Raw genomic sequence first — 57,671 nt, forward strand, 5'->3', positions numbered from 1 at the left:
GGGATAGTGCTTCTCAAAGTCATGAATAATGGTCGACTGTAATTGTATCAAATAATCATTTACAACCGGATTTATAAAAATCACGGGCTTGTCTTTATTGGCAAATGCACCGAAATTATTCAGCTCAATCATGAAAGGATCAATAGCAGCAGGGATTTCGCCAAACCAATTAAGCAACTGTGTATGCGCTGAGGCGTATAGTTTAAAGGGTGCTTTCAGCGTAATATGCGGTATTACACGTAGCGCTTTATGGCTGTTGTAGTGTTCGGCAAAATCGCGTTTAATGGCCGTGACTTCCTCTCTTATGTTTTGCGGAGGTATGATCGCAACAAAATACAGGTTTTGGGCAGCCATAGCTATTCTTGGTAAAACCTAAAAATAAGAAAAATCGTTTGAATAGATGGAATTAAATTTAGTATCAGCATTCAAAAATAAGCGACAACTAATAGGTTTTTCTTATATTCGTATCAGTGCGCTAGATACTGAGGCATCTATTTTTAAACCTGATAATTATTGAATAATGAAGACCATCCTCGCAAGTACCCTCCTCTATATTGGTTTATTACTATCTCCCCTCATCTCCAATGCAGCAGATGGTATACAGTTCTTTGAAGGGTCATGGAAAGCGCTATTACAGTTGGCCAAGGAGCAGAACAAGCCTATTTTTGTGGACGTTTATACCGATTGGTGCCCTCCCTGTAAACGAATGGACAAAGAGGTGCTACCGCTTCCAGCGGTTGGCGCGACCTATAATAAGGCGTTTATCAATTACAAGCTTGATGCCGAGAAGGGCGAGGGTATAAAGCTCGCCAAGCAGTACGAAGTAGGGGCTTACCCCACCTATCTTTATCTTAGTCCAGAAGGTGTATTATTAGCGCGTGTACTGGATTACCAAGAGCCAGAAACCTTCATAGCCCAAGCCCATGAGGCCGTAGCAAAAAACCGCGAGCAGGTATTAGCCAATTTGGATAAGCAATTTCAAGCAGGCAATCGGGATTTAAATTTTCTAAAAACCTATATCCTACAGAAAAAAGATTTAGGCCTTGATAACAGTTTGGAGTTCGACGCCTATCTCAACGCTCAGGCCAGTACCGAACGCGAAAAACCAGCCAACATTGATTTCATTAGCAACAACCTCAACCACGCCAAAGGGACTGCTTTTGATTTATTGCTAAAGGCCTACCCTTCAGTAGACCAGGCAAGGCAACAAAAACTGGCACCTGTGCTCTTTAATTTATCAGCAGATGCTTTTAGGCTCGCGCTGGAGGAAGACAGGCTACAAGACATACCGATCATTTTTAAGCAGATGGAGCTCCTCAAACAGCAGATGAGCCCCAAGCAACAAGGACACCTTTGCCTATTCCAATTACGCTATGCGCAAAAGGCAAAAGACGCCGAAGTAGCTAAAAAAGCAGGTTATGCCTATGTAGCCAGCACTATGAACATATCAACAGACAGCATACAAGCAGAAGACAAACGACGTTATACCGCAGTCATGCAACCCTATTTTAGCGGAGAAATCGATAGCGCTGAACTTACTACCGAAGACAAAGCTCTCGCACAAAAAATCTATACCGCCGAGATCTGTGTTTACCTCTACGAGGCCAGCAATACGTTTGACATCGTATTAAGCAAAGGCGATCCGGCGTTGAAAGACGCCTTACGTTGGGCAGAAAGGCTCAATCAATTTCGTCCGGACGATCCAACGTTTAACCAGTTAATCGATCGTATCAAAGAGAAAATAAATTGAGTGAAAGGACGTACGTTTTTGTACCGTTCTAATCAGTCTCGATAGGCTCAACTATAGGGTAACCTTGTGCCCATTATTAGCTAAACTTACGTAAAGCTTCATGCAGGCTGCCCAGATGCGAGCAGCCCGAAACATTATTTTGCAGATGAATTACTGTCATCTACAGCAGTACTGGATATCGCCGAAGCTACTAAACCAGCCGTGGCTAGATAGCCCGCTATGCTTATTACCGTTGCAGGTAAAGTAATTGGAGCCGTTAATAGAGCACCTCCAATTGCACCCAAGGTTAAACCGATGGTTCTTATTTTTTTAAAGAATTTCGGTGTGGGTGATTTTATTCTTTCTGTTATTTCTGATTTCATGATTTTAATTTTAGACATAAGACATAAGTATCAAGACACAAGACCTAATAAAGCTCACTCCATGATGCCGGTCTTTCTAACTTGCCGTAGCTTTCCTTTTTGCCGTCATGTTGAGTGTAAAGGAGTGAAATCGAAACGTCTCAGGCTTCGAAATCAATGACTCGCGACACCTAGCTTGCACTTCACAACTCTTTAGGATAGTCTGTTCATATCCGAAAAATCGGCCTCAAATATCCGGGTAGCACCCGCTAAGTAAAGGCAGAAACTTTCAAAGGAAATTTGCAGCCGCGGCTTTTTTTTGTTACTTTTTTTCAGCTGCAGGAAAAAAAGTAAACGAAATTATTCTACAACTAGGTTCGCCCCAGCGGCGGCAGCATGTGCTAACAAAAAATAAACCCTTTTATAGGCATCAGCCGAATGCAATACCCGATAATCATTGTTTATCAATTGATAATAGCTACCTGTAAGCAAACAACCTCTTGTATCCGTATGATAGTTCCCAATATGAAAGAAAACCAATGTAAAATTGGGTATACCTCTAATTTCTACCATACCTTGATGCATATGGCTATACCTGCTTTGATACTTCGCATTCATGCCGGCTGTTTTATTTAGGCCGAGCTTATATTCTCCCGCCGGAATAGCTGTTTCTCCAGGAATTTTTTCATTCCTTATTTTATCTTCTAAGATGTAACATTGGAAGAGATTGTTTATGTATAATTGACCGAGGGTAGTATTTGTGCCTTCGGCGATTCTTAATAGTTTTATCATTTTTTTAGACATAAGATTTAAGTAGTAAGACATAAGACATCTCTTCTACGAACAGCTTGGTACCAATAACCAACAATTAAACCTCAAAACATCCTAAGTATTGGCTGTTCGAAAAGCGCTTGCCATGGCGATCTTGTGTAAAGAGATAAACATTTACGGGTGCATCTGCTAGCTGTACGGGCAATTGCAGTTCCATCCTCCCGGCTGTTCTCAGGCATTTTTCTTCATTAATGCCTGCAATACCTAAAGCCGGATTATAAGCACAAACAATCACCTCATCGTCACTAAAACTGTGAAATTCATCAAAGCTTGCTTCAAATGTCAACTTCAGTTTATCCCCTACACGCAGCAGCTCAGTTCTCCGCAGATCGCAAAGGAGTCCCTTTGTTAGGCGCACCATTTCAGGGTCTATCTCCAGCGCCGGGTACTCACCCTTAACGCCATAACGCATCAAGTTAGCCACAGCCATATTAAAAGCACGCTTTTTATTATGCTTTCCATAACCCATGGCGACGATTTTGCGTAGTGGTGATAGATAACGTACTGCTATAGCCAGTCGTGTTTGGGAAATAACCCTTCCGTTTACGCGCTCCTTTTTGCTTCCATTCCGTTCTGATATTGGTAACATATACATGCGTTAAAGGCAAGCGGCGCCGGTACCAGCGCCGCTTTACCATGTTAATCAAATGATACCGTTCCTAAATAGATGCTTTTAGACACCTCCTTAGCTTTCCGCTCGGCATAGAATATCCATGCATGCCCCTCGCCTGAGGTAATGTGTGCTGGGATATTGATGGCCGCCTCACCATCGCTCCGCAGCGGAACTACATCCGTTGTCAGAAACTGCTCTGAGGCCGGATGGTATACCAGAAGGTAAACCGAGTCGTCCGTATTGCCACTTACAGCATTTACCGTGGTATTCCAGGTGACCGTCAGCTCGGTACCCGTACGACTTATAGCTTCACTGCCCGCCGTAAACAATCCGCCTGCACTCAGCTTAATTTTGCTATAATCCAGCATATAATTGGGGTAAGTACCCACCACGGCCTCGTTGATATTGGCCTTCAGGGCCATGTTCATCCCGGTATTGGTATTTGCCCTTTTCAGGCCATAGCCAATACGCAACAGCGCCTTGATTGGAAAAAGAAAGGCAGTGATCAGCGAAAACTTAGCCTGCTGCATCAGCTGCTCTTCAGAAGCCGGTTTTGAACGCTTCTTATAAAGCCCTTTGATGTAGTTTATGCTTTTCCAGCTACTGCCGATAACACTTCCTGCTTTTCCTTTGAAGCCACCGTTGGCTCCATTTCTGATTCTTCCCATTTTGTTTAAAATTTAAAAATTCAACCATACAATCCGCAATCATTTATACCGGTATTCCTTGCTTCATGGCACAAACATAAACAGCTGATTCACCGAAAACTAGCAGCAGAGAACGCTTGAAGCGGATGTGAAGCGGATGATCTGGAAACTTGAAGCAGAAGTGAAGTGGTATTAGCCGAAATTGGCTTAGAGATCGCTGACTAAGGCAGCATTCGAGCAGAAGGGAGCGCTATAGCGAGTAAGCAGAACCGTTCCGAATCACAAAGTGGCATCAGCTTGTGGAGGCAGCAATCGGCAGGTGACATGCCCTTATCTGTTTTTGAGCGGAGCTTACGGAATATGAGTAAAAGACAAACGAAGCGTGGGCCTATGTCTGGGCGTGGCTCCTTTTACGGCCGGGTATGTCGGCCACGGATTGCAACGGAACAAGCCAGCCGAAGCACCTTGCTGCTTGGGTGCTTCCAAGCAGAAGAAAGTTTGCGCGCTTAGCGCATAAAATCTGTATTAAATTCGTATCAACTTCGAGGCATATATGCCCGTTTACCAGATATTGACCAGATCCGGCCAGATCCTGACCAGATTTATCTGGTGAAAACCTGATCAGGATCTGAAAAAAACCTGAAAGAATGTCGAATAAGGTTGGGAGCTGGTACGGAAATGCTCCATTTAAAAAAACAAAAAGGTTAAAGTAGCTTATAAAGACCGGAACTACTATTAGTAAGTATGTCGGCATATCTGTAAGCCTATCCACAATAAGGAAAGATCGATGGAACTATGATTGTTGATTTAGAGAAAGAGAAAAAGAAAAGTTAAAGAGCTATATGATAAAGGTATGTTATACCTCTATAAAATTCTCTTGATGATTTTCTAAACAGGCTTTTATTCTATGTGTATCACCTACGAGCCATACAATATCATTGGCGAAGATGGTTTCTGATGAACCTGGGTTGAGCATGCGGTTTCCTGCTCTTTCAATACCCACCACCTGACTACGAAGGTCTTTTCGGATACCGGAGGTTTTTATCGTTTTACCAGAATAGGGGCTAGCTTCCGTAACCTGTACTTTAATAAGCTGGATATCATTAATGTCTATGTCTTCTTCATTGTCCGCTTGCCGGACTGTTTGGTCAAACACAACTTTTAATCGGGAAATCTGTTCGTCAGTCCCCAGTACGCCCACTTTATCGGAGGGCAATATCCGCTGTTTTCCGTTTGGCAGATGAATGGTTCTGTCGTTTCTGCGTATATACACAATATGTATCCCGTACTGCTCTTTCCAGTTAAGTTCGTACAAAGTCATTCCTGCAAATAAAATGGTGTCGACTGCTTCCAGTTCTGTTACGTAAGCATTCCATTCCTGGAAGTGCTTCTTTGCTTCCTCATTTTTGTGTTGTAGCTCTATACTTCCTTTATTTTGAATGTATGCAAGCCGTTCCCTTTCGTTCAGGTTCGATATGAACCGTTGCTCTATTCGCTGGTGAATCTGCTGAACCTTGTCTGAGAACAACCAGAGCAATGCTACAATTACCGGAACAGCAACCATCAGCGCGTATTTGGTGGTAGTGATCTGATCGATAAAGAAACCTATAAGAAATATTCCCAGAAGATACCGGACGGCGTGAAGGGAGATACCCGTGACCGAATAGTTCAAGTAATACGAATTGGTAGCGTCATTGCCTTCTTTTAATTTAACTTTTTTGATCAGGATGGCCCATAGGAAAGGGGATGCCAGCAAGGTCGCTGCGCTTATCAACACCACATTTCGCCAGAGCACACTTTCTATTTGCGTATTCAAAAACGGAATGAATGTATATTTGAATAGCAGCGCAATGGCAACGAGTATAATGCTATTGGTGATGAGGATGCTGTTATATTCCTGCAGCATTTTTTTCCAGAGCGGATTGTCTTTATTTTTCTGTGTTTCGGAAGTATAGACATCTAATCGGGCTACCCATTTTGCCGGAAGTATGTTTACAATCCTGCTGTATAGAGGTTCTGAAAATTTAATTAGATAGGGTGTGGTAAATGTCGTGATTGCCGATACGCCTACGGCAATAGGAAACAGAAATTCGGAGATGACGCCTAAAGACAGGCCCAAAGCGGCAACGATAAACGCAAACTCACCAATCTGGGCCATACTGGAACCTATCTGTACAGCTTGTTTTAAAGGTTGTCCGGAAATCAGGGCTCCTAACCCACTAAAGAAAAATTTCCCTACGATGGTGAGTAAGGTAATGGCCAATATGGGACCTGCATACCTGTACATTGCCTGTGGATCGATCATCATACCCACGGAGACAAAGAATATGGTACCGAAAAATTGTTTGATCGGTTGTGTAAGGTGTTCGATCTTTTCTGCCAGTACAGTTTCTGCTATTAAAGAGCCCATTACAAAAGCACCTAATTCGGCAGAAAATCCCACCTGCGTAGCCAACAGCACCATGCCGAAACAAAGTCCTATTGCAAGAATGAGCACCGTTTCTTCGTCCATCCATTTTTTGGTCTTTTTTATAAATACCGGGAGCAAATAGATACCTACTAAAAACCATAACACCAGAAAGAAACCCAGTTTAAGTACGGTGAAAAGGATTTCTGAGCCGTGAAAGGTCTGTGTTACGGCAACGGTAGATAGCAATACCATCAGCAGGATGACAATAATATCTTCTACCACCAGTACACCGAAAACTACCTTGGCAAACTGTTTGGGTTTTAAACCCAGTTCATCAAAAGCCCGCAGAATAATGGTGGTGGAAGAGCTTGCCAACATACCCGCAAGGAAGAGACTGTCCATCTGACTCCAACCCAGCAAATAGCCGGTAAGATAGCCGCCCAAACCTACAAATATAATTTCGGTAACTGCCGTAATGGATGCCGGGCCACCTACTTTCACCAGCTTTTTAAAACTGAATTCTAGACCTAAGCTGAACAGCAGCATGATGACACCAATCTCTGCAAAAGTCTCTACGTTTTCGTGATCAGCGATGGTGGGCAGGTAACTGAAATGTGGCCCAACCAGAAAGCCGGCAATGATATAACCCAGAACCAGGGGCTGCTTAATTCGTTTAAAAAGAATGGTAACCAATGCACCTACCAGGAGGATCAGCGCCATATCTTGTATCAGTTCGGGTAAATGAGCCATCTATATTTTTGTATTGTTCAATAATGAAGTTTAATCTATTTAATTAATAAGAAGCATTTTATTTATTCTGTTGGAGAAAACAAACACAACTATCTTATTTTAAACGCTTTAAAAACAACAATAACAGCAGTAGCGATGCCAAGATGGCACAGATGTTTATAAGCATTTGGTACTAAACAAGGTTTGGTTTAAGATTCTTGGTAACTCAATGCACCTGATGGACAAGCATTAATTTGACTCTTTAAATCTTCTACTGAAGCATTTTCTGGCGTAATCCATGGCGTAGCTTTAGGGTCATAGACCTTTGGTAACGTTTTTACGCATATACCTGCGTGAATACATTTTTTTGGGTCCCATATTACTTTTAAATTGTCTTTTCTATATTTTTTGATAGTTTCCATAATCCCGAGTTTTATTATTTCAATACGTCCTTAATATCATCTAGTGTTTTGAACATCTTTGCCGCATACGGACACAAGGGTATAATTTTTATGCTTTTCTCTCTGGCCATTTCAACGATCTTGTAGAGCATTTTTTTTCCTACACCTTTACCATTAACGCTGGCTCAACTTCTGTGTGGTCTATGATAATCAATTCTGCCCCTGAGATGGAATATGTCATCATTCCAACCCGGTTATGATTCTTTCGTGCCATCGCACAGCCTTTGGTATCGCTTCTTTTAATAGTATTTCCATGGTTTTTTTTAAAATTTTATTTCAGAAGTCAACACAAAATGATATAATGTGTTGCGTTTATCACTCTTTTTGAGAAAGCTTCCAGGCAAAATTACATTAGATTCAAGTTCAAGAGAAACAAACTTATTGGGTTGGTAACCGATAATTGTACCCATTTGATGCGCAATAAATCTTTTGTTATTTACATTTGGATAATCCAAAGTCATTGCCGCACCATAGACTCCATCTTGTAACGAATAACGCCAAAAAGCAGCATAATCAAATGCCACTTCCCACTTGTTGAACATTGTATTTATATAAGGATGAACGTCGATTAAATTTGATGGCCCAAACCTTGCAACCCTGCCAAAATAAGCACCGCGAGGATACAGCGCATCAAACGTATTTAACTTCTTATCGCTTGTATTTTTATCGCCACTAATAGCTTCCGTTTTAACTCCTAAATTCACACTTCTCCCAAATAGATTTGTTTCCCTTTGTAAGTTAAAAGAAATGGTCCAAGCCGAAATAGTCTGATTTCCAAACGTTCCAAATTGGTAAACCAACTCATTGTCATAGGTCAGTTTTTTGAATTTACCAAAATGCCTTAAACCAGCCGATGCTCTTCGCTCATTTTCCTGGCCACTAGTATAGATTGTGCCATTTTGCTTCTGATAAAAAATATAAGTATCCAAACTGGAAACTCTAGAAAAATCAGTGGTTGCGTAAATACCTGAAAGGGTTTCGTCAAAATCTAAATATGTATTATTAAACGCTTCAAATGAAGGTATTACTGGTACTGAAAAAAAGGTTTTAACACTTACTTTATCGTTTTGGAAATTAACTTCTGCAAAATCAAATAAGCGCCTCACATTGGGACCTTCTCGAATATCGATCAAACGTCCTGATCCCAATCGCATATTTTGTCTACCCACGGCAATATCCCAATTTGATGTAAGCTTATATTTGGCAAATAACTGGTTTACATAAAGCTCGCTCTTATCCACCGGACTAATGTCCTCTTTGTTGGTTACCAAACTGCTACCCAGTTCTGTAAATAGCTCTAAATTTACACCTACTTTTAAATGGGCGTGAGCTAAAAATCTATTTAAGTACCAGATATTATCTTGGCTTCCACTGCGGCCAAATTCACCATTAATAAATGATTCTGCCTGAAATCGCCAGCTTCCCCCAAACGAAAGTGTTGTATTTTGAAACAGATTGATTGCTTTTAGATTTTGATACCTATTTTTATTTTCGATTGAATCTAACTTTGTCAAATCGTCATTTTGGCGCAAAATGCTAAATTCTTGACCATAGACAGAAACGTGAAAAGCGATAAAAATCAGCAAACAAATTTTAAATTTCATAACTAAAATTTGATATAGCACCAGATAGTATTGATGATATCATCTCCTATTTTTTTATTTCATCTACAATAACCACTTTTTGACTAATGGAATTGCCGGTTGAAAATTTTATTATCAAGACTGTATTTCCCAGCGCCTACATAGGCTATAAATCCAAACACAATCGAATAGATAAGTGGTACGTCTTGTACTTTTGCAGGATCGTTAAAATGAATGAGCAACAAACCACTCAATGTGAGTGATATTATTAATAATGCAGCCAATCTTGTCGCGAAACCGAAGGCCACCAAAATAGCACAAAAAACATTGGCGAAAACAGCATAATATGCCGAAAAAGTTGTTCCGAAACCCAGCGGGTCTGGAATATGTGCTTCTGTTTCTTTAAATGCCATAAGTTTAGGAATTCCATGTGTTCTCATAATTGAAAACGCAACAAAAATTCGGAACAAGAGCAGTGCGACTTCTTTATTGGTAGTTTGAGCGACCAATATATTTTTTATTTTCATGTTAATTAGCTTTATCATTTTTGGTCTATTATATAATTCAGGATAATACAAGGCACTTACCAGCCCGAAGTAAAATATTAATACACCAAACTATTTATTCTGTAGTGAATTTTATACGATGTTCCGCGTTCATACTTTTAGTCCGGCTTATATACTTCCAGTCCAATTTCTATCATAATGTCTGGAATAACTAGTTCTTTAACTCCAACCCAATTTCCTGTTGGAAATTGTTTTGTGTAAATTTTATTACGGTAAGCTGCGTTCTTCAAAAAAGCTGGCATATTGGTAGTGAAAATATTTTCCACGATCACATCATCAAACGTACAGCCATAATGATTTAATATTTTTTCTAAGTCAGCATAGCAGTTTCTCATCTGTTGTCCTAGATCTCCTATGTTTTTTGCATTGCCTTTATCGTCCATACTTACAGCTCCAGAAATTCTAATAATATCTCCTACTTTCACGGCGTGTGTATATCCTTGAGCTTTTTCGAATTCGGGCCTAAGGTAAAAGTATTCAGGTTTTTCAGTTTCAACAATTACTTCATCTGTAGCTTCCTTTGTCGATTCTTTGTCTTTGTGTTCGCAACTTTGAATTGTAAAAGTTAATGCCATTAATAGCACAATTAATGATAGTTGATTGGTCTGGCTCGTTAGTTTTCTCATAATTATCATTGTTTTTTTGCCGATTTTATTTGGTTTTCAGCTTTCCTGTTTTTATTAAATTTAGTTATGTCTTACCCTATGACGCATATCATATTAAAAGTTGAAAAAGGTTTTTCAAGCACCAGGTTCATTTTGGCTGCTTATATAATCGTTTCTTATTGCAAAAAAGACGATGCAAAGCACTTACCAGTCCGAATTAAAAATATTAACCTATCAAACCATTTATTCTTTATTGAATTCTAGGTCTACGATCAATTTTACAGTATCACTAACCACAATACTGCCTGCGTCTGTAACAGCACTCCAAGTAAGATTAAAATCCTTTCTATTAATTGTTCCAGTAGCTTCGAATCCTGCTTTTGTCTGGCCATAAGGGTCTACTACGATACCATTGAAATCAACGTACATTTTAATTTCTTTAGTAATATCTCTAATAGTTAAATCTCCTACTAACGTTTCTCCATCAAAAGATGTAGACTTAAATAATAATTCAGGGTACTTTTCTGCATTAAAAAAATCGTCCGATTTTAAGTGTCCGTCTCTATCACCATTTTTTGTGTTGATAGAACTCGTTTTTGCGGTGAAGCTAAAATCTGCATTAACGAAATCATCATTGCTGGTTTCAGCTGTTGCATTAAAATCTTCAAAATACCCAGTTACGGTAGAAATCATCATATGCTTCACTTTAAAGCTGATTTCGGAATGTACTTTGTCAATATTCCAAGTTGTTTTTGCTGCCATGATTATTTTATTGGTTAAAAGTTATTACCAAGTTATTTACTTTGATAACCTCCGAAATATTTTACGGGTGACCAATTAGGTATTACTCCAGGAAGTTTTGGGTTCATCTTTTCATATTCACTTGAAGCAAATACTACTTTGCCTCCCACTACTGTGAGAATTGATTTTAGATTGTTGATCTCTTTCTCCGGGATGGTAAAATAATCATCAGATAAGATCGCAAAGTCAGCATACATTCCATTTTCTAATGTTCCTTTTACGGTTTCCTCGTCAGAAATCCAGGCACTTCCTTGTGTGTACAAGTGCAAAGCTTCTTCTCTTGATAATCGGTTGGATGGTTCAGCCAATTGAAAACCGCCAACAGTCTTACCCGTTACCAACCAATATAGCGCGGGCCAAGGATTGTAACTTGCTACACGGGTACCATCCGTTCCCGCACCTAAGGGGAGTCCTGCGTCGATCATTTTGCGAACTGGCGGTGCTTGTTTAGCTTTTTCTGCACCATAACGTTCTACGAAATACTCACCTGCATACGCCATACGCGCTTGAATAGCTATTCCACCATTTAAAGCCTTTATGCGTTTTAACTCAGTTTCCTTAACCGTTTCAGCGTGGTCAAATAACCACCTTTTAGAAGCTAATTTTCCATTTGTTTCCTTATTCACTTCTTCGATGACATCAAGCATATTGGCAATGGTTTCGCCATATGTGGCATGTATTCTGAAAGGCCATCCACTATCTACGTGAAGACGTATGATTTTTTTCAAATCTTGTCTCCAAGTTGGTCTATCTTCCAACATAGGCTGGGGTGCCAAAAAGTTTTCAAAATCACCAGCGCTCCAAGTTAGGAATTCACCACCACCTTCGAGTTCATAACCGTGTTCTAAATGTATTTCGCCGTTGTATCCCACTTCATTGTTTGCAATCCATTCTTCAAATTCGGCATATTCAGCACCTTTATCTTGTGGAAATAAATAGTAAGATAGACGAATTGGCATTTCACCAGCATCGGCTAATTTTTTTGTACTGCTAAAATCTTCTGGAAATTTGTGACCTCCGCCACCAGCATCGATACCGCTGGTAATTCCAAACCTGTTCAACTCTCTGTAAAACTGCTTAGTAGAGTTTATCATTTCGTCATCTGATAATGTTGGCAAACCAGCAATTGTTTGGTATAAAATGGTGGGGCTAGGTTCTGCCAAAAGTACTCCGGTTAGCTTTCCATCAGCACCTTTTTCAAAATTGCTTCCTTCTGGAGCTTTTGAATTTTCATCAAAATTCATCGCCTTTAAACCAGCTGTATTTAACCAACCTCTGCTGTATAAAAACAGTACAAAAGTCGGGACATCACCTGTGGCTTCATTAATTTCTTCAGGTGTTGGAAAGCGTTTTTCTTCAAACTGATAAGGGCTCCATCCGCCAATTACCCTAACCCATTGTCCTTTTGGAGTATTTGCCGCCTGCTCTTTTAGCATTTGTAACGCTATTTTCAAAGATGTCACCCCATCCCAACGTAATTCGGCATTATAAAAACGTGCGCCCCTGGTTAAGTGTAAATGAGAGTCGTTTAAGCCGGGTATCAAAGTTTTGCCTTTGGCATCTATTATTTTTGTGCTGTCGTTTTTAAGCTTTAAAATATCTTCGTTAGTCCCCGAAGCCAAAATTTCCCCATCTTTAACAGCAATAGCCTCTTTAATGGTTCTATTACTATCCATAATTGCTATTTTAGCATTGGTAACAATTAAGTCGGCAAAGTCTTCATTTGCTTTATTCCTATTTTTACAGGACACCAATGCAATCGAAACGAGCAGTAATAATATAAGTTGCTTCATAATAAATGTTATTTAAAGGCAACCTTCATTACTGCCGGTTGCCTTTGTTGGTTGTAGTTAGTGTTTTAGCATCTCTCTAGCATATTGCACACCTATTCCATACGCTCCACCATATTTCACAAGCAAATCATTTACAGGCTTATAGGTTTCTTGTCTTGCCCAGTCACGTTGTAATTCTAAAATATATTGCAGTGAAGTGATAGGTTTTGCACCTGCTTGAACCATACGAGTTATTGCTTGATCATGAACTTCTTTCGAAATATCACCTGAAGCATCGGTAATCACATAAACATCATAACCTTCCTCTAAAGCAGATAATACTGGAAAAACAATACAAACACTTGTCCATAAGCCCGACATAACAATTTTCTTTTTGTTTTTACCTGTGATGGCCTTGTGGGCATTTATATCTTCCCAAGTGTTCATTGTTGTACGATCAATATATTTTGATTGATCAGGATATACTTCCAAAATTTCTGGAAATACAGGTCCACTAAAAGATTTTTCGGCCACTGTTGTAACTACAGTAGCTACATTAAAGATTTTGGACGCACCAACGACTATTCCAACGTTATTTCGCAATACTTCCATCGACCCGTTATTCGTTGCAAAAGCCATTTGACCTTCGTGGTCGATCATTACTAATGCGTGATTTGTTGGGCTTAGTAATTCTGGACTAGGTTTTTGAGCAAACCCTAATAAGGATAAAAAACCTAGTGCAATACATAAAACTGTTTTTTTCATTTTCAATTTAATTTTTATCATTTCTGACGGTTATAGATATTTAGTTATTATTTAATAATCATCAATCCATTGGAACTTCCATCAAAAGCAGTTCTGTATTAGAATCTGCCTTAATGGTTAATTCCTTGGTATCCCATACCCCGAAGCCATCTCTTTTATTTAAAATCTGATCATTAACAGTTACGTCCCCTTTGAGTACAAAGACATAAACACCATTTCTCTCAGGGTCATTTAAAGGATATTTTAATTCTTTTCCACTTTCAATGTTCGTTATATTGAACCACGCATCTTGGTTAACCCACACTCCTTCATCATTAGGATTTGGGGATACTATTTGTTGCAACTTATTTTCCCGGTCTGCTACATTCAAAGTAATTTGATCATAACGCGGGCTTACATTTTTTTGATTGGGTATAACCCATATTTGAAGAAACTTAACCTCTTTGTCTGGGTTGTTGTTGTATTCGGAATGCATCACTCCCGTACCAGCGCTCATTACCTGTATGTCTCCAGATCTGATTACTGTTTCATTGCCCATATTGTCTTTATGTTTCAAATCTCCTTCAAGTGGTATGGAAATAATTTCCATATCTTTATGTGGATGGGTCCCAAATCCCATATTACCGGAAACTCTATCATCGTTCAATACGCGTAATGCACCAAAATTCATCCGTTCCGGGTTGTAGTAATTGGCAAAGCTGAATGTATGTTTTGAGTGTAACCACCCATGATTAGCATCTCCTCTCGTATCTGCTTTATGAAGTATTGTATTCATCGTTTTATATTTTTATTTGGTAAGTGATTCTAACCTAATTTCTTGTTTCTTAATTTCCAGCTAATTGTTATTGCCAACATGGGCGAAGTGAGGCGGTTGCTAGTATCAGATATCAATTATTTTCATCTGAAATTCAACTCTTATAGGCCATTTTTATGCCAACAATTTAACATATTGATTTTCAACATATTAAACAATAATTATTAAAACAAATATTTCTTATTTTTTAGAAAATTCTATTATATTAGAAAATTTTATTATTTTTAATCCTTCAAATATCCTATCTATATGAATGCAGAAATTTCAAAAAATCAAGTAAAAGAATGGTTGGTTGAAACTTTACCATACGAGGTAGTATGGTTTGATGAACAGGGAAACCTTGTTTATGCCAACACAAAATTTTGTAACGCACTAGGTTACAAAAAGTCAGAACTCTTGAAGCTCTCGATAACAAATATTAATCCTACCGTTACCAAAGAAAGCTGGAAGAGACACTGGGAACTTTTAAAAAAAGAAAAATCGCATCATTTTATAGCAATTCATAAAAACAAGAGTGGAAAATTTTATGAAGTTGATGTTTTTGCTCAGTTTTTCTCAAATAATGGAAATAATTTAATCTGTGGCATTATAAATAATATCACCCAATCCAGCTTTTATAAACAGCTGATAGATTACACCCAAACCATCGCAAATGTAGGAGGATGGGAATGGAACCTGCAAGACGGCTCTTTAATTGCAACCACCGAAGCATTAAAAATCTTTAATGTGGAAGATTTTGAAGATCTGGCACCAGCTAACATTATACATTACTTCAGGGATCCCGAAAGAATAAAAAATCTTTTACGAGGTGCAATGAGAAATGCCACTTCTTATGATGAAATATTAGAGACTACGGATTCCCGATTTATTCGAACCGTTGCCAAACCATTATTAAAAGGTGGTAAAGTCTATAAAATAATTGGCGTTTATCAAGACATTACCCAACAACAGGTTAGAGAAAATGATCTACAGTTTTATAAAGAAATAATTGATAGTGCAGAAGATTTAATTTACGTCTATAATAAAGAGGGAGATTTAGTGCACTATAGCAAATCAGTGGTCAAAAAATTAGGCTTTAGCCAAAAACAATTAGACGCTTTCACTATTTATGATTTGGATATGGGGCTAAACCCCGAGTGGTGGTCTAAACATTTTAATGAAATTATTGAAAAGGGGCTATTGCGATTTGAGCGAATAGCAATTAGAAAAGACGGTACAAAATTCCCGATAGAGGTAAGTGCTAACCATTTGCGTTATAACAACGAAGATTACAATTGCGCAGTTGTGCGGGATATTTCAATGAGGAAGTTGAGAGATTTAAAACTTTATGAAGCCTTGGAAGAAATAAAATCTCTAAAAGAACGCTTAGAAAATGAAAACGAGTATTTACAGGAAGAAATAAGTAGAAAAATAAATTTTGAGAAAATTATCTGTACAAGTAAAGCCTATGAGAAAGTTTTAGAACAGGTCAATCAAGTGGCACATACAGATACTACAGTACTTATAACCGGCGAATCTGGTACAGGAAAAGAATTATTGGCAAGTGCGATACATTCTAACAGCACAAGAAAAGACAGAACTCTTATAAAAGTAAATTGTGCTACTTTACCAAAAGAACTCATAGAAAGTGAACTTTTTGGACATAAAAAAGGGGCTTTTACCGGTGCAACAGCTGATAAAGCCGGAAAATTCTCATTGGCAGATGGAGGCACTATTTTTCTTGATGAAATAGGCGAAATGCCTGTCGAACTGCAGTCTAAATTACTTCGCGTGTTACAAGAAGGCGAATTTGATGCACTTGGTGGTACCAAAACTATAAAAGTAAACGTACGGGTTATAGCTGCAACGAACAGGCACTTGGAAGAAATGATAAAAGACGGTACGTTTAGAGAAGATTTATATTATCGTTTAAATGTTTTTCCTATTTACAACATCCCATTAAGAGGCAGAAAAGAAGATATTCCATTGTTGGCGCAATTTTTTTTAGAAAAATATTCTGCGAAAGCAGGTAAAGGTTTTAAACGATTATCTAAAAAGACTATTGCCATTTTAATGGATTATAATTTTCCCGGCAACATTAGAGAGCTGGAAAACTTAATTGAACGGGCAGTTATCATTGAAAACGGTACAACTTTAAACCCTGGCAACTGGATGCCAAAATCAAATATGAAAACAGCTACCAATGAATTCAAGTCTTTTGATGATTTGCAACGCGACTATATTATAGAAGTGCTTGATTATACTGATTGGAGGGTAAGTGGTATAAAAGGAGCCGCAACCATACTAAATATAAAAGACAAAACCCTATTTGCCAAGATGAAACGTTTGGGGATAGAAAAAAAGATTGGGTTAAAAACTTAAACCTTTCTCGCTATTTGATTATATCTTCCCATTAAGGAAATAATATTAGCAAGGTAGTAGGCGGTCTAGCATTTTTATTTGAGCACTGGCAAATCCAAACAGTATGTATTTACCTAAAGTTACTCTCTTGAAACAGCACAAAAAAAAGATCTTCAACCGGGGAGATTGAAGACCTTTACTAACCAATTATAAACCTAAATTATGATGACACAAAGATAGTGTACATATTACACTTTGACAAGTATTTTTTAATATTTTTTTCGATTGTTAGGCAAGCCTGCAATTAGGCGGAAAATTTTTTAGAACATATATAAGCTGTACAGCACTACTCCCCTACGCCCCAGTAGATTTTCCTTAACCTTTCTACATCCAGATCACGGTAAAGCTTCTTTTTATTCACTATTTTAGCTACCGTAATCATCCCCCGACCCTGGTACCGCAGCAAGGTACTTTTACTGATCCCTACCCTATCCAATACATAGTTGGCATCACGGTAAATAGTTTCCTCTTCTTCCTTTTTGAGAATAAAACGGTGTATTTCCATCGTATGCTCTTTTAACACTTTCACTTCTAGATATAACAAATGAAACAAATAGGCACAATGAGTACATGGCGCAGGGCCTTTAGGGCTTGCGTTAGAGAACATATTATAGTGAATTTAATAGGTTTACAAAAAAGGTTAATAAAGCTAGAACAGCAAGCAGTACAGATATTCCTTTATCGGTTTAAGAATGCGAAAAACAGATGATTACTTATGCGTCATAAATTCGTTTATTGCCTGGTTAAGTTCATCGGTAAAAAACTCTTTGAAGTCAATTTCCAAACTAACCAAGATATGAATCAAAGTGCTAAGATTCATTTCTGTGCCAGTTTCATAACGCCCCCATTGAGGTCGACTTATATCTGCTTTACCCGCAATCCTTTCAAAATTAGTGTAGCCCTTTAACTTACGCACTTCCCTAATACGTTCGCCAATCAAGGCTATTAACTCGGCATAAGTCTGTTCTCTATTTTTTCGCGGCATGTAACAAAATAACAAGATAATAACGTCATACACCACCCTCTATAAGTAGTCATATTATTAATAGACTACTTTTATGCAGACTACTTATAAAGGGATTTTATTATATTTGCCACCTTACCAAACCTAATCTAAGTATGTTTAAATCTATTGATCAAATTATTCATGTTCCTATATCCGATCTTGATTTCAGCGCAGCTTTTCAGACACTTTGCCGAAGGAAAAATATCCAAACGCTGGCTGCTATACTAAGCTTAGGCAGTGGTAAACTCGTTAAGGACGCCTATCTCGGCCCGTTACATTTTCGAGAACTTGTTGATTATCTTGATGATCGAGAACTACTATTTCTTTTGAAGGATTAACCTAGTCTGCTCAATTCAGATTTCTCCGATATTTCCTTCCTAGAGGAATAGCCTTCTCTGAATATTTGAGAATAATGTCGATTGATTGCACTTTTTTAATCATTTTGCGAGCAACCACATAACTCCTATGTACCTGCACAAAGAGTTCATCAGGGAGGTCTTCCATCACCACCGCCAGTTTTTTCCGAACCTGTAAGTGATTGTGCAAACGATAGACAGTAATATAGTTCCGTTGTGCTTCAATGTATATGATATCCTCTACTTCCACCTTTTCGAGCATCTTTCTCTCTATATCTTTGAAATAGATATAATCGTTCTTTACTTTGGTCGCTTTTTGGTACACATTTTCCATGTTAAACAGGTGCATCGCTTTATGGGTGGCTTTGGCAAAGCGGTCAAAAGGAACGGGCTTCAACAGGTAATCAATCGCATCGGTTTCGAAGCTCTCCACGGCATAATGCTCATGAGCAGTTACAAAAATTATCTTTTGGTCAAAGGGTAAACTTTGCACTAGCTGGATCCCGCTCATGCGCGGCATCTCAATATCTACAAAAAGCAGATCCACCGGTTTCTCCAACAGCTTTTGCTGAGCAATTAAAGGGTCTGATTCCTTATACACAATCTCAATATTGGAAAACAGAGAGAGGTGCTCGCATAGATTCTCTATGGACTCTGGGTTATCGTCTACAATGGCACAAGTAAATAATTCAATCATATTAATAGTTTATGGTTAACTTAACTGCAAAGGTTGTTGCTTCATCTTCTGTATCTAGGTTGAACTGATTGTCGAACACAGCGTGCAAACGATATTGAATATTCTTTAAACCAAAGCCACCGTCATCCACCTCTTTTGCCTCCCGTGATATGCTCTTCTTAAAGTTCTTGCAATAAAAAGAAAAACGGTTCTCTCTCAATTCTATCTTGGCGGCCATGGGATGAGAAGCCGAGAAAAATCCATGCTTCCATACATTTTCCATAAAAGTGAGTAAACATAAGGGAGGTATTATTTGCGCCTGCAATTCACCCACTATAGCTAGCTGCACGGCGGCACTATCTCCCGCTTCTTTCCTCATTAGCTCAACTAAGCTTTTTATGAACTCCAGTTCCTTACTCACAAATACTGTTGGTACATCTTCCCTACTGTATTTCAATGCATAGTTCGATACAGCCGTCAAGTTTTCCAACATCCCTACAACAGTATCATCCTGATATTGCTTAACCCGTGTGATGATGCTCTGCAGTGTGTTACGTTGAAAATGCGGATAGATCTGCGCACGGTATAAACGCATTTGGTAATTGGCGCGTTCACGTTCTGCCTTTAGCGATTTAATTTCCAAAGCATGCGCCTCCCGCTCTGCTTTGCGCCGCATACGGTATAGAAAAAACATAAAGGCATAACCAGCAACACGGTAAAAACTAATCGCATAATTCTGCATAAACTCGTTAAGTTTGAAACTCACACCCGTTTTTTGGATACGTCCTCCAACTGCCGGTATAACGTCTGTTATGTAAACTTTAGCAAGAAAGGGCAGCAGAATTAAGAGTATCATTAGCAGCCCAAGGGCCTGCATGCGTGTACGTTTATCCATCAGGCGCGTCATCAGAAAAAAGAGACAATAAAATGTTGCCGCCAATAACCCTGCTATCAGTACTGTACCCCATAACTGAACTTTTCCAGACTTCCAAAGGTTAAAGGCAAACATCATCAGCGTATATCCTATCCAGAAAGTCAAATGGCGAGCCCATCGCTTCCCTTTAAGGAATCGCTTAATAGAAGTAATCATAACTGATTAATTTAGGTGAATAAAAACGTTTTTAGCTAATTTAACATTTACGTCATTAATTAGCGAAAGTAATTTAACATTCGGCAATAAACATCCCTCGAAATAGGATAAGATCCATAGGTAAGCGGATTAAACGCAAAAGCCTTTCCGTTTAACTCAAAAGGCAATAACGGTGCCTTTTGGTCTGCATTTTCAATTAGATCCAGCAGCAAGGGCTCAGCACAAAATTGCTGGGTTACGGCATGATGAAGGTGAAGCCATCCCTCCCATTGATCCGTGTAATCGTTGATGGTGTATTCGAGAAACCCATAAAGCCGTTGCATAGTTTCTAACGCAAAATCATGCTTATTTATACGTTTAGAGGATTTTATCGGCGAAAGCGCGTAGAAGGTAAGCATTTCGTCCTTTCGGATGTTGGCCAAGGGATATATCGGAACATCAAGCCAGTGCGCAAGCATCGGTAGCCCCTTCCTGACAACCACTTCCTTACCAAAAAACGGTATTGCTATACCGTTCGATCCCGAACCTGTATTGCCATCCACATAAGCCAGTAAGCTTTTCCCTTGTTGAAGAAGCCTACGTAATTTGAATAACACTGATGGATCCTCAGCATTCAATACCGTTAAGGTTTTGCCATCTTCAACGTCTTTTTGGTAACGCTGTTCAAAGTCGGCACCATCCCGTTGTTTTACCTTCCCTGATACCAATAAAGCGAAGTCTATACCCTGTTTTAACAAGAGATGATTAATGAGCCGATAAGATCCCGTATGAAAGGTACAGATAATTCCGGGCTCCTGCCGTAATTGCTGCCACCAGTGCTCGTCCAAACCGGTCGTCGCTTCTTTCGGTAAGTGGCTATAATGCGCGTCTTCCCATATACTCAACTGCTGATTCATCCGTACCCGAGCAAATAATGATCGCTGTTCTGCTAAATTGTCGAGCTCTAAAAAATGGCGACAATTGGCGGCAAAGAAAACGAACAGGCGCCAGAGATCGGTTTGTTCCGGACCTACTTTTGTCTGCGCATAATGTGACGTTAAGCTATTTAATACCTGCTCGTAAGAAGTTTGATTTATATAATTTATCATGAATTAAAATTGATTAAGGTTAACATTGGATTAAAAAGCTGCCCACCCAACAAGAGTGGGCATACCATTCGTTAAGGCACAACAAAGTCACACTTCGCTTCATCTTCGTTCGCTAAAAACGAAGGATTTGCTTGCACTAATTGCTTTAGACTTAAACCCTGCGACAATTTAAAATACAGGCGATCTTGCCCATTTACTACTTGCATTTCCATTGCATAATTGTTTTTAAGATATAACATTCGCTCCATTTAGTATGGGTGGAGCCCCTACCCATTCGCCAGGCCATGGCATTTGTGATATCTACTTGCAAGTTGGGCTATGTCTTAAAAAAGAGAGATAAACAGGGATACAAAACATTAAATAGGGACAAAAAACGAAAAGTCCGAAAAAAAGCCATTGGACATCCAATTATGTTGTTTGTCCCTAAATTCGGTTGTCCGTCCCTAAAATTGGGTGATTTAACCTTTCAGCTGTAATTTGATTTCTGATTAATAATAAAGCCTTTAAACAACAATAAACACACATTTTATCATGCAAAATGACAAAACCAATTACATCCAATTGCTGGTGAGGGAATTCGGAAAGTTGGTAGATTTGCCAACGGGTTTTGAAGACCGTATCCAATCGGTTTCGCGGGTACTTGAAGCACCTAGATCAAGTTATATTGAGTTTCCTGGAGAAGCCAAAGATGGTTATTTATGGTATATAGTAAATGGCTTCGCTCATAGTTTGGTGTTAGATAAGTATCACCATACCAGTATAAGCCTTTACTTATGGAAAAAGAACGATATCATTGCCAATCCGCAAGCGATAGCTTATAATAGTTTACGGGAGCACTCCATCCAGTTATTGGAAGACAGCACGCTTATATGCATACCTAACCGAGCCATGCAAACCATTTTAAACGAATGGCCTTTGCTGCAAAAGCTGCTCATAGAATTTTCCATTCAATGCCAACATCAACTTACTGAGCACACTCTTTCATTAGCTGAATCTGCAGAATACCGAGTAAGATATCTACTTAAAAAATTTCCAGGAATACATTACCGCATTAGCCAAACTCATTTAGCTCACTACTTGGGCATGGGAAGAAGCACTTTTAATTTCTGGACTAGTAAAATTTCCAAGGAAAAATAAAGCACCTGTACTCAAAAGAAACAAAAAACTGTCTTAAAAACGACAGTAAACAACTCAATATCAAACAGTAGACTTCAACCAACTGACCTAACTTTGAAAATATGGAAACGATAGGTAGAAGTAGCCGCAATGGTGGGCAACAGTTCCATGACCAAGCTGGCTGCCGAAAGAAGAAGGAAAAGCGGGGAACATCGGCAGCCCGCTTAAAAAAAACAAAAAGGAGAAAAAATGAAATTTAGCAAAGAGATCATTTTATGGATAATCAGTATTCTTATCGCCTTGATGTGGGCTGCAGCTGCTTTTGGCAAGTTAAAAGACTTAGAAGATTTTCAGTTTCAGCTTGGCCAATCGCCCTTGCTACAGGATTTTGAAGAAATCCTGACATGGGTAGTGCCTTATGGCGAATTACTCTTAACGGTTGTTCTTATCTATCCTGCTACCAGGTTGTTTGCACTGTACACTTCCGTCTTTTTGCTCTGGCTATTCATTACTTACATCGTGGCATTATTGAGATTCAGTTATGACGTCCCTTGTGCGTGTAGCGGTTTTGCGGAAGGTTTATCATGGAAAGGACATGTGGTATTTAATATCGTATTTATGGTGCTGGCTATTATAGCAATTTTCATACTTGAAGATAAAAAAGGTGGCTTAACAATAAAAGGAGGCCATTCAAAGATATTGTACAATCGGGCAAAAGCCAACCCGTAAAATTGGCTATAATCATTTTTTTCATACTTATTATGAAGAAAATATTTACAACAATTCTGACGTTGGCCGTCCTAGGTGGTGGCTACGTTGGAGCCAAGGCTTTCGAGAAGAAAGCTACGGTACGCCAGGATCAGGCGTGGTATGCTGTGGATAGCATGGGCAATCCATCGAGCACGCATGATCCAATTGAAGAGGCCAATTTTGATGAAAATCAAAACTGTCCAAAAACGTCATCTGTTAACTGTGCGGCATTATTTAGCCAAGACGCTAATGGCCAACCAGAAAATAGAATCAGCGAAATCTTGGAAGGAGAGTTTACTCCTTAATCCTATTTTACGCATAAGCAGGAATATCCGGATATTCCTGCTTACCCAACTACTGCTTATATGATGAAAGCAACAATTATTAAGCGCGGTCTATTGATCTTACTGCTACCACTCATTATCGTTTCGACTTTAGCTATCCGATATCGAATCCGGCATGCTCCCTTAGAAAATTTCACGAGAGTGATATTTAAAGAACCGTTACAACCATTCACGCTTGTTCATACCTCTGCGCAGCGATATGCTGGTGAAGAAAACGGACGTCATTATTTTACAGGCCAGTCTCCTAAATATCTTTTGTCTTACGACAAAGCTTTAACACATCCGAAACGACTGGAATTGAATATTAAACCTACTCGAAAAATGCAATCAAGATTTCATGCAATGGTGCAGCCGGGAAAGGTTACCCTTTTTGCCGGAAACTATCCAGCCGTCATCCAAGTAGACATCCCTGGTTCTCATACAGCTTCTCTAATTAACATAAAAGAGGGCATTTTTAGCAGAATCTGTGCCATTAACGATTCCGTCTTTATTGTACGGGGTTACATGCATAATAGTGGTTTAAACCAATTATTCTATCGATACAATACTTCATCCAAAAAAATAGAAAAACAAGCCCAAACTTTTATTCAAGACGATGCAGGCTTATCCTCCGATGGACTTCTACATTATGATAAGATTCATAAGCAGCTGCTATATATTCAGTTTTATACCAATAAGATTTACGTTTTCAACCCAGATCTAACGATTATAAAAATTGACAGTACCATTAATCCAAACCCAACTACCTCTACCGAATTCTCGCAAGTAGGTACGCAAAGCAAACAAATAAAAAACACGTCCCCCAAGCAAGTTATAAATCGTCGAAGCTGCATTGCCAGGAATATCCTATTCAACCAGTCCGGAATAAAATCTAAAGATGAAAAACTATCCACCTTTAGGGAGAATGCAATTATTGACTGTTATTCATTAGCCGACACCCGTTATATGGGAAGCTTTTATATTCCCTTAAAGGGACAGCAATTATTCGATTTTGGCATTCATGAAGGTACACTTATAGCTGTTTACAGCAAAAGCATTGTATCGTACAAACTGCCTAAAGACTTATATAACTAGGCTATCATCTTGCATTTTGTTGCATACCGGTCATCTCAATAGTTGCTGGGTGAATCAACAATGTATAGCGCGGATCATTTGGCGGTAACTCATATTCTTCGCCGTCTATTCTTCTTGTGAGCTTAATAGCAAATGCCGGATCCAAATTGAGCCGGCGCAAATCACTCCATCTGATACCTCTAAACACCAACTCCTTACGACGTTCCAATAAAATCTGAGCCAGCAATTCTTCTTTAGATTCATACGGCACTTTTTCCATTTTATTATTTTTAAAACGATGTATCAACAAGGTTTTCAATTGTTCTTGCGCTTCGTCAAGCCTACCCCTTCGGGCCAAGCATTCGGCCTTTATCAATAACACCTCAGCTACCGTAATACCGCTAAACGGAACCAATGAGCCCGTATAATGTCCCTTAAAAGAATACGTTCCATCTGCATTCTGCACATAAAAAATAGATTTTCTTACATCATCCTCATGATAAGCATTTATCAGCGTTGCATCCATTTTACACACTCCTACAGAAAACAATGCACCATAATTAGTCAGCGTGCTCCTGAAAATTACCTCATCATTCATATCTGGAATCGGAAATCTAGCGGCCGCATTCAGTTCATTAAAGTCGAGCAATTGATGACTCGCGGAAAGGCACTGCTCGGCATAGTCCATAGCTCGTTCATAATCGTTCATACAAAGAGCTGTGCGCGCCAATAGCGCCCAGGCAGCGGCCTTATTAGGTTGCGTTTTGTATGCCTGCTGTACAGGCAACAGTCCCGTTGCTTTAAGCAAATCATCTAAAATCTGCAGATAGGTCTCTTGCAAATTAGACCTTACGGAAACTTGATTAAAGTCTGCCGACAGCCTAAGTGGTATGCCTAATTCGGTAGAGGCACTTTCCTTTACATACGGCTTTGTATAAAGCTGTGTTAATGTCCAAAAGGCATTAGCTCGAAAAAATAAAGCGGTACCTTTAACATTACCGAAGGCCATACTTTCCTGCACATTCTTATCAAGCTCCTCCAGACCATCCAGCACCACATTTGCATTATAAACCTGTCTATAACTAACAAACCAGTCCTCATCCGAAATTTCTTCCCCATAAATATCCGGTTGCCACGTATAGCCATTTCGCAAGCTTATGGAAGCAGAAAGCACATCCTTCAAATTAACATAATGATCACCACAGAGCACCTCCATCATTCCTTTACGATCTGTACCAAATACAAAAGTTGTATTGTTCAATAAGGCCTCATAATCTGCTAAAGTAGCCGGAACAACCAATGATTTATCCGGCTTCTCCTCCAAAATATCCCTGTTGCAAGAGACTAGTGTGGTTCCGAAAAAGCTGATTAAAATATAGTATGCTATTTTCATGATCTTCAAATTTATTCAGGTTTATAAACTTAGTTTCAAGCCGAAAGCAGCCGTGAATGGTGGACGCAATTCCAGATAATCCGGATCGAGGCCCTTTTTATTGGCCGTCCACAAAAGGCCGAGGTTACTCAGGTACATATAGAAATCGAGCTGTTTTATAAGAGGTTTCCCTCCGAAATTCGGCGTACATGTATAATTCAAGGTTACATCCTGCAGACGGATTAAATCACCCTTTAGCACGTTTATCACAGCAGACTGATAAAAGTCATCCCTGGCGGCATTTGCAGGATACACTAAAGAAGGAACAGAAGTACCTGCTTCATCACCAGGCTGCCGCCAGCGCAAAGCATAATCGCTATGGCCCGGAGCATCTACCCCAGCAAACAGCTGGTTATAATGAATAGTGGGTTTTCTAAAGTAATGGCCAAATTTAAAAGCAAGGTTCATCGACGCAGAAAAGTTGGCATAAGAAAAGGTCTGCCTTAAACTTCCTGCATGAGGTGGCCTTGCCCGTCCCATAAAAATCAATTGATCAAAGGTGGCCGTGCGTGCCAACTGATTATAATCGTTCGAAATTTCACCGCTTGGCAAAAAACCTAAAGGATCGCCCGAAGCCGGGTCCAGGCCGGCCCAGGCGAAACCATAAACGCTAAAAACAGGCATACCCTCTATTGGTGTAATTGCATTGCTCGCTCTACCGATGCTGGCATCTCCGAGGTAGTTGCCAACCAATGTTACCGGCTCCATGTATCGTGTTACCTCATCCACCGCATAGTTGTACAAGAGATTAATACGCCAGTTGAACTTTCCACGGATCGCTTCGGCATTAACCATTATATCAACACCTTGACCTCTGATATTGCCTACATTTCCCTTAAAAGACTTTAAACCTGTTGTGGGGTCGAGCGGTGCAAAACCTATCAGGTCGGCGCCCTTTTTATGATAATACTCTATCGAACCCGAGAGCCTGTGCTGAAAGGCCGCAAAATCAATAGCTGCATTCAGTATGCCCGTTTTTTCCCATCTTAACTCCGGGTTACCGGGATTCGCGATATTAGCATAGCGAAGGCCCGTAATAGAGGCAGCATTGTAATACATGGCCGTGGTGAAAGCCGAAATGGACTTGTCAACGTTACCATTATACCCATAGGTAAGCCGCGCCTTTAAATAAGGCCATTCTCTTTTATAAAAAGGTTCTTCACTTATCAGCCAGCTTAAGCCCGCTGACCAGAGCGGTACACTTTTTTGATTGGCACTTACGCCAAAAAGATTTGACTGATCAATGCGTGCGCTGCCCGAAAACGTATAACGGCCTTGGAAGGTATATGCCGCATTGGAAAAATAAGAAATAGCCGCATCAAACGTACCTCCCATGGAACCTGTATTAGGAATGCGGAGTAAACTGCCATTATGGTAAAGCGGAAAGCGCGTGTTAAAATCCATCTGCTGATTATAAGTCAGAATCTCGCGATCCAGCCCGTACCAACGAACGCTGTTCCGATCTGTTTTCAATGTTCGGTATTCGTAGCCGGCAAGCCCCACCAACTGATGATGATCCCAATCCTTCTGATAATTCAGCTGCCCTCTAAAGGTATGCGAAGCGAGCAGTGCATCCGCCCTATCCATCAAATCCCCGAGCGGTATCGGCCTAGTAACACCACCATCCGTATTAATGGATGAATAGCGGTTTATTAAATTTCGTACATAATAGCTCTCTCCATAACGTAGATCAGTATCGATGTCGTTTGCACGTTGATATTGATATTTAGCTTCCAATGTAAAACCCGGCAAGAATGTATATTTAAGCCCCGTATTAACACGCATGTCTGCCGTATTCGTACCAAGCTCCTGCAAATCACGATCCAAGAGAGGTCGGTATGTCCAGTCCAACAATCCGTTTCCTGTAGCCTGCTGTACGAAAGGAAAACGATAATCCTTAACAATCGGCAAGGGCATACCATTATTATCTGCCAAACGGGCATAAGGTAGCTGTGTCACAGACATTCCCAAGCCGTTGCGTTGTCTTTCTGTATGCGTATAGATCAACCCCAGGTTCAGCTCTAAAGGTTTAGCCACCTGAATATTACTTTCTGCCCTTAGTGTAAGGCGTTCCATGGAATTCCCCACTAGGGCAGCCCGGTTTTTATCGTAGCCTGAAGAAAGATAATAGGTATATCCGGTTCCCCCTCCTCTAAAGTTAAGCGCATATTGTTGGTTCACGGCTGGTTGATATAGGTATTTGCTGTAATCTTTCCGTATATCGTACCCCTCTAAACGATCTAGTTCAGCCTGCAGTTGTTGAGGAGAGATAAGACCATCCCGTTCCGCAATTCTTAATTCTACTCCAGGCGATAGCGGCAATTTATTATTTGAGTTTTCAGTGGCGTTGTAATACCCTTTTTCGAACAGAAAGCCTTCCAGCTCCAAGCGATCTGCTGATGACATCCATGGCAAGCGGTTAAAATCAGGTTTACTAACAACCTGTAAATTCGCGTTCGCCTCCATATTCAACTTTTGTTTATAGCCGCCCTTCTTCGTATTGATTACAATCACGCCATTGCCAGCCCTTACCCCCCAAATGGATGCTGCCGCTGCATCTTTAAGTACGGTGATACTCTCAATGTCATTTGGGTTGATGTTTTCTATATTTCCATCATAAGGAAAATTATCAAGCACAATCAACGGTTGATCATTTGCCATAATCGTGCCCCGACTTCTGATATCGATCTTCACTTCCGAACCACGTCTATCCAACTGTAGCCCCGAAGTAACATCTTCCAAACGGTCAATAACTCCTGTGCTGACACGCCTGTTCAACAGGGTATTATCCACCTGTACAAAAGAGCCTGTGGCACGTTCCTTTGGCAATTGCTGATACCCTGTAGACACCACCACTTCATCCAGTTCCTCACCTGCTCGTTCCAATAGGATATCTAGTGGCAGTTTCAAATCTATTTGTAAACCGATTTGAATGGGTTTGTAACCGACATAGGAGATGAGCAAGCTATCCACATCCGCTGGTAGAGCAAGTTTGAACGCTCCGTTGCTATCTGCATAAACCATTAGGTTAGAACCCATACCTCGTACGGTTGCTCCTTCCAGCGGTTGCTCATGATCACTTCCTTTAACATTACCGTAAATTAATCGATTTTGGGCTCCCACCTTATAATGGAGGCAGCATAAAGAAATTAACACGTATAAAAAACACTTCATTATTATTATAGGTTTAGGTGTGCCGTAGGTTTACTTATCTCGTAAAACAATTACTTCCAGTTTACGCTTTTCACGACTGATGCATAGGCCATATCGATCAAGCGCGTTATTGAGATCTACAATAGAGCTCATTCTACATTCCAGTTCTAGGTCTATCGGCCCGTCCAACCCTGTTTCGTCCAAAATAGGTGGTTGATTCTGCAAATAATAAACCGACAGGTATTGAGGCAGATATCGCCATGACGCATTCTGCAATTTGAAATGGAAAGCATTATGGCTGATGGTTGGTTTACCCGCAGTAGCATGCAAGCTTTTCTGCTCGGTACGCTTCAGTACTAAACATTCCATTTCCTCCTGCTCTATGGAAGCTGTATACGGCAAATATAACTGCAGGTCATTTCGCATCCTTTCAAAAAGCGTTTCCCTGTTCAGCGTACCCACCAATTCGTAACAATAGGTATGTTTGCGCGCCCATTGTTTAAATGGTTCTCCGCGTAAACCTGTTATAACTTCATTGGTGTCTTGCACTGCTAGTCTAAATCGGCTATCGTGCATGAGCGTTACATCCAATTCGCTGAAAGCAATCCGGAACAGCTTGGCTATCGAGATATTGAGTGCATACAGGCGCTTTGTACCAATATTATCGAAATCACGCAATCCGAAACGTGCGGGAAAACCTTCAACATACGAAGTAAGTGTATTATGCACCAAAACAGAACCTTTGTCTACATCGTTTTTACCAGATAGTAGAAAATTATCGAAATCAAATTTTCGATAAACATCTTTTTTTAATCGTAACGAGCCTATTTCTCCCGCTAGCAACGCCTTTATGTTGACTGAATTAACGTCCTCGCCACCCGTTATTGCCTTAACAAAACCTTTTGGGTCTACCCATACATAGTGGGGTATTTCCTTATGTGGAAAGAACTTCAACAAGGGTTTTTCATTCACCAAACTAAAGCCCTTAATAGGCACTCTCTTCTGCATGTTATCCAAAAAAGCAGCAACTGTTGGTTTATCCTGCAAGCTGATGGGTAAAATAGCCAAGTCGTTCGGGAACAAGTTTCGTAGCGAGTCCATTTTCGGAAAAGCTGCTACACAAGGGCTACAATAAGTAGCCCAAAAATCAAGGATAATGAGTTTACCTTTATAATCGTTGAGTGTTACGGTGGTGCTTCCCTCCTGCCCTGCCTTAACCATTTGCAGCGGCAAGTTCCATAAGCCTTCTGGGATGGTATCACCGATATGTAGAGGTTTAATAGAATCTGTAGCGAAAGCCACGCCTGCGGCAGCAGGGTTGCCTACACCCCGCTGCCCGGCGTGAGCCAAACAAACACAGAACAAGATCGTTGCCAGCGAAAAGCTTAAAGCAGATCGCTTTGAAGTGATTGCATTTCGCCCTAGTTTTTTTACACCTCGCCTAAAAAATGATACGCCTCGCCGCCTTTTTTGAACCTCTCGCCTTTTTTTACCTGCATTTCGCCACTTTATTTGCAATAGTGGCACGATCTTTAACGCCACGCCGGTGGCGGCAAGGGTGCCTAATCCCCGCTGCCGGGCATGAGCCAAACAAACACAGAACAAGATCGTTGCCAGCGAAAAGCTTAAAGCAGATCGCTTTGAAGTGATTGCATTTCGCCCTAGTTTTTTTGCACCTCGCCTAAAAAACGATACGTCTCGCCACCTTTTTTGAACCTCTCGCCCGTTTTTACCTGCATTTCGCCACTTTATTTGCAATAGTGGCACGATCTTTAACGCCACGCCTGCGACAGCAGGGTTGCCTACACCCCGCTGTCCGGCGTGAGCCAAACAAACACAGAACAAGATCGTTGCGAGCGAAAAGCTCAAAGCAGGTAGCTTTAAACCAATTGCATTTCGCCCTAGTTTTTTTGCACCTCGCCTAAAAAATGATACGCCTCGCCACCTTATTTGAACCTCTCGCCCGTTTTCGCCTGCCTCTCGTCTTAGTGAAAGCGATACAACTGGGTAGCCACGACCAACTAATGAAGAATTTCTGTCATCCATCATTAATCGCTCATCATTCATCACTAGCGTTGGCCTTCCTGAGATGGCATCAACACGTTCGTCCCTAATTTCTGCAGTTCGTCGAATAGTTTCTGCACATTCCACCGTCGTGTTGGCCTTGTGGAGACATCTCCCCAGCAGTACTTTAAAATAATTTAATTTAGCTTTTGCCCATTGTTGAGAAAAAATGAGCAAAATCATTTTTAATATATATGTTAAAAGGCTATATTTGAGACATAGGAGTCTCCTTAGGCACTTAAACCTCATTTTCTTTTAGATTTAGGTATTGAAAAATTGAATTGAAAAAGAAATAATTATTCCTTTATCTCATTTAAAAATGGGATTCAAATAATAATTAAACTGAGATTTATAGGCTTATGTAGGAGCTGTGATTATGAGTATAATAGGATTTTGAAGTCGGTTTGCATGCGCGCGAGGCAGGTTGCAAACGGGGGTTGCAGGATTTTGGGTGAAGCGGTCTGGGCGGTTTAAAAAACTCGTTTTCATAATTTTTTGGTTATGTAAACGATGTACTCGACGTAGCTTGGAGTTAGGACGAATTGGGTTGATAACCAATAAGGTGAACCGCCATGCTTCTTGCTCTGGAAACCGCTAAGCAACCAGCCATCAGGCCTACGCGAGAGCCCGAATCTTGCACCCAAGAGAGACTTATAGACGGCTCACCCTACTGGCAATATATCGTAAAGATAGTACTTCCAGTAGAAAATGGCGAACCGCAGTCCTCTCGCGTGCAAAGTTTAGCGGTTTTTGAACGAGAGTAACATCGTGTAAGTAGGGAATATACCCCTACCCTACATGTCGCTTTTTAATTAACTAAGACAAAGATAAACAAATAAATACAAAATATAAAAATATTTTCAATAAATAATGAATACAAACGATGTTGTCGAAGAGTTCGTAATAATCTTACAGTATTATATGGATTACTACGGCTTGTACAGTGTTGATATCAAACACTTACTTAAAACTTCAACAGATATTGTAGACGATCTTAAAAAAGCAAAGAATGGCCCCACCTTAAGAAAAGTAGAGTCAATAACTAAACTTTTTGGTTTACGATATTATGAATTTGGAAATCCTGATTTTCCGCTACCGGAAAAAGAAAACCTTCCGACTGCTACTATAGAAAAAATTGACAGGAGAAAGGAAACAGGCCCGCCAGAATCAAGACATTATAACAAGCTTGATTTAAATCAAGCCGTACTCAATGCTTTAAAAGCTTTTGCCGATAAAGAAGAATTTCTTCCTTCAGAAGTTTACGAAAGTCTTCCTGAAGATCTAAAAGAAAAATTAGGTTCTGCCACACGTATAACTGGGCTTTTTTCGGATGAGCTTAAAGGAAATGTCCAAAAAACAGGAAAGAAAGTCGAAAGGAAGGGAGTGGGTCGACGTGAAGAATACTATAAAGTAATTTCACTGAAAAATAGCACAGAAAGCAAAAGTGGTGCTTGACAAAAAAGCTTGGCGAAGTTTTTAAGGAGTTGTATGGGATGAAAGTAAAATAAAAGAAGAATGGTATAAAATAGAATAACCAAGAACATAAACCTAAACTTATGGCAAACGCTAAGAAAAACAATGAGGCTATAATCGTACCTTCTTTAAAGGCGAAGAAAACACCTAATATAAAATATAAATCTGTTATTGAGAACATATCAGACGCAAAACCAGGTTATATTTTTTGGGCTGCGAGAAATTTTAACAAAAACAATAAACATTCTCATTATATGACCTTTTTGTCATCAGCTGATGAAAATCAAACTTATCTCTTTGGAGTAATGTTCACTGCTTCAGTTGTTGCACGTTATAACAATATCCTATTAAAGAAAGAACATTTTAAGCAAGCTCATAGTGACGGATTTAGCTATGATTTCCCCGTGAAACCGACATTATTTGTTCCTAAGAAATTCATAAAGTTTGAGTACTGGAATCCCTTTTATCTTGTGGGGGAATTATCAATCGAAGGATTGAAATTTATCAAGGCAAAGATCGGAGATATGGCTCCAGAAATCTATGAAGAAAATATGAATATAGAATACGAGGAAAATATCGTGACAACAGGGTATAAAATCAGTCGAATAATTTAAGGAGTTATATGGGAGATAATGGTAAATAAAAGAAGATGAAATAAAGTAAAGTAACCAATAAGAATAAACCTAAATAGTATGCCTAACACTAAACCGATAACCGAAAATCTCATTATTCCTGAAGAGGTAGTGATGAATGAGATCTATTATATCCGCGATCAAAAAGTGATGCTGGACAGGGATTTGGCGGAATTGTACGGAGTAGAGACAAAAGTGCTTAAACAAGCAGTCAAAAGAAACATTGATCGATTTCCTAAAGACTTCCATTTTCAGCTTACTACACAACAAAAAAATGAACTGGTCACAAATTGCGACCGGTTTGAGAAGCTAACGCATGCGATCGTGACAGCTAATGCATTAAGGTATCGCAAATTGCGAAACCTTAACCAAAAGAGTTTTAACATCACAAATTGTGATCTCCAATAAAAAAGCAATGGCTAAACAGCAGAAAGAAATAATTGTGCCCGACGGGATATTAGCAGAAAGAATATATCGCCTAAGAGACGAGAACGTCATGTTGGATAGAGATTTGGCAGATTTATATGGGGTCAAAGCAATAAGACTAAGAGAGCAAGTGCGTAGAAACATAGAGAAATTCCCCAGTCATTTCATGTTTCAACTCAATGATGCAGAGGTTGATATCATGGTATCGCAAAATGCGATACCTTCTCGACAGTACTTAGGTGGAGCACTGCCTTACGCATTTACAGAACATGGTGTGCTTATGCTATCCAATGTACTTAAAAGCAACTTGGCAATAAAAATGAGTATTAAGTTAATAGAAATATTCGTGCAGCTTCGAAAGAGTCTTAACACTTATACCGAGCTAAGTCTGGAAATTGAACGGATAAAAAAGAAACTCAATAACCAAGATAAAAATATCGAACTGGTATTTCAATATCTTGATGAATTGGTAGAAAAAAAAGAATCGCCCGCTTCAACGGAAAGAAAACAGATTGGGTATGTACTTGGAAAAGAAAATCAAAATTAAATATAAGAAATACCCTAGCGAAGAGACTTTGAAAATGCTGTAGACGAAGCAACACGGTTTGCGAAAAATGTGTTGTGATCATTTTGCTGACGTCAGCAAAATGATCACAACAAGAGAAAGAAGCAACGTACTGACAGAATGAGTATGATGTATGGTCTGGGGAATAAACTTTTAAAAAATTGTTATCATTAAAAAACTAAGCTATGTTTTCACTCGGAATATTATTGATGTATCTCATATGGATAGGATTTATCGCCATCGTGCTTTACGGTTTATATAAAGTGTTATCTGCGTTACTGGATCGGTACTTAGTAGCCAAACATGATCATACCGCCGCACTTAGAGAACAAAACAAGGTCTTGAAAGAAATCGCTATAGCCATGAAAGAGAATGGTGGTCGTAGTTCTACAACCGATGTGGGTTAATGGAGTTATACGGTTCAGTTGCAAAATAAAAAGAAACCATCATCAATGATACTAGAATCAGCTATATTATATGTAAAGCCTGAACTACAGGAGCAGTTTGAGAAAGATTTCCAAATAGCAGGGCAATATATTAGCTCGATCAACGGATACATCAGGCACTCGCTATCCAAATGTATTGAGCAACCAAATAAGTATCTTCTATTAGTAGAATGGGAAACTTTAGAAGATCACACTATTGGCTTCCGCGAATCGCCGCAATATCTAGAGTGGAAAAAATTGTTGCACCATTACTACGATCCGTTTCCAATAGTGGAACATTATACCAACATAATTTCAAATAATAACAGCTAGCATATAAACCTAAATATATGAACCAAAATCATCCGAATCTAAAATTAATACATGAATTCTTCCGCATCTATGCCAGCAACGAAGTAGAGCAACTAGGTACTGTTTTAGCAGAAGATATCAAATGGCATATTGGTGGTAAACAGCGTAAAAACCCTTCAATGATTCTTCAAGCAAAAACTTTCAGACCGTGATCCGTTAAACCTCATTTCAACGATTGAATTAATTAGTTAAAAAGCAGTTAAATATACCAATCTATTACTAGAACAAATTACGATTATATATACATCAAAAAAGAAAAAAACATGGATAGAATCACCGAAAGCCTAATGAACGAACTTTTAAAAACGCTAGAAATACAATCATCCGGAGAAGCTAAAGATTTCGAAAAACTCGTTAACTATACTGTCGTTTCTAATGAATACAACAAAACGTTCGACGTCGATTCAATTGCTGTTGGCGATGGCAATGATACAGGTATCGATGGAATCGCTATAATTGTTAACGGTCAACTAATAGAAAGTACAGAGGAAATCGATGACCTTCTTGAGAAGAATAATTTTCTTGAGGTCGATTATATATTTATACAGTCAAAAACATCTTCTAAATTTGAAAGTGCAGAAATAAACACATTCATATTCGGAATACAAGATTTCTTCTCGATACAGCCTCGGCTTGTAAGAAATGAAGATATAAAACGATTTGCAGAAGTTTCAAACTATATATTTTCCAAAGCTCCCTATTTAAGAGAAAATCCGAATATAAAACTTTACTTCGTAACTACCGGTAAATGGACTGATGACCCAAATTTGAAAGCTGTAAGAGACAATGCAATAGAGAATCTTGAGCAAACAAATCTTTTTGACAAAGTAACTTTTATGCTTTACGGAGCAAGGGATCTGTCCGCAGCATATCGTAAGACAAAAGAATCTAGTTCAACATCTATCACCTTTACAAATAGAATTACGATCCCAAAAATCAACGGAGTATCACAGGCCTATATTGGACTATTACCCTTCAAAGAGTTCCTAAAGATAGTAGCCGATGAAGAAGGTAAAATACTAAACGTATTCGAAGATAACGTTAGAGATTTCCAAGGAGATAATAATGATGTTAACGGAGGCATAGCATCAACGTTGAACAGCATTGATTCCGAAATATTCAGTGTGTTAAATAACGGTATAACGATTGTAGCAAGCACCATCTCTCCCACAGGTGATCAATTCACAATAATTGATTATCAAATTGTCAATGGATGCCAAACCAGTAATGTACTATATAATAATCGAAATGGAGAAAATATCGAGAAAGTTTCTATACCGGTAAAACTTATAGCAACTACTGATGAAGAAGTAAAGACTAGAATTACTTTAGCTACAAATAATCAAACACCGATTAAAAAGGAACAATTAGCATCTTTAACTCAATTTCAACGAAATCTTGAGCAATACTATAATTCTTATGCGGGTGATTCAAAAATTTATTACGAGAGACGGTCGAAACAATACAATACAGACAACAATGTTTTAAAATCGAAAATAATAACAGTGCCATATCAAATAAAGGCCTATGCCGCTATGTTTTTAGACGAACCTCACAATGTCACAAGTTATTTTGGCGCTATTGTAAAAAAATTAAACGAGGGTAAGATGCAGATTTTCAACAACGATCATACTTTTTCCCCATACTATACTAGTGCATACGCCTACTACAAACTTGAAACATTCTTCAGAAAAAACAACATCGATTCATCATTCAAAAAAGTGCGATTTCATATACTAATGCTATTCCGACTATTATTCAGCAATGAGGCACTTCCTCCATTCAATAGTAAAAAAATGGACAATTATTGCCAAAAATTATTAGAAATATTAAATGATGATATTAAAGCATTAAAAGCATTTAAAAAGTGTACTGATATTATTGAAAATTCCAGTTTTGATAAAGCTGATAAGCAAGATGTTAAACTAGTATCTAAAACTAAGGTCTTAATTGATTATGCCAAGAATAATTAGTCTTGCGTTTTGTTTCAGAAACGAGATGGTTTGGAAAAACACAAATTCAACGTCTACTATTAATAATGACGAGTTTAGAAACTTGCTATTCCAAAATGGAACATTAAGTTGGGGCGATACAATACAACCCCATGCCCGTTCGCTTAACAATGTGCGGCAATGCTTCCGGAATTCCGAATAGTGGTCTTACCACTTTTGTAAATATCCGCATGATACGGATATTTACAAAAGTGTATTAAAAGCTTATGGATACACAGACATCTGTCTTGAAATTAACAAGGTTAGCTGCACACTGATAATCACGATAGGAATATGGAAATTATAATATCCAATATCTCGATGAATTGGCTGAGAAAAAGAATATATCATCAACCCAGCCGAACAGAAAACGGATCGGATACGAGAAAAAAGGAATACAAACCGATTAACGAAAACAGCTAACATATAAACCTGATTATATGGACACAAATCATCCGAACCTAGCATTAATACACGAGTTCTTCCGCATCTATGCTATCAATGAAGTAGACAAACTAGATACTATTTTAGCAGAAGATATCAAGTGGCATATACCTGGAAGACATCCGCTAAGTGGAACCAAACACGGTATTCTAGAGGTCGTGGAATACTTCGACCAATTGAACAAGGCTACTTTCCAAGCATCTCCCATCGTAATGGGTGTAAGCGATTCGACTGCCACCGTAACTGGAGCGACATCGAAGGCGAAACTAACCTCACAATATATCCTGCCTGCTGTGGAAAATCGAAATGGCAAAATCGAAGAGGTATATAACTTTCCAGAAGATCAGCATAAGGCAGATGCGTTTTTTGGAGAGGTTTATGGAGAGACTGACTTGGAAGAGGATAGCAACGCTAGAGGGGTAAAAGTCGCTAGATTGTTTTGAGAAGACCTATGGTAATTGTTGAGGTTTCAAAAAATTGAAGTTTACAAAACTAAGCTATGGCATATCTAACACAATATTCGTACAGCAAATTGTGTCAAAAGGTGGATATTGATTTCGACACCTCCTTGAACAGTTTTATATGGCATATTTATGATGATAACGAACTTTACTATATTTTAAATAAAAGGGACATTGAATATCTGTTTAAGTATAAGTTAATATTGGAAGATGAGAAAAAGTTTGCAGTGGAATATTTTGTAATTGTTCCTAAAGAAGAAGATTCAAAAGAATGGGTATTTAACAAAGGAGGTAAGACTAAATATCATATGTCCCTGGATTGCCAATTGCTTCGAAAGGACTATGTCGACTTTTATATACCTCGTGAAATTAGAAGTCTGGGCGATTCGGCCATAGACGAATATAGAATTTGGTTTAGTAAAAATCGTTTTGCAGAAAAATTTAAAGCAAAGTCAATAGGCAACGACGCAATAATATCTGCTTTCAACTCTAAATATCCGAAAAAGTACTGTATACAGCCCATTGCAGAAGGCTCGAATATTCTGGTCATTGAAAAGCCGAATAGTAAAAACATTGAAGTAAAAAAGCATTTTGACCTTCGCTATTTTAAAAACCGGATCGACTTTCTTAAGCAAAAATTTCACAATGAATTCACATGCAAAAATACTCGAACAATGTCAAAATTTAGATTTCTAGACAAGAAAACTGACGAAGAGATCCGAAATGTTTTTTCTGAAATTTTTTCACCGTTATTCGTAGAAAACTATGGTCTTGAAAAAATAAGAAGCAAATTTAAACAGGCTATTGAAGTCATTAACGAGATTATCAGTCTAGTTCTTGAATATTTGAGATGGAAGTGGAATTTTCTTGACAAGCAATTTGACGAAATATCATTAGAATCGTTCGGGTTAGAATGCTGCCACGCCTGTTCTTTTTAAAACGTAGGATTTGATGGAGACCCACTTTTCAATCTCCTGAGAGCCTAAAGTCGAGAAAGAGATAGGGCTGATCATTGAAAACAACAGGGAGCTGGAAGAAAATTATGGGCTTTGCGTATTGAAGAAGCAGAGCCTCAGCAAACCTTTTGGTCAATAATGACAGCTAACAATCTTGATGAAAGTAGGAAATCTCTTCAAGTCGAAGCAAAATGCTTCGAATGTCTACAGATTGGTATTATAGGTTTCTACAACCATCTAAATTAACTGAAACTTTAAATGGTTAACCTTAATTCTCCCCAGCAGCCTTTTCAGTTGACCGCTCATCGCTCACGTCCGAAGATACTGATTTATTCATACGGGTAGCCACTTCACCCGCTAAGTCTTTATCAGTATCTAAAAATTTTAAAATCTGATCGACAAATTCTTTTAAATTTTCCGGTGACTCACCAGCATAAATTTGATGCAGAGCAGGAACCACCCAGCGATTTTTTCTAGCCTCTAAATTAATCCAACCCTCAAGTTCTCCAACAGGCACAATAAATAATCCAATGCCATTACAAATTTCAAGTAGTTCTCGAACATCGTCTTGTATCGCTGGATCAAATCCAATAACACCTCGTTCCTTAGCATCAGACCATTGTGTAGTCCCGCGCTTTAGCCGATTTAAAGCACCTTTTGCCCCAGCTAGAGTATGCATGCCCTCTTTTAGTTGTTCTCCAAATTCCAATGTGCTCTCTTTTATACGTACCAAAATTTCAGCATCTGAAGTAGCATTTACAGATGATGCTATTTTATTCCTTAAATTCCTCAATGGAGATTCCATTTTTTTACCTGTAAAAGATTGAATAATGTTGTCAAAATCATCTTCAGTATTTAGCAGATCTATATCTGCGATGGCTGCAACAGGAATTTTTGCCTTTACCATTAAATCAACGACATCTTTAAGCGTTTGTTTATTGTGTGCGTGAACAAAAAGAATCTCCTGATTACCCATTTCAATCGAAGCTACACCATGGTAAATCGCACGATCCGCATCCGCTTCACAGACAATCACACCACGATGAAAAATTGCTTCCATAACACGTTGACTAGATAATAATGGGTGTTTCGACAATTGATTAGTTGCTTCAGGAGGTACTTTGTTAAACTGCGTATCATTGCCATGTCTATTCAATCTGAAGATGTCCACCGACCTGTCGCCTGATACAACCCCACTCAAAAAATTGGCATTATGCGTCGAAATTAAAATTTGACCACTGAATTTATCAAGATTTTTAGATATCCATTGACCTAAAAAGCGTGCTTGTGCTGGATGTAAAAAAGCTTCTGGTTCATCCAACAGAATAATTCTGTTTTTAGTAAGTAGCAGACCTAAAATAATGCCGGCGAAACTTTTAAACCCATCACCCTGCGCATCAATGTTATTAAGCCCCTTAGTGATTGGATAAGCTTTTCGTGGGTCTTCTGGAATTTCAGGCATAACGTTAGCCACTTTTAAACATAATGTTACAAAAGAACTATAATCAAGCCTTATTTCCATATCAAACGCCTTTTTAAAAGCAGAATTCAACAAAATCTCAGATTCCTTATCTTTTAGCAAACGCTGTAATATATTTCCAGGGTCGTCTTCATGGGGATTAAACCCTTTTGTTTCCTCAACAAGCTGAAGTCTGGTTTTTGAGTTCAAGTAAGCAACTTTGTATTTAGCCAAATTACCTAGCATTAAAGATACGATATCATTATTGACGAAACTATGCTCAACGCCTTCCTTAGAAAATGAAAGATCCATTCTTGTTAATAAGTCCGCCACAATTTCGCGAGATACGATATCGCCAATCGATGTAACGCTATCGAAATGATTAATACCGTCAAAAGCTTCAGTCGACGTTTTTGGCATCTCAAAATTTACTTGATCAAACAAAACTGGAACATAATCCATTCCTTGTTCCATAATATTTAAAATATCCCGTAGTGTTTGCGATTTACCGGAATTATTTGGACCAACGAAAACAGATATCTTTCCTAATTCTATTGTCTGCCCAGATTTTGTTATCAAAGATTCTATTTTCATAGGTTCAATTGTGATTCACAAGATAAATATTTTATTTTGTCGTATTTGGAGAAAATCTCAATATTCCTAATAAAACATCAACTATTATTGCAGAAATATTTAGAACATCTGACTATATTAACCTTTTTAAAATGTTGCAGGGGATGCATATTCATTCCTTATCACGTATATAACCTTATATTAACTCCTATTTCTTTATCCTATTCCTAAAATGTCTTTCTGTATCCTTATCCATGAAGACAAGCATAACAAGCTTTCAGCCCTCGTCCTAGCAAAACTATATAGGTGTTTTTACTAACTGCAAAAAGTTCTTACGCCCTTTCACTTGTCCATCATAGAACAATCAGAATCCCCCCACTCTGCTGTATCTGGGTTATATTTTAAATCGATACCGAAAATAACACCCGCATAATCAAATTCGAAGCCCTATGCAGTGTACACGCATCCTACCTGATCAATCCCGCCATCGTCATAAGCCCAATATTGAGATTTTGGAATTCTTTTGCGCATTCCTGTTAGTCCTTCCTGTGCGTTCCAAGGTCTTTTATAATCACCTATTTGTACATCGTCTATCAGCTCGCTGCTTTCGGTGAGTATCTTGGTCCATGGCTAGCAAAAACCCGCCATCACTCTGGCGGTATAACCTTCTTCATGTTTTTCTCCAATTTTTCTCCAATAGCAGCTTCCAACGCTTCTGGGGATTCCACAATATTGTTGATACAGATAATTTATTCTCGATTAGTTATTGCCACAAGGTCTTGTGTAGATAAATCCTCAATATCAGAGAACCTTACCTTTTCGAATTGGAAGATTATGTCTTTTTCGGACTCAATTAACCCTCTTGCGACTCTCTTTCTAGATATACTATTCTTCTTAAGATATTCTTTGTAATCTTTATAGTAAATTTTACCATCCGCCCGTTTCAAGTGCTGAATATCATCACTGTACTTAATATAATTTTTAAATCCATAAGACATAAATTGTGCAAAGGTGCAAACCGCTTTAGCTTTTGATGAAATAAGTTTTTTGGGAATAAAAATTATCGTTTTTCCTTTATATTCTGGTAACTGAAAAACTTCTGGATGCCAACTTTTATCTTTAACGCTATATACAAGAAATCGTCGCTTGCTTTCACATAATATATTATGTTGCTTACATTGATCAACAGTGTATTGAGCTAAAAATTGAGTTTCTACACTTACCGAAATGTCTGAAATTCTATCATAGCTTATTCCATCTATGCCATAGCGAAGAGTATTACTGGAAATTTGATCATTGATATAGGCCGTTTTCAAAAAAGAAAGTGCCTGCAAAAACATTGGCTTCATAACACTTCCTATAGACACGCCTTTTGAATTGTTTTTCGAGTATCCCAGTCGTGTATCATTACATTCCTTTATACCTTCTAAAATCTTAAGACCTGACTTTGTATCTCTTTTTGCCGCATAATTGAAAAGATTAAAAAGGAAGCTTCTGAAATTATCTGCCATTGATTGACAAAGAGGATCCGCTGAATATTTTATAATCCTATTATAGTCTACGAAGGCAAGATTATCTTTATCTAAATTTACGTTAAAAAAATCGACATTGCTTTGTGTAAAGCCATTTTTATCTAATTCAAAATGACTGATTATGGTATTGATATTTTTTTGCTTCTTTCCCATCACTTACTCTCCTTCCTTACTCCCTTAAAAGGAGTACCATCTTCTTTAACATCCATAAACTTGCCTGTAGAAGCATCTCTTTTTACCCACTGTTCCGTTCTGGGGTTGAACGCTTGGGAGCGGTCCTTGACTGCCCCTTGCCGACGATTATCGCCTGGTGTTCCATTTGTTGCCATATATAGCTATTAATTATTGCCATGCCCTAAAGCATAGACTTGCCAGAACTTAGTATGGATGGCACCAACGGCACTTCGGAAATGAGAAAGAGAGAATGTGAGATTTTTACTTGCGCCTTTAGCAACATTTGCTAACTTCGCACGTTATAAAAATGAGATAAATCTCATTCATTCTGCCTTAATTTACCCTAAGCGCGAATGATATATTTACTAAGGCTCAGGAAGGTCAGAGCTCCTGAGCTTTAACTCATATATCAAACCTATTTTTTATCTTTTTTCATTACTCTTTTGTCTTATACACGAATGTAATCACTATTTCTTATTATATGTTGCAAGGATTGCCAACTCGGGTTGATAATTTTTTGTTATCACTCCTGTTACAAAATCTAAATCATGCAGCAAAGGCAATTCCTAAAAGCAACGGATTACGTTAGGTATTAATTGATTACAAAAACAAAGGTCTAGCTTAAAGTTTAAAATCTGTGTAAATAATTTTCAACATTAGTGGATTAATCCACATTTCTATATGCAAAAAACTGATATAGTTTTACCATACAGATTAAATATGTGTAATTGTGTGCCTGTAATACTTTTACTTTTTGCTAAATTCCCTTTCGTCTCTTAGTCTTTGTTACATATTCTAAATGTTTTATCTCTAAAGTATGCCATTTGCGTGTAGCAGAACAAATGTAAGTTATCGCAAATTCAGTCGTTTATGGTTTCCCGTAGCGCAACCTATGATCTATAATACAGCTTTGCAATTCTAATTTAGGTTTAACCACAGAATTCTGTCAGCAGGTAATTGAGGTACACATTCATAGAAACTGAAATAGGTTACGTTGTTATCATTCCATGTATTAATATTTGCAGTAATTTCACAACAATAAGGGACGTTCCAAAATTTATTACATGAATAGGTTTATTAGGTAGATGAATAAGAAAATGGAATGGATGTTCGTACTTTTAAGTGGTGCGCGTAAGTAAAGATTTCGTTTTTCTTTTATAAAAGGAAATAGCTTGGCTGAATGCAAAAAAGACAAGAAAAGCGGGATCTATAATTTCTGAAAACGCTTCTTTAAAAGACCAAACATTATTGTTTAAATATGAAAAGTGCTTTGTAAATAGAAGTAAAAAGTAAATAAAATAGATAATAAACACTCGTCTGTATATAAGGAAACAGAGTATGCCTTTCTTTAGTTCATCCGTATCTTTATCATACCCTACTATTTTATAATAACGCTCAACGGCATATTTGCCGTAAACCTCTAACAATATAGGAAACAAAGAAAAAACGAGAAAATATCGAGCGGCATCCTGTAAATGTATAATCCAATTTAACACCACAACAACTAGCAGACTCGCCATGAATATTGCTGCATAACAGCTTATTGAGGCCACCCAGGGGAATAATTTATCAGTTTTATCATTTGTCCATTTCAAACCTTTGAAATGGATTCTTAACAGGTTTCTTGCCAAGGAATATTTTCGTTCAAAGAAGCTTAAAAATGTACCAAGCCATAAATTAAAAATTAGAACTGCAAAAATCACAAACAATTTATTTTCATAAATGGTTAAAATAATCGCTGTTAAAAGTAGCAAGGACAAAATAATGATCCCTCTGATTTTTTCAGTATAAGACAGTTTACTTAAAGGGGCATATTCTTGAAGTTCCATTATCTAAATGCTACTACTGTTTATCCTACTCTTAAAATATGCTTCGGTTTCTTTATCGGTAAAATAGACATAACAGCCTTTTATTGCTCTCGTCATTGAAGCTCTATAAGTATTCTTGATGATTGCTCTTAAGAGTGACTTGGCATAATCTGGCTGTTCTTTTCTAAGTTTTCGCCATCCATGAATGGAATAATCGTCTTTCGATCTTTTGGGTGGACATACCTTTACCAGTCCATCCCTTTAGACTAAATCATCGCCTACTATCACACCTATATAATCTACCTCTAAGCCCTGGATAGTATGGATACAGCCGACTTCGGTAACTGAATTAGGCATGATGAGCCATTTTCACGATGAATAATGCTCACATCATCTACCTGTATAGAGGTAGATATCCTTAAATTAATTAGAACCCATCTGCTCTCTCATATCTTTCAGGATTCCAAGTAGCTGTTCATGTAGCGGCCATCTTCCTACTTTCATTTCATTCATTGGACTTACAATGGCATAGAGAACCATAGCGCTTATCAACACCAACGGAAGAACTACGAAAGGCTCATATTGCTCCGGCACCATATGAAAAGGCATCAAGAGCATATTTCTAATATCTTCCCAGGTCAGGCTTAATATTCCAGCGCCTATGGCTAACTTGAATATAATACGCCGTTGTGCCTCGCCTCTCTCCTTTTCCAATCCCTTAATAGCTTTATCCATACTTCTTTCTTCAAAAAGGTCGTTCTTGATAAAGTAATTTTTAAGTTCTGCAATTCTATGTTCATAAATAGCCATTTGATTAATTGTATCCCCTTTTTCAATAAATTGTGGATTATTCTTTTTTAGACTTCTTTTCTCGTATCTATCAAACCATAACATGGACACGGAAAAACCTATAAATCCTACCAGAAAAAATGATATGACAAACACTTCTTTCAAAAAAAACGAAGAGACAAGCGTTCCCAACATGACAGCTATGAACAATAGAAGAATTCCCTTCAACTTATAACTATGTAATTTCGGTTTGCCATTGGTGACCAAAGCGAAGTATGATAAATTATGGTAATAATAGCGGTATAAATCTTGTAGTATTGCTGAAGTAATAAGTTTTTTCATCTATTTATTTTTTTGTTTATTCATTACTGCATGCTTCTAAAGGCATTCATGCTACCTTCGGCGGTTTAGTGGTCAGATGGAGCCTTTGATGAATAAAATATTTTTTGTCGATAGCAGGAATCAAATAATGGATACGTTATCTGACCTCGATCATAATTAATTAGGGTCGCCAGATATCTTCCAGAATACCGAGTTTTTACTAAAATATTTAAGTATTAACTCTTTTATTTTGATGACACGCTTTCTCCCATCTTTTGGAGGGCAGACCTTCTCCAAATCTTCTGGTGCATAATAACTCAACTGCTTCGTGTCTTCTTTGGTTATAAGTGTAACGAAATAACTATGAGATCCAATGTTTCTACCCTTGTATTCTTCAACCGTGTTACCCTTCGTATCTGTACTAACTTTTGGTGTTACAGGACAGCCTGAACCGTATACGGCATCGTCTTCTAATTGCCATGGTTCTTGTTTCATCAAGGCGTTCCATAATTTTTTACTTTGTTCTTGAGTGATTTCTGAGACCTCAAAAAATGGATCGATCCTGATACCATCTTGTGTATATTTCTCCTTCGTTATATACGCAGCCAAAGAATCCGGCAATTCTGGATATCGTGGTATATCACCTTGGTAATAATGGTAGGTAAAAAGATTAACAGTATCTCCCTTCTTACTCATAATAAAAAGATTTTCCGGTGCATCGGCCAAAAGAATTGTGCCGCGAAATATCAGTGTGCTATCTGCGTAGCGCTTGAATAATTTTTCAAGTTCATCTGTGTTCTGTAGCTCAACAGCATTTGTTTTTAGGCAAAAGATTGGTAGCAATATAAATAAAAATAAAATCCTCATTTTTCTTTATTCTCTCAATATCTTTCAATAACTATCAAACAACGCTCTTCCCTTTCTTATGATTCTTTTTTGAAAATGTGTGGAATATAAACATCTGTTCTTACATGATGAATCATAAACAAACTTTAAACACAGCCTGATAATTATTTACTTGTGATGAAATCAACAATAGTTTCGATTAAATGAGGAGCTAGCGGTTTCTCGGGATCATTGTAAGATGGCAAGTTTTTTTCTGGCGAATCAATCTCCTTCATTACATGGTTCATATGTTGAATGATGAGCATTTTTGAGTCTGGTAGTGCGTTATGTAATTTTTCTGCATTACTTGAATCTACCTGCATATCTGATGTGCCATTAACGATTAAAGCAGGTATAGAGAGATCCTTTATTTCTTTTGAGGGGTCTAATTTCATCCAGGACGACATGTATCTTTGGATGGACGGACGAAATATTGAAAACAACATTGGTGAGACCTGCTTTACTCTTAAACCTTGGCTTAAGCTGTCTAAGATAACAGTGCTTTGAGCTCGCAGCTCATCGGGCAAGTTTTTTAACTGAATTTTTAAGATCTCTTGCACAGGTGAACCAAGCCCCGCTATTGATATAAACTTATCTACATGCTGTTTGGCAGCTACCATACCGATTAATGAACCCTCGCTATGACCAATAATAATTATTTCAAAAAACCTTTTGTCTTTATCGAATTTGTTTATCCAGCTCTTTACATCTTCAATATAAACATTGAAGGTAAGAGAGTCTTCTATCAAACCGGCTCCTTTGCTCTTTCCTATTCCTCTTTTATCGTACCTAATAGATGAAATATTATTATCAGCTAGGCTGTGCGCTAACATTTTGAGACAATTATTTTTCATGTTAGGCAGGTTACCGTCTCGATCAACCGGTCCGGAACCGGCGATGATGATAGCAAGCGCTGATTTCTTGCTTTTTACAGGAAGTGTTAGCGTACCAAATAGTTCTCCATTATCAGTTTGGATTGAAATTTCTTCTTCCACCAATTTGACCGCTGTAGAATCTTTTGCAAAACTACCACTGGTAAAAGTCAATAATAAGACAGTAAAAATCAATGTTGTATTATTTATAATTTTCTTAATATACATGAGCGCTAATTAACGTTTTGGATATGAATTACGGCTTTCGTTTTGGATGCAAAATAGTTTCTTATATGATCTCGTATAATTTCAATTTCTATTGATGGTATTTTAATCGGCATAGTGTAGGCAACTATAAATGATTAACTCATCATTAATAATAGATGTTAGTAGATTCAAGATTGTTCTCGAAAAAGATAAAAAAAGCAATGGCTATTTACTTATTTGTTCTTCTTTTATTTTTCCGAGGTTTAAAGGCATTTTGGCTCCTCGTTGAGTAAAATTACCCTCAATGGAATCTTTCTGCACAACTTTACCTTCGTAAACACTTTGAAGTTTAACTAAAACAAAACGTAAATTTTCATTTTCAAAAGTTATTGTATCAACAGGAAACCCAAATTTTCCTTGCTTGGGGCTGTCCACAGTGCCTTGATATTTTCCGTCAACCGCATCTACATGTAATACTAACGGTAGCTCGACTTGCGGTATCTGGATTAATCCAGACCAAGTACCTTTTATGTCCTGGGCATGGGTCGTAACAATGTTCCCAAGGAACAAAACAAGTGAAGGAATGATAAATTTAAGTTTCATAGTACAAAATATTGATAGTGGTAATAGATTCTTTGAAAAGGCTATAAATTTTCCATTCTCTCATCCCACCGTATTTAATTAACCCTTTGTGAATTTCTTTAGTTTAGTTTAATGTTTTAGTCTGACAACATCGTAATATAATTAATAGCTTTATTGTTTACAAATAATTATAGAAAATTGTTGAAAGAATGCGTTCTTCGATCGACTTTTACGTCAGACGTAAATTGTAATAATAATCAGCATTTCGATCTGACAGTTTATGGAATTTCATTAAAATCAGATCTTTTATCAAATGCTACAGCGTTATTGTTTCTTTTAACCCATTCACTGTGACTTCTAGGATAGCTGCTGATTCTCTCTTAGCGATTAATTGACGTTCTTTTACAACGCTCGTCCACGCTTCCCTACTAATTCGTGTAGGGAAACAGGCATTATGTGTAAATAAATCTTTGCGAATAAGGTTAAATTATATCTTAACACGTCGACTGTTAAATTAAGCAGGTTTAATACTGCTAAAATGATAAGCGTTTTATGAAACCGCTATTAAAAATATTTAATAGGATGAAGAACAACAATATTTTAAAATTAAGGTTGTTGCTAATCATAACAACCATCTTAGCTATCAGCTTCAATTTCACTACAAAATCTCAATCAGAAAATAAAGAAATAGCTGTCGCTGCGGATACCTCCATAATTCTAAGCAAGGCTTATCATTATAAGGAATTCAACGAATTAATAAATGCAATACCATTTGACACCATGTATTTGGTTGAAAGTGAAATAGTGAAAGACACGGCAAATCTGCACTTGAACTCCTCAAAGCATATAGAACTCATGAAAAGGCCGGAAGGTTACCCTAAATATGACTTTGGATACAATCATGATAAATTGCTCTTATCATTTGAATACTTGAAAATTGAGGGAGATACAGCTAGGTGTATGATCTTAAATATATTCTCTGGCGTACTGGCAGATTTTAAACTGAAAAAAGAAAAAGATGGCTGGCAAGTGCTATCTTATGGTAAGAATATGACTTAAATTTAATCCGTTTATAACAGTAAACCGTCTCCGGCAGAAATAAATGATATTGTCACCGCAATTAGCAGCCATAAAAATGGAAGTTCAGGCACGAAATATTGTAATTAGATTATTTTTTTTACTTCTCTTCATAAGCGTTTTTAAAAATACAGCAATAGCTCAACAAGCTATTAAAAGTGAGACGCAGGCAATTGAAGACGAAATTTATACTTCGGTAAACAAATCCTTTAGATTTAGGTGGTCTAATGTTTTTTCTAAGGCAGACTTAAGGCATCATTTTTTTAGCCTCAAATTCTTGATAGGACCTAATGGTTGCTATACCGACATACAGCCATCTGCTGAAATGGATACTGCTATTTTTTCACGTTCTATAGAAAGGGTGAAAGAAGAACTTCCGAAAGATGTATTTAAAAAAATGAAGATCAGCAATACATCGGTAGTGTTTCCTGTTTTCGTTTTTGCTATCCCTCAAGATACACCTCGCTTTGATTTCGATGGAGAAAAAATAAAGGAAAATCCTGATACCCTTCGGTATGATAGTACATTTGAAAAATCATTATCAAATTTATGGGAATATGAGAGAGGAATGCGCACATTACATGATGCAATAGTTTTCCCTCCAATTATACATTTTATAAAGCGTGGAATTCCTGATATTAAAATGTTAGACCCGAAACAACTCAAAAAAAAGAATCCATTTTCGTCTAACGATATGCCAACAAAGTTGAAAAATTAAAGATTAAAATTGTAAAACTTAAAGCTGCTTTCTTTAAAGCCAACTCCTTCATATAACTTTTGAGCAGGATTATCCTTTGCTGTGCTCAGAGATACGCGAACACATCCCTCTGTTTTTGCATAGGATAAAACTGCATTAATTAATAGTTTACCATGGCCCCTACCGCGCCTCGACTTAACCACGTAAAGATCATTCAGAATAAATATTTTTGACATGCTGACAGAGGAATACGATGGATATAATTGCGCAAATCCGACGGCCTTGTTACTTTCTCTTAGCAAGAATATAGTCGAATCTCCCATTCTTAATCGTTCTTCAATAAAATGTTTAGCTTTATCAAGGTTACTTTCGGCATTATAAAACACACGATATTCGTCGAAAAGAGAGGCACAATCATTAAGATCTATTAATTCTGCCTGTTTTATTTTTAAATCTTCCATTGGTTATCTTTTATTTTAAGAGGTTGCAAATACTATCTTCATTATCGTTACCTGTGCCTAATTTACTATAATATCATCCTTACTTTCTTCTTCTGTAGGCTAAATAAACCCCATAAAAAAATCCAATGTAAATATGGCTGACTATAAAGAGAATATATAATCCAACTTTCTCTAACCCATACTCGTCGTGTCCTGCCAACAGTTCTGCATAGTAATATAAAAAAGTCATGTATATAACAAACATCCCGATATGTATTGCAAAAATTAACGGAAAGGTTTTTTCTTTTTTTGTTAAAATGTAAGTGATACCAAGCAAAAGTGGTGATATCAGAATTAAAAAGTTTATAACGTTGAATCTAAATTCTTCCATATCAAATTTAATTGAATCAGTATATAAAGCTACTTAGATTTTTTCATTCTGCTTTTGACACAAACGATATCCTGAAAATGCACGATGTTTTATTTTCATCTTAGCTTCATAATATCTCACCTAATAAACATCTGAGGGGCAAACAACTAATGGCAAACCTGCACAGATGCTCAATGGGTCACTTAAAACCTTTACTGATCCTAATCATCAGATTATAAAGTTAGAGTTCTCGGCGGAAATTAGGATTGATAATCTGGCATTGAGCACTATATCCAAAGAAGGCGTAGCGTCACTACTTGCGCATGAGTTATTACATGGATACTTGAGCTATAGAAATATCGATTATAAGAAGCAAACTGCGCAACATTCTTATATTGCTGCAAATTATCTAAGCGCATTATCTTCTTTTCTACAAAACAAATTTGGTATTCCTGCCAATGATGCCATGACAATGACCAAAATTAATATTAACAATCCAAATCAGGATCTTCTTATATTAGACAATATTCTGCAGGAAAGGATATTTAATATCCAGGGTGTACAGGTAATGATTGATAGGAATTTTGCTGAACTTTATGAAGTAGAGATAAAAGCGATCAACCAAGCCGTTAAAAGAAACATTGATTGGTTTCCTCAAAACTTCCGTTTTCAGCTTACTGCCGAAGAAAAAAATGAACTGGTCACAATCTGTGACCGGTTTGAGAAGCTAAAGCATGCGATCGTGACAGCTAATGCATTAAGGTATCGCAAATTGCGATACCTTAATCAAAAGAGTTTTAACATCACAAATTGTGATCTCCAATAAAAAAGCCATGGCTACGTCAGCAAAATAATCACAACAAGAGAAAGAAGCAACGTTGCAGTACTGACCGATCAAAATGACTATACGAAAACCTGAAACTATTGGAAATATCTCAAAGCCAAATTAAAAAAGGAAAATAGTGAAGTGGTTAGTGCCGCTAACCAGTTGAAAATTCTTGCTCCGGACGACAAAAAAAGGTTGTCGGACATGTTAGACTATGATGGTATTATAGCATTGGACAAAACCTTTCCTGCAACAAAAGCAAACCGATTTAGTTGCCAGTTGTATCGCTACGATACAGTAGGTGTTCGTTTCCGAACACTTTTCAAAAATACAGTTTGAGAAAAAAAGCTTTGATAATTACGAATACGAGCTTTTGATCAATTGGCCTAATATCTGCTAAGTTTATTGAATTCAATTGTTTTTCTCATGTTAAAGAACTACTTAAAAATTGCCTGGCGAAATTTGTGGAAGCATAAAATGTTTTCATTAATCAACATCGTTGGACTTGGGATTGCGATTCCCTTCGCGCTGCTGAGTTTAATACAGGTTGTGGTAGTTTTTGAAAATGACAATTTTCATCCATACCCAGAAAGAACATATAGAATTATTACTGATATAACTGAAAAAGAAGGAGCATTAACCTCCTATGCTTCTTCTCCTTTTACCTTAGCAGAAAATATCAAGAAAACTTATCCTTTTATCGAACAGGCTACCACGGTATGCCGAGGCTATGGATGGCAGCTTGAAAATAATGGAAAAAGAATTTCAGTGAATCCAATATATGTTGAGCCCCAGTTTTTCCAAATGTTTGCCTTTCCGCTTGATAACGGAACTTTTTCGGAAGCCCCGAATACCATGGTGCTATCAGACGAAATGGCAAAAAGATTCTTCAGAAACGCCAACCCAATTGGTAAAACGCTTACACATCCTGATTATGGATTGTTGACGGTAACGGGTGTTCTAAAGCCTTATAAAAGAGGGACTCATTTCCGTAGCGATGCTATGGTGTCAATTGCCACATATAAGAAGTTTAGCAAGGAAAAACTCGACAACGATCGTACTGCGTATACCTATGTTTTGGTAAGACCGGGTACAGCCGATGCAACATTTGCTTCTGCGCTAAATACCACCGCCAACGACATCAATAGAAATTCTCCGCTAGAAAACAAGAAATTTTCTTTTCGCCGTCAGCCGCTAACAGACATTTCACCTGATTTTGAAAATCTACAGGACAATCCTTACACTGAAGATTATATAGATATACTGGTGAATCTATTTATGGCGATAGGAATTGTTCTATTGGCAGGCTTTAATTACACAAACCTTACCTTGGCACGTTCATTAAGCCGTGCAAAAGAAGTGGGTGTCAGAAAGGTGACGGGCGCTTTACGTCATCAGATATTAGCACAATTTATTTGCGAGGCGGTAGTAGTGGCATTATTCGGCTTAACGCTGGGATTTACGTTGCTAAAGCTTATGCAACAGTTTTTACACATGCCCTGGATCATATGGGAAGCTGACAACAATCTTATTTTATGGCTAGTATTTGTTACGTTTACTTTTTTTACCGGCATAATTGCAGGTGCCGCTCCTGCGTATTTATTGTCGAACTTTCAGCCGGTCAATGTGCTGAAGGGCAATGTAAATCCGGCGTCATTTGGAAAAGTAAGTTTAAAAAAAGGACTGATACTCATCCAGCTGGTAGTTACATGCTGCTTTTTGATTTTTATAACTTCGTTTTACAGACAGTTTAAATACATGGCAACAGATAATGAGAATTTTAACAGAAAAAACATTTATAACATTACTGTAACCGGAAATTATAAGCTAATACAAAATGAATTAGTCCAACAAAAAGAGGTAGAACGTATTGGGCTCGTTTCAACTCCCTTCGGTGGTACCTCAGCCAATTGTACGGTAAAGAAAACCGAAGTTTCTGAAGCAGTCAATGCTAGTTATTATGCCGCGAATGCCGCGTTTATTACAAACATGAACTTGAAATTAATCGCAGGGAATAATATTCCGGAAAGCACGGCTGATTCTGTATCTAATTTTGTGTTGCTGAACGAACAAGCCTTGTATACACTGGGGCTGGGATCTCCTTATGAATCAATTGGAAAACAAATTGTATTAAATGACAAACAGGTCATCGTTGCGGGAGTAATAAAAAATTTCTGCTATTACATTTACCAGTTTGGGGCCAACCCGTTGGTCATGCAGTATAATCCCTCGCAATTTCAGGTGCTAAGCGTTAAAGTTAAAGATCAAATGGCAGCATCAGCGTTAAAAGCGGCATGGCTACCAATTTGGAAAAGACATTTTAGATATCAGGAATTTACTTTTTCCGACTATGAGAAGGAGCTGTATGAGCGTTACAATCCTAGTGCTGATATGGGGTTTATGGGCTTCGCGAGTCTTTCAATCTTTATTATTTCGATATTAGGCCTAATCGGGATGGTTACTTACGATACTGAAAAACGCATAAAGGAGATCGGAATCCGTAAGGTACTGGGCGCATCTGTCACAAATGTGGTTCGTGAGCTGTCAAGCGGATATTTGAATCTATTATTTATTGCAGCATGCATCTCCACACCCTTAGGCTTGATAATTGCTTATCAGGTGAGTCAATCTTTTGTATTTAATAATGGAGTAAATATGAGACTGACAATCGTGTTGTTTGGAATGGTGTTCCTAATAGCATTGCTTGTTGTAGTTGTTCAAACAGCTCAGGCTGCCTTCGCCAACCCGGTAAAAAGTTTGAGGACAGAGTAAATGATTGCTTATTCTAAAAAAATGGACCTTCTTCTGATCAAGAGAATACAAAAGTAATTCCGGATCATTTTGCTGGTGTCAGCAAAATGATGGTCACATCTCCAAATCGCTTTTCATTTATATAGAAAAAGTGAGAGCTAACGTGTCATAATTTAGTGTTTTAGGATACTTTATAAAAGAATGAAAAATAAAAAATTCAAAGATATTCGCTCATGCAGAATACTATTAGCGCTATTCGCGAGTATTGCCTTTGCCTCATGTGCCTCTAATTTTTGGATCGTAGACAAAGATTTTATTGGCTAACAAGTAATAAAACAATTTTCACGACGAATAATGCTCACATGTTTTGTCGATAGCAGGAACCAGATAATTCATAACCCTCATCTGACCTCGATCATAATTAATCAGGGCTGTCGGATATCTTCCAGAACACCGAGTTTTTACTAAAATATTTAAGTATTAACTCTTTTATTTTGATGACACGCTTTCTCCCATCTTTTGGAGGGCAGACCTTCTCCAAATCTTCTGGTGCATAATAACTCAACTGCTTCGTGTCTTCTTTGGTTATAAGTGTAACGAAATAACTATGAGATCCAATGTTTCTACCCTTGTATTCTTCAACCGTGTTGCCCTTCGTATCTGTACTAACTTTTGGTGTTACTGAACAGTCAGAACCGTATACGGCATCGTCTTCTAATTGCCATGGTTCTTGTTTCATCAAGGCGTTCCATAATTTTTTACTTTGTTCTTGAGTGATTTCTGAGACCTCAAAAAATGGATCGACACTGATACCATCTTGTGTATATTTTTCCTTCGTTATATAGGCAGCCAAAGAATCCGGCGATTCTGGATATCGTGGTATATCACCTTGGTAATAGTGGTAGGTAAAAAGATTAACAGTATCTCCCTTCTTACTCATAATAAAAAGATTTTCCGGTGCATCGGCCAAAGGAATTGTGCCGCGAAATATCAGTGTGCTATCTGCGTAGCGCTTGAATAATTTTTCAAGTTCATCTGTGTTCTGTAGCTCAACAGCATTTGTTTTTAGGCAAAAGATTGGTAGCAATATATATAAAAATAAAATCTTCATTTTTCTCTTTTTGACTTATTTGTTGGATGCGTTTTTTTCACACATTCCATAATTACGGACTGTTCTTCCCAGCAGACATCGAGCGATTCACTGGGAAGACCATCCTTTTTAAATTACTATTGACACAATGGGGTTCCTTTATTTGGCTTATCCAGTCCGCCAAAATAATCTCCGGATAAATGTCCCATATTGTCTTTTGATATGGTAGTACCATCTGGCATTTGAAAAGTTTGCGCATTTTTGAATAGCTCGGAATTTCCTAATCCTGCCCAGGAAAGCGCTACAGCGTCATTAGGAGACACACTGTACTTACCCTGCAAATAAGACGCTAAAGTACCTACATAGTTAGAGGCAATATAGGAATGTTGAGCAGCTGCCTGATCGATAAAAGGTGTTAACGTTAATTACGCCTATCCATTGATATTTTATTGTCATGTTACGATATCTTACCTACAAATAGTTTAAAGATTAGAGCACTGATTAAAACAATAATGCCAATAATGAACATTCTACGCCCATGTTTTCTATCACGATCGTTATAGACATACACCTCACCCCCATCTGGCAAGGTCTTTTTAAACTTCCACAAACTCCAACCTATGGCAATACCAACAAGACCACCAATAAACGCAAAAAAATATCCGATTATAACCCAAGCATTTTGGTCCCTTTTGACCTCAGCTAGATCTTCTACTCTTTTTTGCTTAAATGCTATAAGTTTAGTTTCATTTACATCTTTCCCTCGCTCTGATAAAAGTTTAATTGCCAAATTATAATCAAACTCATTCCATTCATCTGGTTTGGCGAGTATATCGTACAATTCTTCATCTGTGAAACTGTGCAAATAATGCTCTCCATTGAGTTCACTGCTCTCTACATCTGTTAGCTGATTAAGTAAATCATTCGCTTTCTCAAAGTCTTTCTCCTGTATTGCAAGTTGAATTCCAGATTCAGACGGATTATTTAAAAAGGTTAAACTAACAGAAGTGAAGTTTTCTATTATTTTACTTTCAATGCCATGCTCATTTAAAAGCTCTTGCACTTCTTCTGCAGCTTCTCGATTGAAGAAGGTTTTATAGGTCAAATGGGGCTGGTCTGCCATACATTAAGGTTTAGCTGATAACACTCTAAAGATAAACAATATTATGATACTAATAAATAATTGGTCAAATGGTGGCGGCTTTAGCTGTCTGTACTATTAGTGAGTTCTTTACCTATTAAATTATTAGTCATAACATAAATATGGCGAGTAAATCGGATAATTGTTTTTAAGTAGAGACAATATGGAAACTTTACAGTTATTGAATTTCTGTGTAGGAAAACGACCGTTTCGTGACATGGAAGAAAAATCGTCAAACTATATGGGCGGCAAGGACAAACCGAACAGCGGGGCTCCTTTATGTAATTAAAAAGGATGTATTGCCAAATAGCAAAAATTATTTGGCAATACAATCCCTTATGGAATTTCACTTAATATAGCATCTATAAAATCAAAGGCCGAGACATGAGAATCTTTTATATATTGATGTTAATATCCTTTTTTTGTCTACCAGCAAACGCGTCTAAAACATCTGATAAAGACGAATTTGAAAATTTATTTAAAGCTTATGCTGACAGTACACTAATATTCAGTGGAGTAGTTCCATTTTCAACGGGACCAGACAACAGGTTTATTGTGAGCAAAAAAGGAGATACAGTTAGTCTGTTTATTTATCATTATGATCGTCATGATATCGACAGCTATCCTGAACTACCTGACTCGCTTGCAAAATATATCAGCAATAAGAAATATCCTCGCACCGCCCCCGGTGTAGGCCCATATTTTGAAGTACAGAAAATCAGTCAAGAGAAAGGAGCAAAACTTTGGCAAGCCTTAATAAATGAAAAACCATGGGAGTTATTGGACGATTCCGTCTATGGTTCGGGATGTGAGCCACTGAAAAAGGTTCACCGTAAGAGTGATGGCAGTACTGTAACAGAAGAACGCCTGGGCCAACATGACCTCCATAGCTACTTCTTAAAACTCATTACAAAAGAGGAAACGAAGCACCTACAATATTATGCACCCGAGGTGTTGGAAAAAGCCTGCCCCGGTAAGGAAGGACGACAGCATATCGTAGTCATTAAGCAATTGTTGCTCCGCTACTTTCAAAAGGGTTCTGTTTTTTGGAATACTTCAGGCCATCCCTCCTATAAAGAAACCCCGGTTGTCGATTATTTTCAGTGATTTAGGGTT

At 38.0% G+C, this 57,671-nt stretch carries 62 protein-coding genes and 2 pseudogenes; 25 read left to right on the forward strand and 39 right to left on the reverse strand.

Annotation, left to right across the window (positions count from 1 at the left end; genetic code table 11):
* Nucleotides 1–354, reverse strand: a 354-nt coding sequence (locus BMY50_RS22420; protein ID WP_202907915.1) for a 2'-5' RNA ligase family protein, incomplete at its 3' end; no start/stop codon positions are given.
* A gap of 166 nt (nt 355–520) precedes the next feature.
* Here BMY50_RS22420 and BMY50_RS22425 point away from each other — a divergent pair.
* Nucleotides 521–1,750 (forward strand): thioredoxin family protein, encoded by a 1,230-nt coding sequence (locus BMY50_RS22425; RefSeq protein ID WP_093329402.1) that lies wholly within the window; start codon nt 521–523, stop codon nt 1,748–1,750.
* Between the two features lie 134 nt (nt 1,751–1,884).
* On the opposite strand, the gene BMY50_RS22430 is transcribed toward BMY50_RS22425, so the two are convergent.
* The 15 genes and pseudogenes from BMY50_RS22430 to BMY50_RS22500 form a co-directional block, all read right to left on the reverse strand.
* Entirely contained in the window at nt 1,885–2,112 is a 228-nt protein-coding gene (locus BMY50_RS22430) for a hypothetical protein (RefSeq protein WP_093329953.1), read from the reverse strand.
* A gap of 339 nt (nt 2,113–2,451) precedes the next feature.
* Nucleotides 2,452–2,883 carry a DUF5675 family protein gene (locus BMY50_RS22435; RefSeq protein ID WP_093329956.1) on the reverse strand — a complete coding sequence of 144 codons (432 nt, stop codon included), beginning with the start codon at nt 2,881–2,883 and terminating at the stop codon, nt 2,452–2,454.
* A 76-nt stretch (nt 2,884–2,959) separates the two neighbouring features.
* Entirely contained in the window at nt 2,960–3,511 is a 552-nt protein-coding gene (locus BMY50_RS22440; RefSeq protein ID WP_093329405.1) for a DUF6266 family protein, read from the reverse strand.
* A 50-nt stretch (nt 3,512–3,561) separates the two neighbouring features.
* Nucleotides 3,562–4,203, reverse strand: coding sequence for a DUF6266 family protein (locus BMY50_RS22445; RefSeq protein ID WP_093329407.1), 642 nt, complete (start codon nt 4,201–4,203; stop codon nt 3,562–3,564).
* Nucleotides 4,204–4,570: 367 nt separating this feature from the next.
* Nucleotides 4,571–4,936 (reverse strand): hypothetical protein, encoded by a 366-nt coding sequence (locus BMY50_RS22450; RefSeq protein WP_093329409.1) that lies wholly within the window; start codon nt 4,934–4,936, stop codon nt 4,571–4,573.
* Between the two features lie 102 nt (nt 4,937–5,038).
* On the reverse strand, nt 5,039–7,342 hold the full coding sequence (locus tag BMY50_RS22455) for a cation:proton antiporter domain-containing protein (RefSeq protein WP_093329411.1): 2,304 nt from the start codon (nt 7,340–7,342) through the stop codon (nt 5,039–5,041).
* A gap of 188 nt (nt 7,343–7,530) precedes the next feature.
* Nucleotides 7,531–7,743 carry a (4Fe-4S)-binding protein gene (locus BMY50_RS22460; protein WP_093329414.1) on the reverse strand — a complete coding sequence of 71 codons (213 nt, stop codon included), beginning with the start codon at nt 7,741–7,743 and terminating at the stop codon, nt 7,531–7,533.
* Between the two features lie 14 nt (nt 7,744–7,757).
* Nucleotides 7,758–7,889: pseudogene (locus BMY50_RS28755) on the reverse strand (GNAT family N-acetyltransferase); the annotation flags it as partial.
* Nucleotides 7,890–8,045: 156 nt separating this feature from the next.
* Entirely contained in the window at nt 8,046–9,386 is a 1,341-nt protein-coding gene (locus BMY50_RS22470; protein WP_093329416.1) for an alginate export family protein, read from the reverse strand.
* Between the two features lie 83 nt (nt 9,387–9,469).
* Complete coding sequence (locus BMY50_RS22475) at nt 9,470–9,892, reverse strand: DoxX family protein (RefSeq protein ID WP_162276653.1); 423 nt, start codon at nt 9,890–9,892, stop codon at nt 9,470–9,472.
* A 137-nt stretch (nt 9,893–10,029) separates the two neighbouring features.
* Nucleotides 10,030–10,557 (reverse strand): RidA family protein, encoded by a 528-nt coding sequence (locus tag BMY50_RS22480; RefSeq protein WP_202907917.1) that lies wholly within the window; start codon nt 10,555–10,557, stop codon nt 10,030–10,032.
* A 222-nt stretch (nt 10,558–10,779) separates the two neighbouring features.
* Nucleotides 10,780–11,298, reverse strand: a complete 519-nt coding sequence (locus BMY50_RS22485; RefSeq protein WP_093329422.1) for a YceI family protein — start codon at nt 11,296–11,298, stop codon at nt 10,780–10,782.
* 32 nt (nt 11,299–11,330) lie between these two features.
* On the reverse strand, nt 11,331–13,130 hold the full coding sequence (locus BMY50_RS22490; RefSeq protein ID WP_093329424.1) for an amidohydrolase: 1,800 nt from the start codon (nt 13,128–13,130) through the stop codon (nt 11,331–11,333).
* 57 nt (nt 13,131–13,187) lie between these two features.
* Nucleotides 13,188–13,874: a hydrolase gene (locus tag BMY50_RS22495; RefSeq protein WP_093329961.1), complete on the reverse strand. Its 687-nt coding sequence runs from the start codon at nt 13,872–13,874 to the stop codon at nt 13,188–13,190.
* A gap of 61 nt (nt 13,875–13,935) precedes the next feature.
* Nucleotides 13,936–14,649, reverse strand: a complete 714-nt coding sequence (locus BMY50_RS22500; RefSeq protein ID WP_093329426.1) for a pirin family protein — start codon at nt 14,647–14,649, stop codon at nt 13,936–13,938.
* 288 nt (nt 14,650–14,937) lie between these two features.
* Between BMY50_RS22500 and BMY50_RS22505 the strand changes: the two genes are divergently transcribed.
* Complete coding sequence (locus BMY50_RS22505) at nt 14,938–17,049, forward strand: sigma 54-interacting transcriptional regulator (RefSeq protein ID WP_093329428.1); 2,112 nt, start codon at nt 14,938–14,940, stop codon at nt 17,047–17,049.
* Between the two features lie 325 nt (nt 17,050–17,374).
* Here BMY50_RS22505 and BMY50_RS22510 read toward each other — a convergent pair whose 3' ends face one another.
* Nucleotides 17,375–17,695: a MerR family transcriptional regulator gene (locus tag BMY50_RS22510; RefSeq protein WP_238383858.1), complete on the reverse strand. Its 321-nt coding sequence runs from the start codon at nt 17,693–17,695 to the stop codon at nt 17,375–17,377.
* 102 nt (nt 17,696–17,797) lie between these two features.
* Nucleotides 17,798–18,073 carry a helix-turn-helix domain-containing protein gene (locus tag BMY50_RS22515; protein ID WP_093329432.1) on the reverse strand — a complete coding sequence of 92 codons (276 nt, stop codon included), beginning with the start codon at nt 18,071–18,073 and terminating at the stop codon, nt 17,798–17,800.
* 134 nt (nt 18,074–18,207) lie between these two features.
* Here BMY50_RS22515 and BMY50_RS22520 point away from each other — a divergent pair, with 134 nt between their 5' ends.
* Nucleotides 18,208–18,432, forward strand: a complete 225-nt coding sequence (locus BMY50_RS22520; protein ID WP_093329434.1) for a hypothetical protein — start codon at nt 18,208–18,210, stop codon at nt 18,430–18,432.
* A gap of 10 nt (nt 18,433–18,442) precedes the next feature.
* On the opposite strand, the gene BMY50_RS22525 is transcribed toward BMY50_RS22520, so the two are convergent.
* From BMY50_RS22525 to BMY50_RS28210, 4 genes are all read right to left on the reverse strand, one after another.
* Nucleotides 18,443–19,147, reverse strand: coding sequence for a LytR/AlgR family response regulator transcription factor (locus BMY50_RS22525; RefSeq protein WP_093329437.1), 705 nt, complete (start codon nt 19,145–19,147; stop codon nt 18,443–18,445).
* A gap of 1 nt (nt 19,148) precedes the next feature.
* Nucleotides 19,149–20,216, reverse strand: coding sequence for a sensor histidine kinase (locus BMY50_RS22530; protein ID WP_093329439.1), 1,068 nt, complete (start codon nt 20,214–20,216; stop codon nt 19,149–19,151).
* 59 nt (nt 20,217–20,275) lie between these two features.
* Nucleotides 20,276–21,304: an LpxL/LpxP family acyltransferase gene (locus BMY50_RS22535; protein WP_093329441.1), complete on the reverse strand. Its 1,029-nt coding sequence runs from the start codon at nt 21,302–21,304 to the stop codon at nt 20,276–20,278.
* A 71-nt stretch (nt 21,305–21,375) separates the two neighbouring features.
* Nucleotides 21,376–21,543, reverse strand: coding sequence for a hypothetical protein (locus BMY50_RS28210; RefSeq protein ID WP_162276654.1), 168 nt, complete (start codon nt 21,541–21,543; stop codon nt 21,376–21,378).
* 292 nt (nt 21,544–21,835) lie between these two features.
* On the opposite strand from BMY50_RS28210, the gene BMY50_RS22545 reads away from it, so the two are divergent.
* The 5 genes from BMY50_RS22545 to BMY50_RS22560 all read left to right on the forward strand — a co-directional run bounded on the left by BMY50_RS22545 (nt 21,836) and on the right by BMY50_RS22560 (nt 24,588).
* The gene (locus tag BMY50_RS22545; RefSeq protein WP_093329446.1) at nt 21,836–22,441 is read left to right on the forward strand and encodes a Crp/Fnr family transcriptional regulator; all 606 of its coding nucleotides are present in this window, start codon (nt 21,836–21,838) and stop codon (nt 22,439–22,441) included.
* A 101-nt stretch (nt 22,442–22,542) separates the two neighbouring features.
* Complete coding sequence (locus BMY50_RS28215) at nt 22,543–22,680, forward strand: hypothetical protein (protein ID WP_162276655.1); 138 nt, start codon at nt 22,543–22,545, stop codon at nt 22,678–22,680.
* Nucleotides 22,670–23,149: a MauE/DoxX family redox-associated membrane protein gene (locus tag BMY50_RS22550; RefSeq protein ID WP_093329448.1), complete on the forward strand. Its 480-nt coding sequence runs from the start codon at nt 22,670–22,672 to the stop codon at nt 23,147–23,149. The genes BMY50_RS28215 and BMY50_RS22550 overlap by 11 nt, the downstream gene beginning before the upstream one ends.
* Before the next feature lie 62 nt (nt 23,150–23,211).
* Nucleotides 23,212–23,475: a hypothetical protein gene (locus tag BMY50_RS22555; RefSeq protein WP_139202312.1), complete on the forward strand. Its 264-nt coding sequence runs from the start codon at nt 23,212–23,214 to the stop codon at nt 23,473–23,475.
* Between the two features lie 60 nt (nt 23,476–23,535).
* Nucleotides 23,536–24,588 (forward strand): hypothetical protein, encoded by a 1,053-nt coding sequence (locus BMY50_RS22560; RefSeq protein WP_139202313.1) that lies wholly within the window; start codon nt 23,536–23,538, stop codon nt 24,586–24,588.
* A 4-nt stretch (nt 24,589–24,592) separates the two neighbouring features.
* Here BMY50_RS22560 and BMY50_RS22565 read toward each other — a convergent pair whose 3' ends face one another.
* Genes BMY50_RS22565 through BMY50_RS22575 form a run of 3 tightly spaced genes read right to left on the reverse strand, consistent with a single transcriptional unit; the run spans nt 24,593 to nt 31,399 of the window.
* Entirely contained in the window at nt 24,593–25,960 is a 1,368-nt protein-coding gene (locus BMY50_RS22565) for a RagB/SusD family nutrient uptake outer membrane protein (RefSeq protein ID WP_093329454.1), read from the reverse strand.
* A 21-nt stretch (nt 25,961–25,981) separates the two neighbouring features.
* Nucleotides 25,982–29,173: a SusC/RagA family TonB-linked outer membrane protein gene (locus BMY50_RS22570; protein ID WP_093329456.1), complete on the reverse strand. Its 3,192-nt coding sequence runs from the start codon at nt 29,171–29,173 to the stop codon at nt 25,982–25,984.
* A 30-nt stretch (nt 29,174–29,203) separates the two neighbouring features.
* Complete coding sequence (locus BMY50_RS22575; protein ID WP_162276656.1) at nt 29,204–31,399, reverse strand: TlpA family protein disulfide reductase; 2,196 nt, start codon at nt 31,397–31,399, stop codon at nt 29,204–29,206.
* 389 nt (nt 31,400–31,788) lie between these two features.
* Between BMY50_RS22575 and BMY50_RS27985 the strand changes: the two genes are divergently transcribed.
* The 11 genes from BMY50_RS27985 (at nt 31,789) to BMY50_RS22620 (ending at nt 38,943) form a co-directional block, all read left to right on the forward strand.
* Nucleotides 31,789–31,980: a hypothetical protein gene (locus BMY50_RS27985; protein ID WP_139202314.1), complete on the forward strand. Its 192-nt coding sequence runs from the start codon at nt 31,789–31,791 to the stop codon at nt 31,978–31,980.
* Between the two features lie 106 nt (nt 31,981–32,086).
* Complete coding sequence (locus BMY50_RS22580; protein WP_093329461.1) at nt 32,087–32,671, forward strand: hypothetical protein; 585 nt, start codon at nt 32,087–32,089, stop codon at nt 32,669–32,671.
* A 101-nt stretch (nt 32,672–32,772) separates the two neighbouring features.
* Nucleotides 32,773–33,303, forward strand: a complete 531-nt coding sequence (locus tag BMY50_RS22585; protein WP_093329463.1) for a hypothetical protein — start codon at nt 32,773–32,775, stop codon at nt 33,301–33,303.
* A 78-nt stretch (nt 33,304–33,381) separates the two neighbouring features.
* Entirely contained in the window at nt 33,382–33,729 is a 348-nt protein-coding gene (locus BMY50_RS22590; protein ID WP_093329465.1) for an ORF6N domain-containing protein, read from the forward strand.
* Nucleotides 33,716–34,294, forward strand: coding sequence for an ORF6N domain-containing protein (locus tag BMY50_RS22595; RefSeq protein WP_238383859.1), 579 nt, complete (start codon nt 33,716–33,718; stop codon nt 34,292–34,294). The genes BMY50_RS22590 and BMY50_RS22595 overlap by 14 nt, the downstream gene beginning before the upstream one ends.
* Nucleotides 34,295–34,497: 203 nt before the next feature.
* Entirely contained in the window at nt 34,498–34,719 is a 222-nt protein-coding gene (locus BMY50_RS22600; RefSeq protein ID WP_139202315.1) for a hypothetical protein, read from the forward strand.
* 45 nt (nt 34,720–34,764) lie between these two features.
* On the forward strand, nt 34,765–35,070 hold the full coding sequence (locus BMY50_RS22605) for an antibiotic biosynthesis monooxygenase family protein (protein WP_093329471.1): 306 nt from the start codon (nt 34,765–34,767) through the stop codon (nt 35,068–35,070).
* A 17-nt stretch (nt 35,071–35,087) separates the two neighbouring features.
* Nucleotides 35,088–35,261 (forward strand): nuclear transport factor 2-like protein, encoded by a 174-nt coding sequence (locus BMY50_RS28220; RefSeq protein ID WP_162276657.1) that lies wholly within the window; start codon nt 35,088–35,090, stop codon nt 35,259–35,261.
* Nucleotides 35,262–35,372: 111 nt separating this feature from the next.
* Complete coding sequence (locus BMY50_RS22610; protein WP_093329473.1) at nt 35,373–37,082, forward strand: AIPR family protein; 1,710 nt, start codon at nt 35,373–35,375, stop codon at nt 37,080–37,082.
* A gap of 458 nt (nt 37,083–37,540) precedes the next feature.
* Nucleotides 37,541–37,987, forward strand: a complete 447-nt coding sequence (locus BMY50_RS22615) for a nuclear transport factor 2 family protein (RefSeq protein ID WP_093329475.1) — start codon at nt 37,541–37,543, stop codon at nt 37,985–37,987.
* A 56-nt stretch (nt 37,988–38,043) separates the two neighbouring features.
* Nucleotides 38,044–38,943 (forward strand): hypothetical protein, encoded by a 900-nt coding sequence (locus BMY50_RS22620; protein WP_093329477.1) that lies wholly within the window; start codon nt 38,044–38,046, stop codon nt 38,941–38,943.
* A 286-nt stretch (nt 38,944–39,229) separates the two neighbouring features.
* Here BMY50_RS22620 and BMY50_RS22625 read toward each other — a convergent pair whose 3' ends face one another.
* The 10 genes and pseudogenes from BMY50_RS22625 to BMY50_RS22665 all read right to left on the reverse strand — a co-directional run bounded on the left by BMY50_RS22625 (nt 39,230) and on the right by BMY50_RS22665 (nt 48,184).
* Nucleotides 39,230–41,014, reverse strand: a complete 1,785-nt coding sequence (locus BMY50_RS22625; RefSeq protein WP_093329479.1) for an ATP-dependent nuclease — start codon at nt 41,012–41,014, stop codon at nt 39,230–39,232.
* 426 nt (nt 41,015–41,440) lie between these two features.
* Entirely contained in the window at nt 41,441–41,611 is a 171-nt protein-coding gene (locus BMY50_RS28760; protein ID WP_139202326.1) for a DNA/RNA helicase domain-containing protein, read from the reverse strand.
* A 131-nt stretch (nt 41,612–41,742) separates the two neighbouring features.
* The gene (locus tag BMY50_RS22630) at nt 41,743–42,678 is read right to left on the reverse strand and encodes a hypothetical protein (protein WP_093329481.1); all 936 of its coding nucleotides are present in this window, start codon (nt 42,676–42,678) and stop codon (nt 41,743–41,745) included.
* Complete coding sequence (locus BMY50_RS28360) at nt 42,678–42,854, reverse strand: hypothetical protein (RefSeq protein WP_093329483.1); 177 nt, start codon at nt 42,852–42,854, stop codon at nt 42,678–42,680. The genes BMY50_RS22630 and BMY50_RS28360 overlap by 1 nt, the downstream gene beginning before the upstream one ends.
* Nucleotides 42,855–43,817: 963 nt before the next feature.
* The gene (locus BMY50_RS22640; protein ID WP_093329485.1) at nt 43,818–44,528 is read right to left on the reverse strand and encodes a hypothetical protein; all 711 of its coding nucleotides are present in this window, start codon (nt 44,526–44,528) and stop codon (nt 43,818–43,820) included.
* A gap of 3 nt (nt 44,529–44,531) precedes the next feature.
* Nucleotides 44,532–44,864 (reverse strand): annotated as a pseudogene (locus BMY50_RS22645) (DNA/RNA helicase domain-containing protein).
* A gap of 66 nt (nt 44,865–44,930) precedes the next feature.
* A complete protein-coding gene (locus BMY50_RS22650; RefSeq protein WP_093329487.1) occupies nt 44,931–45,638 on the reverse strand; it encodes a hypothetical protein in 708 nt (235 codons plus the stop codon).
* 156 nt (nt 45,639–45,794) lie between these two features.
* The gene (locus BMY50_RS22655; protein WP_093329489.1) at nt 45,795–46,484 is read right to left on the reverse strand and encodes a hypothetical protein; all 690 of its coding nucleotides are present in this window, start codon (nt 46,482–46,484) and stop codon (nt 45,795–45,797) included.
* A gap of 143 nt (nt 46,485–46,627) precedes the next feature.
* The gene (locus BMY50_RS22660; protein ID WP_093329491.1) at nt 46,628–47,602 is read right to left on the reverse strand and encodes an alpha/beta hydrolase; all 975 of its coding nucleotides are present in this window, start codon (nt 47,600–47,602) and stop codon (nt 46,628–46,630) included.
* A gap of 204 nt (nt 47,603–47,806) precedes the next feature.
* The gene (locus tag BMY50_RS22665; protein ID WP_093329493.1) at nt 47,807–48,184 is read right to left on the reverse strand and encodes a hypothetical protein; all 378 of its coding nucleotides are present in this window, start codon (nt 48,182–48,184) and stop codon (nt 47,807–47,809) included.
* Between the two features lie 561 nt (nt 48,185–48,745).
* Here BMY50_RS22665 and BMY50_RS22670 point away from each other — a divergent pair.
* Nucleotides 48,746–49,222 carry a hypothetical protein gene (locus BMY50_RS22670; protein ID WP_139202316.1) on the forward strand — a complete coding sequence of 159 codons (477 nt, stop codon included), beginning with the start codon at nt 48,746–48,748 and terminating at the stop codon, nt 49,220–49,222.
* A 76-nt stretch (nt 49,223–49,298) separates the two neighbouring features.
* Nucleotides 49,299–49,958: a hypothetical protein gene (locus tag BMY50_RS22675; RefSeq protein WP_139202317.1), complete on the forward strand. Its 660-nt coding sequence runs from the start codon at nt 49,299–49,301 to the stop codon at nt 49,956–49,958.
* Here BMY50_RS22675 and BMY50_RS22680 read toward each other — a convergent pair.
* On the reverse strand, nt 49,955–50,398 hold the full coding sequence (locus tag BMY50_RS22680; protein WP_093329500.1) for a GNAT family N-acetyltransferase: 444 nt from the start codon (nt 50,396–50,398) through the stop codon (nt 49,955–49,957). The genes BMY50_RS22675 and BMY50_RS22680 overlap by 4 nt on opposite strands.
* Before the next feature lie 536 nt (nt 50,399–50,934).
* Between BMY50_RS22680 and BMY50_RS28370 the strand changes: the two genes are divergently transcribed.
* Together BMY50_RS28370 and BMY50_RS22700 are read left to right on the forward strand one after the other, a co-directional pair.
* On the forward strand, nt 50,935–51,573 hold the full coding sequence (locus BMY50_RS28370) for an ORF6N domain-containing protein (protein ID WP_202907920.1): 639 nt from the start codon (nt 50,935–50,937) through the stop codon (nt 51,571–51,573).
* Between the two features lie 426 nt (nt 51,574–51,999).
* Nucleotides 52,000–54,345, forward strand: coding sequence for an ABC transporter permease (locus BMY50_RS22700; protein WP_093329506.1), 2,346 nt, complete (start codon nt 52,000–52,002; stop codon nt 54,343–54,345).
* A 400-nt stretch (nt 54,346–54,745) separates the two neighbouring features.
* Here the strand turns inward: BMY50_RS22700 and BMY50_RS22705 are convergent, their stop codons facing one another.
* The 3 genes from BMY50_RS22705 to BMY50_RS22715 all read right to left on the reverse strand — a co-directional run bounded on the left by BMY50_RS22705 (nt 54,746) and on the right by BMY50_RS22715 (nt 56,537).
* Nucleotides 54,746–55,435, reverse strand: a complete 690-nt coding sequence (locus BMY50_RS22705; RefSeq protein WP_093329509.1) for a hypothetical protein — start codon at nt 55,433–55,435, stop codon at nt 54,746–54,748.
* A 116-nt stretch (nt 55,436–55,551) separates the two neighbouring features.
* Nucleotides 55,552–55,755 carry a hypothetical protein gene (locus BMY50_RS22710; RefSeq protein WP_139202318.1) on the reverse strand — a complete coding sequence of 68 codons (204 nt, stop codon included), beginning with the start codon at nt 55,753–55,755 and terminating at the stop codon, nt 55,552–55,554.
* A gap of 116 nt (nt 55,756–55,871) precedes the next feature.
* Nucleotides 55,872–56,537 carry a hypothetical protein gene (locus BMY50_RS22715; protein WP_093329514.1) on the reverse strand — a complete coding sequence of 222 codons (666 nt, stop codon included), beginning with the start codon at nt 56,535–56,537 and terminating at the stop codon, nt 55,872–55,874.
* A 181-nt stretch (nt 56,538–56,718) separates the two neighbouring features.
* Between BMY50_RS22715 and BMY50_RS28630 the strand changes: the two genes are divergently transcribed.
* On the forward strand, nt 56,719–56,844 hold the full coding sequence (locus tag BMY50_RS28630; protein ID WP_262496945.1) for a hypothetical protein: 126 nt from the start codon (nt 56,719–56,721) through the stop codon (nt 56,842–56,844).
* A gap of 95 nt (nt 56,845–56,939) precedes the next feature.
* Nucleotides 56,940–57,662 (forward strand): hypothetical protein, encoded by a 723-nt coding sequence (locus BMY50_RS22720; protein WP_139202319.1) that lies wholly within the window; start codon nt 56,940–56,942, stop codon nt 57,660–57,662.
* The last annotated feature ends 9 nt before the right edge of the window (nt 57,663–57,671 follow it).

The sequence above is a fragment of the Olivibacter domesticus genome, from assembly GCF_900109575.1.
Taxonomy (GTDB): domain Bacteria; phylum Bacteroidota; class Bacteroidia; order Sphingobacteriales; family Sphingobacteriaceae; genus Olivibacter; species Olivibacter domesticus.

Excerpts from the sequence above, each read along its gene's own strand:
- BMY50_RS22425 (WP_093329402.1), top strand. The coding sequence starts at position 521 with ATGAAGACCATCCTCGCAAGTACCCTCCTCTATATTGGTTTATTACTA.
- BMY50_RS22500 (WP_093329426.1), bottom strand. The coding sequence starts at position 14,649 with ATGAATACAATACTTCATAAAGCAGATACGAGAGGAGATGCTAATCAT.
- BMY50_RS22490 (WP_093329424.1), bottom strand. The coding sequence starts at position 13,130 with ATGAAGCAACTTATATTATTACTGCTCGTTTCGATTGCATTGGTGTCC.
- BMY50_RS22680 (WP_093329500.1), bottom strand. The coding sequence starts at position 50,398 with ATGGAAGATTTAAAAATAAAACAGGCAGAATTAATAGATCTTAATGAT.
- BMY50_RS22585 (WP_093329463.1), top strand. The coding sequence starts at position 32,773 with ATGGCAAACGCTAAGAAAAACAATGAGGCTATAATCGTACCTTCTTTA.
- BMY50_RS22545 (WP_093329446.1), top strand. The coding sequence starts at position 21,836 with ATGCAAAATGACAAAACCAATTACATCCAATTGCTGGTGAGGGAATTC.
- BMY50_RS28360 (WP_093329483.1), bottom strand. The coding sequence starts at position 42,854 with ATGGCAACAAATGGAACACCAGGCGATAATCGTCGGCAAGGGGCAGTC.
- BMY50_RS22650 (WP_093329487.1), bottom strand. The coding sequence starts at position 45,638 with ATGAAAAAACTTATTACTTCAGCAATACTACAAGATTTATACCGCTAT.
- BMY50_RS22565 (WP_093329454.1), bottom strand. The coding sequence starts at position 25,960 with ATGAAAATAGCATACTATATTTTAATCAGCTTTTTCGGAACCACACTA.
- BMY50_RS22610 (WP_093329473.1), top strand. The coding sequence starts at position 35,373 with ATGGATAGAATCACCGAAAGCCTAATGAACGAACTTTTAAAAACGCTA.
- BMY50_RS22550 (WP_093329448.1), top strand. The coding sequence starts at position 22,670 with ATGAAATTTAGCAAAGAGATCATTTTATGGATAATCAGTATTCTTATC.
- BMY50_RS22630 (WP_093329481.1), bottom strand. The coding sequence starts at position 42,678 with ATGGGAAAGAAGCAAAAAAATATCAATACCATAATCAGTCATTTTGAA.
- BMY50_RS22530 (WP_093329439.1), bottom strand. The coding sequence starts at position 20,216 with ATGATTACTTCTATTAAGCGATTCCTTAAAGGGAAGCGATGGGCTCGC.
- BMY50_RS22510 (WP_238383858.1), bottom strand. The coding sequence starts at position 17,695 with ATGTTCTCTAACGCAAGCCCTAAAGGCCCTGCGCCATGTACTCATTGT.
- BMY50_RS22700 (WP_093329506.1), top strand. The coding sequence starts at position 52,000 with ATGTTAAAGAACTACTTAAAAATTGCCTGGCGAAATTTGTGGAAGCAT.
- BMY50_RS22640 (WP_093329485.1), bottom strand. The coding sequence starts at position 44,528 with ATGGAACTTCAAGAATATGCCCCTTTAAGTAAACTGTCTTATACTGAA.
- BMY50_RS22570 (WP_093329456.1), bottom strand. The coding sequence starts at position 29,173 with ATGAAGTGTTTTTTATACGTGTTAATTTCTTTATGCTGCCTCCATTAT.
- BMY50_RS22475 (WP_162276653.1), bottom strand. The coding sequence starts at position 9,892 with ATGAAAATAAAAAATATATTGGTCGCTCAAACTACCAATAAAGAAGTC.
- BMY50_RS22480 (WP_202907917.1), bottom strand. The coding sequence starts at position 10,557 with ATGAGAAAACTAACGAGCCAGACCAATCAACTATCATTAATTGTGCTA.
- BMY50_RS22440 (WP_093329405.1), bottom strand. The coding sequence starts at position 3,511 with ATGTTACCAATATCAGAACGGAATGGAAGCAAAAAGGAGCGCGTAAAC.
- BMY50_RS28630 (WP_262496945.1), top strand. The coding sequence starts at position 56,719 with ATGGAAACTTTACAGTTATTGAATTTCTGTGTAGGAAAACGACCGTTT.
- BMY50_RS22580 (WP_093329461.1), top strand. The coding sequence starts at position 32,087 with ATGAATACAAACGATGTTGTCGAAGAGTTCGTAATAATCTTACAGTAT.
- BMY50_RS22665 (WP_093329493.1), bottom strand. The coding sequence starts at position 48,184 with ATGAAACTTAAATTTATCATTCCTTCACTTGTTTTGTTCCTTGGGAAC.
- BMY50_RS28220 (WP_162276657.1), top strand. The coding sequence starts at position 35,088 with ATGAACCAAAATCATCCGAATCTAAAATTAATACATGAATTCTTCCGC.
- BMY50_RS22470 (WP_093329416.1), bottom strand. The coding sequence starts at position 9,386 with ATGAAATTTAAAATTTGTTTGCTGATTTTTATCGCTTTTCACGTTTCT.
- BMY50_RS22485 (WP_093329422.1), bottom strand. The coding sequence starts at position 11,298 with ATGGCAGCAAAAACAACTTGGAATATTGACAAAGTACATTCCGAAATC.
- BMY50_RS22625 (WP_093329479.1), bottom strand. The coding sequence starts at position 41,014 with ATGAAAATAGAATCTTTGATAACAAAATCTGGGCAGACAATAGAATTA.
- BMY50_RS22715 (WP_093329514.1), bottom strand. The coding sequence starts at position 56,537 with ATGGCAGACCAGCCCCATTTGACCTATAAAACCTTCTTCAATCGAGAA.
- BMY50_RS22560 (WP_139202313.1), top strand. The coding sequence starts at position 23,536 with ATGATGAAAGCAACAATTATTAAGCGCGGTCTATTGATCTTACTGCTA.
- BMY50_RS27985 (WP_139202314.1), top strand. The coding sequence starts at position 31,789 with ATGCTTCTTGCTCTGGAAACCGCTAAGCAACCAGCCATCAGGCCTACG.
- BMY50_RS22430 (WP_093329953.1), bottom strand. The coding sequence starts at position 2,112 with ATGAAATCAGAAATAACAGAAAGAATAAAATCACCCACACCGAAATTC.
- BMY50_RS22705 (WP_093329509.1), bottom strand. The coding sequence starts at position 55,435 with ATGAAGATTTTATTTTTATATATATTGCTACCAATCTTTTGCCTAAAA.
- BMY50_RS22590 (WP_093329465.1), top strand. The coding sequence starts at position 33,382 with ATGCCTAACACTAAACCGATAACCGAAAATCTCATTATTCCTGAAGAG.
- BMY50_RS22670 (WP_139202316.1), top strand. The coding sequence starts at position 48,746 with ATGAAGAACAACAATATTTTAAAATTAAGGTTGTTGCTAATCATAACA.
- BMY50_RS28215 (WP_162276655.1), top strand. The coding sequence starts at position 22,543 with ATGGAAACGATAGGTAGAAGTAGCCGCAATGGTGGGCAACAGTTCCAT.
- BMY50_RS22520 (WP_093329434.1), top strand. The coding sequence starts at position 18,208 with ATGTTTAAATCTATTGATCAAATTATTCATGTTCCTATATCCGATCTT.
- BMY50_RS22435 (WP_093329956.1), bottom strand. The coding sequence starts at position 2,883 with ATGATAAAACTATTAAGAATCGCCGAAGGCACAAATACTACCCTCGGT.
- BMY50_RS22525 (WP_093329437.1), bottom strand. The coding sequence starts at position 19,147 with ATGATTGAATTATTTACTTGTGCCATTGTAGACGATAACCCAGAGTCC.
- BMY50_RS22675 (WP_139202317.1), top strand. The coding sequence starts at position 49,299 with ATGGAAGTTCAGGCACGAAATATTGTAATTAGATTATTTTTTTTACTT.
- BMY50_RS22505 (WP_093329428.1), top strand. The coding sequence starts at position 14,938 with ATGAATGCAGAAATTTCAAAAAATCAAGTAAAAGAATGGTTGGTTGAA.
- BMY50_RS22455 (WP_093329411.1), bottom strand. The coding sequence starts at position 7,342 with ATGGCTCATTTACCCGAACTGATACAAGATATGGCGCTGATCCTCCTG.
- BMY50_RS22655 (WP_093329489.1), bottom strand. The coding sequence starts at position 46,484 with ATGAGGATTTTATTTTTATTTATATTGCTACCAATCTTTTGCCTAAAA.
- BMY50_RS22495 (WP_093329961.1), bottom strand. The coding sequence starts at position 13,874 with ATGAAAAAAACAGTTTTATGTATTGCACTAGGTTTTTTATCCTTATTA.
- BMY50_RS22535 (WP_093329441.1), bottom strand. The coding sequence starts at position 21,304 with ATGATAAATTATATAAATCAAACTTCTTACGAGCAGGTATTAAATAGC.
- BMY50_RS22600 (WP_139202315.1), top strand. The coding sequence starts at position 34,498 with ATGTTTTCACTCGGAATATTATTGATGTATCTCATATGGATAGGATTT.
- BMY50_RS22660 (WP_093329491.1), bottom strand. The coding sequence starts at position 47,602 with ATGTATATTAAGAAAATTATAAATAATACAACATTGATTTTTACTGTC.
- BMY50_RS22720 (WP_139202319.1), top strand. The coding sequence starts at position 56,940 with ATGAGAATCTTTTATATATTGATGTTAATATCCTTTTTTTGTCTACCA.
- BMY50_RS28210 (WP_162276654.1), bottom strand. The coding sequence starts at position 21,543 with ATGTTATATCTTAAAAACAATTATGCAATGGAAATGCAAGTAGTAAAT.
- BMY50_RS22445 (WP_093329407.1), bottom strand. The coding sequence starts at position 4,203 with ATGGGAAGAATCAGAAATGGAGCCAACGGTGGCTTCAAAGGAAAAGCA.
- BMY50_RS22620 (WP_093329477.1), top strand. The coding sequence starts at position 38,044 with ATGGCATATCTAACACAATATTCGTACAGCAAATTGTGTCAAAAGGTG.
- BMY50_RS22615 (WP_093329475.1), top strand. The coding sequence starts at position 37,541 with ATGGACACAAATCATCCGAACCTAGCATTAATACACGAGTTCTTCCGC.
- BMY50_RS22575 (WP_162276656.1), bottom strand. The coding sequence starts at position 31,399 with ATGATTTTGCTCATTTTTTCTCAACAATGGGCAAAAGCTAAATTAAAT.
- BMY50_RS22460 (WP_093329414.1), bottom strand. The coding sequence starts at position 7,743 with ATGGAAACTATCAAAAAATATAGAAAAGACAATTTAAAAGTAATATGG.
- BMY50_RS22605 (WP_093329471.1), top strand. The coding sequence starts at position 34,765 with ATGATACTAGAATCAGCTATATTATATGTAAAGCCTGAACTACAGGAG.
- BMY50_RS22450 (WP_093329409.1), bottom strand. The coding sequence starts at position 4,936 with ATGCCGACATACTTACTAATAGTAGTTCCGGTCTTTATAAGCTACTTT.
- BMY50_RS28370 (WP_202907920.1), top strand. The coding sequence starts at position 50,935 with ATGCTCAATGGGTCACTTAAAACCTTTACTGATCCTAATCATCAGATT.
- BMY50_RS22515 (WP_093329432.1), bottom strand. The coding sequence starts at position 18,073 with ATGCCGCGAAAAAATAGAGAACAGACTTATGCCGAGTTAATAGCCTTG.